Source organism: Marinobacter sp., from assembly GCF_052091845.1.
Classification (GTDB): domain Bacteria; phylum Pseudomonadota; class Gammaproteobacteria; order Pseudomonadales; family Oleiphilaceae; genus Marinobacter.
In genome coordinates this window covers 1-56,643 of record NZ_JBQDCO010000015.1, presented here as the reverse complement: position 1 = coordinate 56,643, position 56,643 = coordinate 1, and the positions used below count along the sequence as shown (strand labels likewise).

Here is a 56,643-nt window from a genome sequence, read left to right as displayed (position 1 = left end):
AGCAGCCGGACTTTAAAGTCGTCGGTGCCATAGAAGGCATCCGCATTCCAGACGCCCAGCTCCTCGTCATCGTCGCTGTAGCGGTACTCAAATTCCTCGAATTGAACGCCCCAGGTTGTGAGCGGCTGTTTTCGAGCGGTCGTGTCGGAGATCATTTCCTGAGCTGTCACCGCCGTTGAGACACCAATAGAGGCAAGGAAGCTGACTGCGACAATTGATCGAATACAGCTCATACCTCACCTCCATCTTTGGCAATCACGTCTGTTTTGGCCTGCGTCGACTCTGGCCCACCTTCAACAATGACCTTGCGGAACATACCAGCGGCCGCGTGATAGGACAGGTGACAGTGGAACGCCCACTGACCGGGCCCGTCGACCTCGGTTTCCATGTAAACCGTGGTGCCTGGCTGCACACTGACCGTGTGCTTGATCGGGTTCCATTGGTCTGCACCAACATCGAGAATGGACCACATACCGTGCAGGTGCATAGGGTGAGTCATCATGGTCTCGTTCACGAATTTGAAGCGAACTCGCTCACCGTATTTGAGACGAATTGGGTCTGCGTCTTCGTACTTGACGCCATTAATGCTCCAGGTATAACGCTCCATATTGCCGGTCAAACGAAGCTCAATTTCCCGGGTCGGTTCGCGGTCTTCATACAGTGGATCTTGGGCCTTCAGGTCAGCATAGGACAGGAACTTGCCGCCATTGGCTGCCGTGGGTACAAGGCCACTTCCCTTGGCGTAAAAGGGGTCGCTTTGGCCGCCTTTTCCCATCGCCATGGAACCATGATCCATGCCTTCCATGTTGGAATGATCCATTCCGGACATCCCTTCTGAGCTATTCATATCCATGTCGCCATGATCCATACCGGCCATGTTGCCATGGTCCATGCCGGGCATACCGCTCATGTCTGCCATAGTCAGGCGCGCCGGATCACGCAGTTGCGGAACAGCCGCTTCCATACCTTCTTCGGGGGCCAACGTTGCCCTGGCATAGCCGGACCGCCCCATGGATTCAGCAAAAATGGTGTAGGCCTGCTTGTCTCTCGGGCGAACGATCACATCGTAGGTTTCCGCCACACCAATCCGGAATTCGTCCACATTGACCGGCTGAACGTTGTTGCCATCAGCCTGGACAACCGTCATGTCCAGACCAGGAATCCGGATGTCGAAGTAGGTCATCGCAGAAGAGTTGATGAATCGCAGCCGAATGCGTTCGCCCGGCTCAAAGAGTCCCGTCCAGTTCTGGTCCGGGCCTTTGCCGTTGATCAGGCCCGTAAAGCCCTGCACGTCTTCAACGTCCGCCTTCATCATCCGCATACCACCCCAGGCAATACGGTCACTGACGGTGTTCATCAGGCCATTCTTTGACACGTCCGAGAAAAACTCGCCGACAGTTTGCTGCTCGCGGTTGTAGTAATCCGGCATCATTTTCAGGTTGCGCATGATGCGGTCACCGGAATGGGGGTGCTTGTCAGTCAGCTGCACCACGTATTCACGATCGTAGCGGAATGGCTCACGGCCCTCGGGCTCGATGACAATGGCACCATAGGCGCCGTCCGGCTCCTGAAAACCAGAGTGGCTGTGGAACCAGTAGGTGCCTGCCTGCTGGATAGAAAACTCATAGGTAAAGGTTTCACCCGGCTTGATGCCCGGGAAACTGATACCAGGCACACCGTCCTGGTTAAAAGGAAGGATCAGGCCGTGCCAGTGAATGGACGTCATCTCATCCAGGTTGTTGGTCACGTTGATCCGGACGTTCTCGCCTTCCTTGAAACGCATTACCGGTCCCGGAGATGCGCCGTTGTATCCAATGCCTTCCTTCACAAAATCGCCGGTATCAATTTTCACCCGGTCGACCGTAAGGTCGTATTCGCCGGCCAGAACCATGGCTGGCATCAGCAGGCTCAAAAGCCCTGTCAAAAAGCGCGGTTTCATCTGTGTTGCTCCGAACTACACGTCATTGAAGCCGGGCCGAGAAACGTGTCTCAGCCCCGCGCTCGCGGACCTCAGTTAAGCGAGTTACTCGAAATTGACCTCACCGTACATCCCGGCCTGATAGTGGCCCGGCACGTTGCAGGCAAATTCGATATTGCCTTTATCAGAGAACTTCCATACCACTTCTTTACTTTGGCCCGGTTCCAGCAACACGCTGTTCGGGTCGTCATGCTTCATGGAATGGCCATTCCCCATATCCATATTCATCATGTCGTGGTTCAGCTTGCCGCCCTGGATGACGCCATGCTCAACCATCATCATCATTTCCTCTTGATGAGCTTCGTGCATGTCGGGAGTGCCAACACTGAACTCATGGACGAGGTTTCCCTTGTTCTCCACCACGAAGCGAACGGTTTCACCCGGCTTTACACTGATTTCTTCGGGTTCGTAGTAGTTGTCGTACATCTCGACAGTTACGGTTCGGCTGGCCTCCGACGCTTTGCCAGGTTCACCGCTTGTAGCGCCGTGCCCGTGGCCACCATCATGGGCGCCAGCCGCAAACGCTGTTGCCGACATTGAAAGCGCCATACCCGCTACGAATAGTTTTGATGCATTCATCTTTTTATCCTCTGTAAAATATTGCTCGAAAAACACTGCAGGATTGAGCCCCAATCTTGAGCAATGTCCAGAATCGGTTGTTACCTTCTCTCACTAACCTGAATTCTTTCTGAAAAACTCGAACTATTTTCCGTTCAGGCTGAATTCAGGTTAATCAGTCACACTTTCGACCGCGGACCATACATAGAAGGAAAAACTCATGCGTTTACTGCTCGTCGAAGATGACCGCTTGCTTGCTGAGGGTCTGGTCAGGCAGTTGGGAAAAGCAGGTTTCAGCGTTGATACAACTCCCAGTGCCCGAGAAGCCGTCGTTCTGGGTGAGCAAGAGGATTACCGTGCTGTTGTTCTGGACCTGGGTCTACCTGATGGCAACGGGCTGGACGTATTGAGAAAGTGGCGAACGAATCACGTCAGCTGTCCGGTCTTGATTCTGACCGCGAGAGGCGATTGGCAGGATAAGGTTAACGGCTTAAAAGCCGGGGCAGACGATTACCTGGCAAAACCTTTTCAGACAGAAGAGCTAATCGCACGCCTCAACGCACTCGTGCGTCGAAGTGAAGGAAGGGTCCATGCTCAGGTTAAAGCCGGCCGCTTTGAACTGGACGAAAACCGCCAGAGTCTCAAGATGGACGACGGCGTGGAACATACACTTACCGGCACCGAATTCCGGCTGCTACGTTGTTTGATGAGCCGCCCTGGCCACGTCTTTTCCAAAGAACAACTAATGGAACAGCTTTACAACTTGAATGATAGCCCGAGTGAAAACGTCATTGAGGCGTATATTCGGAGGTTAAGGAAGCTAGTGGGCAGCGAAACCATCTCAACACGACGCGGCCAGGGGTACATTTTTAATGCGATTCCTTAAAAAGCCTGCGTCCGTAAAAGGAACCTTGCTTGCGCTGTTACTGCCCGCCGGAATTGGTCTAATGGGGGTAGCGTGGTTGGTCCATGGCTTGCTGCTCGACCGAATGTCTCGGGAATTCGTTGAAAGCCGACTGAAAGATGAAGTCGTTTTCCTTGAGCACCAGATTCGCGACGCGAATGGTGAAGTTGACACTCTCCAGACGGGCGATTATTTCCAGGATGTTTTTCATCATGCCTTTGCCATACATACACCCGAACAGACCATCATTTCACCCGATACTTGGGAGCCCTTGTTAACGCCTCTGATTGAAAACGAAGAAGACGGAACCGTTCGCGTAGAAGATGCCGAAACCACTGATACTCCCTTAGACATCCTCGCCTACCGAAAGTCTTTTCAGGTCGGTGAAACACCCATCGTCGTAATCGTTTCTGAAGATCTGGGTGCGCTGAAACGCAGCCAAGCTGCACTTCATGCCTGGACCGCCGTAGTATCAGTTCTGTTGATTATGCTCTTGGTCGCCGTGCTCTGGTTCGGAATCACGATGTCCATGCGACCGGTTGTCACACTCAAAGCCGCATTAAAAAGACTCCAGGACGGAGAGATCTCCCGAATCAACGTTCAGTCGCCAGAGGAGTTCCACCCGCTGGTTCTTCAACTAAATCAGTTGCTGGACTCCTTAGATCAGCGACTGGAGCGCTCCAGGGACGCTCTCGCAAACCTGTCTCATAGCGTCAAAACCCCCATCGCAGCCGTCCGGCAGATACTGGAAGACGACACACGTCCCCTCAACACTACTCTTAGGCACCAGATGGTGGAACGACTAAGCGATATCGATAGGCAATTAGAGGCTGAAATGCGCCGAAGCCGTTTTGCCGGGCCCCAGATTGGGAAAAGCGCCTACCCCATAAAACAGGCACGGGATCTTTTGTGGATGCTCGGTCGTTTATATCCGGAAAAGTCGTTTGAACTATCGAGTTCTCTGCCTGAAGACAGCCGATGGCCGATAGAAGAACATGATCTTAATGAAGTATTGGGCAACTTACTGGACAATGCTGGCAAATGGTCTTCGAGATGCGTAGAGCTCTCTGTGGAACAAGGCAGCGGCTTCAAGCGAATAGTTGTTGCTGATGATGGCCCAGGGGTTAATCACGAGGATTTAGCCAGTTTGGGCCAAAGGGGTCTGCGGCTAGATGAGCAAACACCTGGGCACGGTCTCGGCCTTGCTATCGTTCGAGATATAGTGACTCGCTATGAAGGTAAAATCAGCTTTTCGACTAAGTCCTGTAGCGGTTTACGCGTTTCTATCGAATTATTAAGATAAACTCGAATGTTCGCTTTTGTTTAGCAGCAACAAAAGCTCAGCGGGCCGAGGAGGTTCATGAGAAGCACGATTTTCATGCTGTATGAAGTATCTGGTGAACCAGGCCAAACCGCTGGCCAACCAGGCCACTGTTTCAGAAAGAGTTATTGAGGCTGGCTAGTTCGATGAACAACAACACTGCGCATAAGTTAAATGACGTATTAAAAGCCACCTATATTTTTCGAGGCCGGCGCCCTCAAAGATTACCCGTCACTATCCACCCGCCGACGGCGATCAGGGTCAAGCCGCCAATAACTTCAGCCCTTTGGCCAAACAACGAACCCAGGACCCGGCCCAGCATGACGCCTACCGTAACCATTGCAGTTGTAGCCAAACCGATTAACCCTGCTGCTAAAAATATATTCACTTCTACAAATGCCAGGCTTACACCCACCGCCATTGCATCAATGCTGGTGCCAAATGCCGCTAAAGCTATTTTTAGAAACGAATGTCTGGTTGGAGTCTGTGTCTGCTTCTTGTCTGGACTCAGGCCCTCACTAATCATATGTGCCCCCAGACCAACTAATACTGCAAAGGCTATCCAATGGCCCCAGGCGCTCACATAAGAAGCAGCCACTCTGCCAATTAACCAGCCGATAAGAGGCGTGGCAGCCTCAATTGATCCAAAAATGAGACCCATTCTTAAGGCTTCGGGGAAACGGGGTTTTTTCAGGCTGGCGCCCTTCCCTATGGCTACAGCAAACGCGTCGGTAGACATTGAAAGAGCAAGCAACAGAAGGGCTATGGGGTTCATTCGATATTCTCCGGTCAGGCACTGAGTCCACGACACATCCACACGCCCGACCATCAGGCATGGATATATCGATGGTCTCGCCAACCGAGAGGTGTCCGCACCATGGCATGTGGCCAAGTATGTTGATACGGACTCTTCCGAATCACGGAAGCAGGCTACTCCCCAAAGAACCCCAAACTTAGCATAGTGGTCTTGAAAATCAAACCGAACGGCACCGTATGTGCCTGACCTCATTAGCCCTCGGGCTGAGTTATCCCTAAAAGCTTGTTGGCTGCATCGCGAACTTCTCGATAGCGCTCCGGGTCATTGATTAATGTATCCAGATCATCCTCGGGGAAAATCTCGTTCTTTTTGTTTCTGGCTTCTTCTTTGGTAAAAATGGACGGTATTAATTTTTCCAGACAGCGCAACATAACCTCAGGTGAAACCGACGCTCCGGGCGATGCCCCCAGCAAAGTGCCGTAGGTTTTGTCTTTGGAGACAACGATTTCTGTTCCCATCTGCAAGCCCCGGTCTTTGATGATCTGTACTCGCTGGCCGGCTTGAATGGGTTTCCAGTCAAACTTTTTACTCAAGCCCGGGGCAAAGCTGTCGAGTTCATCGAACATGGTTTTTTCACCCTTAAAGGTCTCTGAAATCAGGTATTTAACCAGAGAAAAATTCTCTAAGGCGACATTAAGCAAGCCCGGAATATCATGAAGGCGAATGGATTTGAGATAGTCGAAAAATCCGCGGCCCTTCTCAAGACGTGGCTGGAATGAAGCGAAAGGCCCGAATAATAAGTAATGCTGACCGTCCACCACGCGCAAATCAAGATGCGGCACGGACATGGGAGGCGCGCCCACTTTGGCTTTGCCGTAGGTTTTAGCACTGTAGTAACCAGCTTGCTCCTTAGTGATCGAGGCCTGAAGAAAACGCCCGCCAACCGGAAAGCCTGTAAACCGGTTCCGAAATGGCAAGTGGCTTTTTTTCAGAAGGGGGAACGCACCCCCGCCGGCACCTACAAAAAGTACATCAGCTTTATGCTGAACCGGCTTCCCATTATTCTCTGCCTCGATAACCCAGCGGCCGGCCGGGCTCCGGTGCACGCGCTTTACGTGAGTGCCGTATTCGAATTTCACACCCAGGTTCTGCTCTGCGTGGCCTGCCATTTTTTCCGTTAACGCCCCAAAATTTACATCTGTACCTGTTTCAATGACGGTAGCGGCCATTTTTTCATCTCGTGGGCGCTCGTCCATGGTATAGGGAATCCAGCTTTTTATTTCATCAAAGTCTTCCGAGTAATGCATGTGCTCAAAAAAGTGATGAGCCGACATTTCCTTGAACCGTAATTTCAGCTTTTCAATGGCAGGCTCGGAAACAATCGTGCAGTGCTTGGTTTGATTAATAAACGTTTTAGGGTCTTCGATGACACCCTTTTGCATCAAATAAGCCCAAAACTGTTTGGCAACATTGAACTGGGCATGAATCTTAAACGCTTTTTCAATTGAAATGGTCTCTCCATCAACTGGAGTATAATTCAACTCACAGTTTGCTTCGTGTCCTGTGCCGGCATTCCAGAATGGCGAAGAGTTGCCCGCGCCGGCACTGTCCAGTCGTTCTAAAATAGTGATATCCAGGTCTGGTGCCATTTCTTTTGCCAGCGTGGCAAAAGTGGTTCCCATAATCCCCGCACCTATGATGACTACGTTCATAAAGTCTACTCGCCAGCTTTAAAGTTCAGACATTTGTTACAACGCTACTCAAAATTTACTCATCTATAGACCCAAAACACTCTCCGCTCGCCAATTCTTTCCAAAAACCGCCATGGCGACTTATCAACATATTTTCACCCATACATTACGCTCACATAGGGTGAGAAGGAACGGTCAGTCAGATTGTAATTAAATCTGACCCGGTTTTGGGAGCCCCACCCAGATTGTCTATTCACGGTTAAAGCCACATTGGAGCAGTTAAGGAGAGCCTGTTACCAGGCTTTTTTGAGGGTGCAGGGGCCCGAGTTCTTTCCTGGTATTTTCTCGTACCTGGTTGATATAGTCTGCGCTAGTTTTACATTACCTCTTGTGAGCAAAAACCTATGTCTCGCCTATCAAAATGGATCATGCTGAATATCGAGGATCTTCTTCAGCCTTGGGAGGATAACGCTGAAGAACTCTTGCCTGATAAGTCTGCGACCAAACAAGACCGCCGTGATCACGCTAGAACCATGCTGGCCTCAATCTGTCAAGAATTGGAACAGGCCAAAGCCGGGCAGCAAAGCGATAACCATGTAGCGAAAGCGATGCCCCCGGTTCAGGTCGAAAAACCTGCTCGCGAGCACGGTCAGGAACGCCGTAAACTGGGTCTTAATTTGCCCGAACTCGCAACAGAATTCCTTGATCTGCGCCGTAACGTAGTTCAACTGTGGACCAGAGATGTTCAAGGGCTAACGCTGTCAGATTTAGATGAGCTACTCCTGTTTGACCGGGCTATTGAACAGGCATTCCTTGATTCGATTGAAAGCTATACCAACGAAAAGGAAAAACAGGAGCGGAGTTTCGTTTCCATGTTGTCCGGGTCTCCCGATCCCACCTATCTTGTAGATATCAGCGGCCGTATCGTCTTTGCCAATCCGGCTACCACCGCTCTGCTGGGCGCACCCGTGGATCGACTGAGGGGTGTTGCCGTGTTTGATTTATGGCCGGAAAAAAATCATGACCTTCGCCGTCAATTTAAAACCGTTATAGAAATGAAGGAGACGTTTCGTGGGGAGGTAACTGTTAGCGAAGAATCAGAAAAACGATGGTATGAATATACCTATTCGCCAGTATTGGATGCCAATGGTCAAGTTGAAGCCATTGCCGGCGTGGCCCGGGATATCACTGAAAGACGAATCTTTGAGGCTGAAATACTGCGTCATGCTAACTATGACCTTCTGACCGACTTGCCAAACAGGCGACTGTTCCACGACAGATTCGATCAGCAAATCAGGCGTTCCGAGCGGACGGGCGCGCCTTTCGCATTGCTCTTCATCGATCTTGACAATTTTAAGGCGGTAAACGACGTGCAGGGACACGACGCAGGTGATCAGGTTTTGAAGCAGGCTGCCAAGCGCATTGTTGCCAGCGTTCGCAGCGAGGACACGGTTGCCCGGCTGAGTGGCGACGAGTTCACAGTAATTTTGCTGGACATAGCTGACATCGAACCGATAAAGCTAATTGCTCAAAATATTATCAATGAGTTGGAGGAACCTTACGATATCGGAGTCGGCGCTCCCCGGGTCTCGGGCAGTATCGGAGTCGCGCGCTACCCTCAAGACGGTAATAGCCCTAATCAACTCCTTCGCCATGCCGACCAGGCCATGTACCACGCAAAAAAAAAGTGACCGGAGTCGGGTTCATTGCTTTCGCGCCGACCCTTCCTGATATGAAGGCTAAGCCTCCTTCCCGAGTGGCCCCCAAAGGAGGCTTGCAGGTACTGACCGAAATCTCTATTCAATGCTTATCTTGTTTGGTCTTTTTGACTTCCCGGTTGCTGTAATTGACTGGCACCCAATCATAGCCCTTCTGGGCCTCGCGGATATGGCCAACGCCCGGGAAAGGCATATGTGGAACGGCGACCAGGTCACGATGATTGGCGAAGCCCGAGAAAGCCTCTGATCGTACTTTGGCGGCCATCTTTGAATCCACATCATAAACGATGGTTACCGAAGGATCCGAAAACTGGACAGCTTGCGCGTGGACGATGTCGCCGACGAAGGTGAGCGTTTGGCCCTGACTCTCTAATCTGTAGAAAGCACTGCCAGGCGTGTGACCTGGGTGAAGGCTGGCTGTTATTCCAGAAAGGATCTCCGTGGTTTCATCAAATGCCTTGATTTTCCCGGCATCGGTATAAGGTGTAAAAATCTGTATAGCCTGATCAAAGAAGAGCATTTTATAACCAGACTTCGCTGCATTCTCACGATCCAGAAAGAAGTCGATATCAGGCTTGCCGACATGAACTGTGGCATTATCGAATACGGTCTGACCACTCCGGGTGAGCCCGCCTATATGATCCGAGTGGGCGTGAGTGATCAGAACGTCGGTCACGTCTTCTGCACTGAACCCGGCAGCATTCAGACTATCAAGCAATTTACCACCGAAACCCGAGCCGAACAGAGTACCGGCGCCCGTATCCACGAGAACGAGACTGTCGTTCATCTCAAGAAGAAACGCACCGACTGATGTCTCAACGGGGTTGGACTGATAAGCGTGCGCAAGTTGTGCGTCAATCTTCTCGGTGGTAACTCCCTGCAAAAGTTTGTGCAGATCCTGTGGCACAGTGCCGTCTGAAAGCGCCGTCGCCAATCTTGAACGCATACGCATCGGCGCCCTGCTCCGTGATTCCAGGCGATTCCTCAGAAGCAGGTTGTTCGGTCGCAAAAACGAATGCTGGTATTGATAAACCCAACAAGGCAGTGGAAAACACCAAAGGACGTATAGTCATTTTTATACCTCTATGTTTTTATTAAAAAAAGCCAGGTCGAGCCAGCCCTAAATGATCCCGCAAAGTGTTACCTTGGTAGTCGCTGCGAAACAGGCCGCGACGCTGAAGCTCTGGTACCACCTGTTCGATAAAATCCTCGATGCCTTCAGGTAAAGATGGCGGCATCAGATTAAAACCGTCGGCGCCCTGATTATTAAACCAGTGCTCCATCTTGTCGGCAATCTGTTCCGGAGTGCCTACCATGGTGCAGTGGCCACCGCCCGCCGCCAATCGGCCCAGTAGTTGGCGCAGCGTGGGCTGCTCGGTTTCAATAATACGCAATATAGTACTATAGCGCCCCTGGGGCCCGCGGAATTCTTCCAGCGGCGGCAATGCTGGTACCGGAGCATCGAGTGCCCAATCTGAACAATCCTGGTCAATAAACATGGCTAACTGCCGTAACGAGGCATCGACAGGCAATAATTCATCCAGTTCACGCTGTTTAGCAAGCGCTTCGGCTTCGGTGGGCGCTACGTAAGTGACCAGGCCAGGCATAACAGGCACGGTGACATCGCGACCGGCCGCTTTGACCCGTTTTTTTATGTCGCGGTAATAGTTCTGCGCCGCCGGTAAATCGTAGGCTACTGCGTAAATGGCTTCGGCACACTTTGCTGCCAAGGCTCTGCCCTGCTCTGAGGCGCCTGCCTGAAACAGCACCGGGTTGCCCTGCACCGGGCGCGGTACGTTCAGCGGGCCATCCACTCGAAAAAACTCCCCGTGGTGATTAATCGGCTGCACCTTATCCGGATCGGCGTAGTGCCCATGGCGATCAAACACCAGTGCATCGTCAGCCCAGGAGTCCCATAGCCCAAGCACGGTTTGCACAAACTCATCGGCGCGGCGGTAGCGCTCGGCATGGCTCGGCATCGCGTCATAACCGTGGTTTCTGGCCTCTACATCAAACATTGAGGTAACCACGTTCCAGCCAATACGACCCCCGGATATATGATCCAGTGAGGCCACCAGGCGTGCAGCGTGGTAGGGCGTATAAAAGGTGCTGGAGACGGTACTGATAAAGCCAATATTCTCGGTAGCCCGACTCATGGCGGCGATGGCTGTCAGCGGCTCCAAATACCACCAACTGCCATCGGAGACATTACCCACAGAATTGCTGTCGGCGAAAAACACCGCATCCAGCTTGCCCCATTCAGCGATTTGCGCCAAGCGCTCGTAGTAACGAATATCCCCCAGTTGTTCCACCGCGGAATGCGGGTGGCGCCAAGCTGCCCTGTGATGGCCGCACCCCATCAGAAACAGGTTTATATGCATCATGCGTTTAGTGATCTGTGAGGTGCTCATCAGTTCTTCACCAAGCCGCCATCAACCAGCAGATTCTGCCCGGTGACTGAGCGTGCCCAGGGTGAGGCAAAAAACAGGGTGGCATCGGCAAATTCGGCGGGTGTGGTCACCCGACGTAAGGGTGTACTGGCTGCGATGAAATCGAACACCTCCTCGGGCGTAGCAGCGGAGGCATCGGTGGTGCGCAGCAAGCCGCCGGAGACCATATTCACGGTGATATTATCTGGCCCCAAATCCTGGGACAGGGTGCGAGTGAGCGACAGCAAGGCGGCTTTGCCGGCAGTATAATCGTGGTAAGGCACCACGGGGTTCTGGAACAGGTTGGTTCCCACATTAACAATACGACCAAAGCCGATCTCACGCATGCCTTCAAGCGCTGCCTGGGTAGTATTAAGGGCGCCACCTACCACACCCGCAAACTGCTGATGCAGATTATCCCAGCTTAGCTGTTCCGCGTTGGGACGGGCATCGCCATTGAATGAAAAATCCGGCAGGGCGTTGTTGATTACGGTGGTCACCGGTGTACCGAAATGCTGGCGGGCGCGGCTAAATAAGGCATTTACCGCATCGCGGTCAGTGACATCGGCCTGTACAGCCAGTGCCTGATCTGGTGCCTCACCGGCCAGCTTTTGCGCGGCCTCGGCACTGGTGTGGTAGTTGATAACGACTTTGGCGCCCTCACGCAGAAACGCGCGCACCAAGTGCTCGCCCAAACCCCGGGCCCCACCGGTTACCAGCACTAGCTGTTGACCAAGACGGAAAGATTGTTGCATAGACACCTCAATGTGAGGCGAAGGCATGATGAGACAGGCGCGGAACCCTATGTTGTCTGCGCCTGTGGCTGACATCCCTTCGCCAGTATGAACTGGATCAGGTTCAACGGGTTTTATCTCAGTCCTGTTAGCAGGACACCCCGTGTCGAAACAAAACCATAGCATACCGGGCACGTTCTTGTAGGCCCCACACACACCAACTCATCAAAGATACTTGCAATTGACAAGCACTGGCAGACTTCATACGCTGATAACGCTCCTGGGGGGGCCGGTTAACGGCTGAGACTCCGCATTTTGTGCGGTAACCCTTTGAACCTGATCCGGGTAATACCGGCGAAGGGAAGGAAAACGCCTGCTAATTGCATTCCCGTGCGCCTTTCTTCCTTCGCGGATGTCCTGGTGAAGCCATTTTGGTGATCGCTACTCGCGCCCTACCGGGCAAGGAAGAAAACCGATGCTAAGCTCCTCTACCGCACTTGTGTGGCTGGTTTTATTTGCGGCGTTTTTCGCCATACCCGGCCTGATTTACGCCCGCCGTAAGCAGGATAACCTGGATGATTTTCTGGTTGCTCGCAACAGTCAAACCAGCTCCGCCACTCTGCTGACATTGCTGGCCACGACCATGGGCACCTGGATTTTATTTGGCCCAGCACAGGCCGCGACCTGGGGCGGCATAGGTGCTGTCACCGGTTATGCCCTGGGGTCACTGGTGCCCCGCTTGATCATGATTCCTCTGGGCAGCCGTATCCGTGCGCTGATGCCCCAAGGCCACACCCTGACCGAATTTGTGCTCTGCCGTTACGGTCGTGTGATGTACGGTTTTGTGCTGGCGATCATGATTTTCTACTTGTTTATCGGTCTGACCGCCGGGCTGACTGCTATCGCACAAATGGTCGCCTTGCTGGCGCCGGTACCTCTTTGGCTTACCGCGACCATCGTAATGGTAGCCACCCTGCTCTACACCCTGTATGGAGGACTGCGGGTAACCATTTTTACTGACCGGGTACAAATGTTGGTTATTCTGCCATTTCTGGCCGTGTTGATTGGTTTTGGCTGGCAGGCGGTCGGTGGGCTGGCCCCCGCACTTGAGGGCTTACAGAAAAAAGCACCACACTTGCTAAACCCGCTAGACATCAACGGCCTGAAGTCCGGCCTAACGTTCTTTATTGCCGTGGTATTGACCGGTTTGTTCTACCAGGGAACCTGGCAGCGAATTTTCGCCGCCCGGGATAACAAAGTAATCCGTAACGGCTTTATCATCAGTGGGTTACTGAGCTTTCCCATTATATTTGTTATGGGACTGTTTGGGTTGGCTTTTGTGGGGCTGGGGTTGCCCGGAGACGGTTCAGTAGCGCTTTTCAGTGTGCTGCTGGCAGACGTGCCGCTGTGGTTTGCCATAGGTCTGCTGCCGTTCGGGTTGGCACTGATTATGAGCAGCGCCGACTCCACGATCAGCGGCCTTTCGAGCATTATGGTGGTGGATCTGCGGCGGCTACTACCCAAGCTTGGCAATCACAATTTACTGTCACTTTCGCGCTGGTTGATTGTGTTGCTCTCGGTGCCGGTGTTGCTTGTGGCCGCCCAGGGCTACAGCGTTCTTTATTTGTTCCTGCTGGCTGATCTGCTGTGTTGCGCGGCGGCGTTTCCGGTGTTTTTTGGTTTCTACAACGCCCGTTACCAAAGCTATAATGCAGTAATAAGCACCCTGGGTGGTCTGGCCGCCGGGCTGCTGGTGTTTCCCGCCCCGGGCGCTCCCACCACCTACCTGCTGGAATCTTTCCTGCTGGCATCCCTGGTACCGGTTGCGGTGTCTCTCCTACTATTACGGGTGCGCAAAGGCACATTCTTCGATTTCGCCGTATTGGCGCAGCGGGTACGGAATCTGGAGGGATAAATACGTTTTGGGAAGCTGCCGTTTGATATTCAAGGCAACTTTGTACAGAGTTGCTGCTATAAAAAGGCTCGTGGCAGCCGCACTTATAATCACAATACAGCCGAGGAACTTTCATGTCTTCGTTAACGCTTGCTCTCGCCGATAAACTGCCCAAGGCGGAACTTCACCTGCACCTGGAAGGCAGCCTTGAGCCAGAACTGATGTTTGCGCTGGCACGCCGTAACAGTGTATCTCTGCCTTACGAAAATGAAGATGCCCTGCGTCTGGCGTATCAGTTCAATAATCTTCAGGAATTTCTGGACCTCTACTACAGTGGCATGTCGGTTTTGTTAACCGAACAGGACTTTTATGATTTGACCTGGGCCTACCTTGAGCGCAGCCACCAGGACAACGTGGTCCATACCGAGGTTTTCTTCGACCCCCAAGCTCATTTGGAGCGAGGTGTGGCCTTCGAAACCCAAATTGACGGTATTTTCCGGGCACTGACCGATGCTCAAGAGAGGTTGGGAATGAGCTTCCGGCTCATTATGTCGTTTTTGCGGCATTTATCAGAGAACAGTGCCTTTGAAACCCTGGAGCTCGCGCTGCCTCATCTTGACCGTATTGATGGCATCGGGTTGGACTCCGCCGAAATGGGGCATCCTCCCGAAAAGTTTGAACGCGTGTTTAAGCGCTGTCGTGAGCTTGGGCTGCGGGTTACTGCACATGCGGGAGAGGAAGGTCCACCGGATTATGTCTGGCAAGCGCTGAATCGGCTTGAAATTCAGCGCATTGATCATGGTAACCGTGCATTGGAAGATGCTGAATTGACGGCGTTGATAGCAGCTAAAGAGCTGACTTTAACCGTTTGTCCTCTTTCCAACAAACGCTTGCGGGTTGTAGACGATATGAAACAGCACCCCTTCCCTGAAATGATGGCCAAGGGCCTCAAAGTAACCATCAACTCTGATGATCCTGCTTACTTTGGCGGCTATGTGAACGACAATTTCCACGCGCTGATCAATAACCTGGATGTATCGCCGGAGCAAGTCCTGCAGTTGGTAAAAAACAGCATTACCGGTAGTTGGTTAAGTGATGTTGAAAAAGCCCATGTTCTGGGCCGGATTGATTTTGTTTGGCAACAGGAGCGCCACACTGCCGGTTAAAGAGCGTGGCATGGCCTTTCGGAACGCACAGGCTGAGTTGCGCGGGCTGTACCTTTAACCGAATGCCAGCCAGGCACCGACAAGAACCATCAGGCTGCCGGAAAACCGGTTAGCCAGGCGCACGCTTCCGCCTTTGCTGAGTGCTTTGCGAAGCTTACGCCCACCTTGGGCGTATAATTGCAGGCAGAAAAACTCCAGGGTAAGGATGATCAACACCAGGGCAGCCAACTGCGGCGGCAGAGGTAGCGCGCTGTCGATAAAAGGAGGCAGCAAGGCAATAAAAAACGCCCAGCCTTTCGGGTTAGCGATTGCCGTGACAAACCCTTGAATAGCCAGCTCCCACCGTGAGGTAACGATGGGTTCTGCATCCTGATCAGGCATGGCCATCCGGCCACGAGAGCGCCACATCTGAATACCCAGCCAGGCCAGGTAAGCGCCCCCGGCATACTTGAACACCTCGAACGCCGCTGGGTATTGCAGCATAAACGTGGCAACGCCCACCGCCGATGTAGCCGCCACAAGCCCAACGCCCAGCAGTTCTCCGGCCATCATCCACATGGCACGTTTTACGCCAACAGTGATACCAAGCGACAGTGCCAGAGTCATACACATGCCGGGAGTGATTGACACCACAAAGAAGGTCGGAATAAACGCTGACAATAAAGAAAAATTCAAAAACGACACGTAATAATGCCCATTAATATAGTGCGATAGAGTTCTGGTTTTTAAACATTACGTGGCGTTATCCGCTTTGATAATTCTCGCCTGCTGCTTGTCCAAAAGCTCTTCCAGACTCATGTAATCACACTCTTGGCTCGCGAGAAAGCTGTCAGCAGAATCAATCAGTATGTTGTCATCTCTCATAAAACGACGACCTAAAAGCACCGGATAGGTGAAGTTGCCGCGGTCGGTCAGTGAGAACTGGGTTTCGTGGCTGGTGCCTGCGATACAGAAATCCATCATCACAACGTACCGTCTTTGAGACTCCGCACCTTTGCGCTTAATCAGAACGGTGCGTTCTACTGGTCGCTGGAGTTCCAGAATAATCTCATCGTGGTCTATAGTGCTGCTCTCATCGGCGGATTGAACGGTATGGTCTGCCAAGGGTATCTGAAACTTTACCCATTTCTCATCATCCTGTTCAAATTCTTCTACGTTCACGGCGTGCAGCGATGACGTTTTTGCACCTGTGTCCAGCCGGGCTTTAAGCCTGAGGCCGGTATCATCCATCACTACCCATTCTACAAATCCGAGGGTATCGGGAACCGCTGCCTCTTCTTTTTCCGGTGTGTCGGCCAGCGCTGTTGTAGGAATAACAAGCGCTGCCGCAAGTGAGAACGGGATAAAAAACTTCATTCAATTTCTCCTGCAAAGGTTTGTAAATCCGGGAAAAAGGATAAAAAATGTTCTTCAAGCTCGGAATGTAACGGCCGTATTTCGTTGATAATTCCGGCGAAGGAATTTTCGAATCGAATGCGCGAAGCAACGCGGTCCAGAGCATAACCAATATTTTCGAGATCACGGTAAGACCCAAACCAATCGTGAGACACCATGTGACGGACTGCCCTGCTCATGCCGGACGACATGAGGCTTTCGTTATCTTGTAACTCTGCATACACGCTTTGAATAAACCCGTTCTGGTCAACATCCGTAAATTTGCCCCAGTGGCATAAAAGAAAGTGATCATATAAAACATCCAATGCCACGCCGGCAAACTTACGGCGCTGAGAAGAAAAAAGCCGTTTACTGGCCAGAACGTCGGGGTGCTTATCGGTAAAACTGTCCACGGCCAAATGATGACGCACTCCAGATTTTACGGAGTTGGGGAGTGCTGCCATATCCACCCCGCGGGTGAAATCCCCAAGTACGCTACCCACGCGTGCCTCTGGTGAATCCGGGGCAAGAAAGAGATGCGCAAGGTGGTTCATGTAGAGGCCCTGGGTTGGATAGATGGCTGTCAGTTGTTGAGGTTGCATTAATCCGGCCTGCTTTTCCATATCCAGGAGGGCAATGATCAACTTACTGACGGTGTTTTAATGCCCAGGTAATCAAGCTACAGGCCGCGGGCTACCTTGCGGATGAGTTCCCCCGCAGGTATTCTGTCGCCCTCTCTAGGTTCAGCTGGCTCGGGCATCCATTGAGAAACCTCTACCCTGTTATTTTTATTGTAAGTCTCATGTTTGTGCTGCTAAGCATATTCATGACGCTACCGGTATTTTTAATGATTGGCACAGATGCGCCGAATGCGGTGACATTTGTAGAATCTGCTGCCATTGTGTTTGGTATCGGCGTGCTGGGTATTGCCTCCACGTACCGACAGCCCCGGGACCTCAAGCCACGGTATATGTTTGTGCTTACCGTGTCGTCGTGGTTCATCATCGCCCTGCTTTCCTCTCTTCCTTTTTATCTCAGTGACGATGGCATTTCTGCAGCGGACGCTTTTTTTGAGGGCGCCTCAGGCATCACGACCACAGGCGCCACTGTATTCAGTGGTCTGGACACTATGGATAAAGACCTCCTGCTCTGGCGCTCTATTCTCCAGTGGATAGGTGGCATCGGGATAATTGGCATGTTCGTGGCCGTGCTTCCCTTTCTTCGCGTTGGCGGTATGCGGTTATTTGCCACAGAGTCCTCGGAGTGGACAGATAAGGCGCTTCCACGGATGAAAACACTGAGTCGTGGTCTGCTAATTGTTTACGTTGCTTTTTCTACCACCGCCGTTATCACATACTGGCTATCTGGCATGACACTGTTTGATGCCTTCAATCACGGCTTGACCAGTATAGCAACAGGTGGGTTCTCCACGTCGGATTTAAGCATGGGGCAATTCAACGATCTGATTCTGGTAGAGGCGTCGTTTTTCATGATGCTTGGCAGCTTGCCGTTCTTTCTCTTTGTAAGGGAGCTTCACGGCCAGCGCGGTGTGCTATTCAAGGATCAGCAGGTTCGATTATTTCTGACCATACTGCTTGTTGTGCCAGCGCTTCTCACACTATACCGGTGGGTCGTTTCTCCGGTGCCATTCGAGCCGATTCATAATTACATAGCCACACTGTTTAACGTGACATCGGTTGTGACAACAACCGGTTATGCCTCAGAGGATTACTCGGCCTGGGGTCCCTTGGCGTTTGTATTGTTTTTCTTCTTGATGTTTATAGGCGGGTGTTCCGGCTCGACATCTGGCGGCATGAAGATATTCCGGTTTCAGCTTTCGTTGATTGTGCTACGCGAGCAAATGATCCGGTTATTGCACCCACGCGCAGTACTGACTCGTAACTACAATGGTCGAGCTGTCAGCGACGATATTATTGCATCTATGATCGCCTATACCTTTATCTTCCTGCTTTGTTTACTGCTGATTACAGTATCGCTGGCCGCCATGCAGCTGGATTTTATAACATCTTTGTCTGGCGCGCTTACAGCCCTTACTAACGTAGGGCCAGGGCTGGGCGACATTATTGGCCCGGCGGGTAACTTTGGCCCCCTGCCTGATCCTGCCAAATGGATTTTGGCTGTCGGTATGTTGATGGGGCGCCTGGAAATCTTGAGCGTGGTAATTGTGCTTTCACCGGCATTCTGGCGTAGCTGAATGCCGGTGCATGTTCATCTGCTTTATAGTGCGTGCTTACAAATAAAGCGCCCAATGTCCTGAACTTCCTCAAGGCATACACTGTGCTCCATCGGGAAGGTCATATAAGCCGGTTCGTACCCCATTCCCTTGAGTGTTTCCACGCTGTGAACGCCAAGCGCCTGGGGAACCATCGGGTCGGCGGTTCCGTGGTATACGTTGATAGGAATGCCTGCGTTGGCCTCTGAGGGCTGTACGGTTTTCGCGGTGGCAAAGTAGGTCGAGAGCGCGAGAATACCGGCCAGCCTCTGTGGATAGGTTAAACCAAGCTCGTAGGCAACAGCCCCGCCCTGTGAAAAGCCTGCGATTATGATGTTCCCGGCGGAAATGCCACGCTCAATTTGCTGATCAACGAGTTTGCCCACCGCACGGGTAGAATCCATTAGCTGGTCCGTATCCACAACCCGATCAATATCCATGGCTTTAATGTCATACCAGGCAGGCATTCTCATGCCACCGTTGATGGTTACGGGCAGATTAGGTGCGTGCGGGAATATAAAGCGTACAGCGGCGTCATCCGGTAAGCCCAACTCTGGCACTACGGGTTCAAAATCGTGGCCACTGGCACCCAGCCCGTGTAGCCAGATTACAGCGGCTGTCGGGTTTGGTCGGGTTTCTATCTCAATATACTGAAGATCCTGCACGCAGTACCTCATGTTTTAAAGGGTTATTGTCTGGATTAATCCGGTGTATTTTGACTGGCATTTGCATCCAGCGCGGTCTGAACCGGGTTGGCATACATGTCCATTAGATAGGGGCGGATAGCGGGATCACAAGCCTCCAGCCTTTTTTCCATTTCTGATCGAGCGGTTTGCATCTCTGCTTCAGTCCAGTTGTCTGAAGTGACAACCGAGTCGCGAATCGCACTGATATCCGTGGCATCCTGAGACGAAAGCCCGCGGGTTTCGTAAGCCACAAGATTGGATGCATGCAAATGGTAATTGGCATGTATCTCCCGGTTGATCCGCGAAGCAAGCTCTTTGGCGTTTTCTGGTGCATCGATAATGGGCGCGCCAAAATGTACGTGTACGTGGCCCTTGAACTCAGTCAGGCCTTTCATGATTTGCTCAGTGTCTTCACCTTCGGTTTTCCTGTAGCTGCCAGCCCGGGCCTTGGTCTCCAGTTCACGGGCCTTGTCGCCATCACATGGGTCATATTCGTAGGATATAGACACAGGTACAATGCGAAGCTTGTTCATGGCTTCAGCAAAGCTCAAGCCGGTTTTTTTGCAGCTCATGTAAAACATTTTGATGATAGCCGGGTCGGTAAAATCCAGACCGTCTTTGGCGCGCCCTTCACGCTGTGCGATCCAAATGTTTTCGTTGTTCGCAATACTGTGGTTAATAAAACCGGAAAGCGTGATGTAGGCGTCTCGCATTTCACGGGGGCTGGTCATGTCACGGCGTACAATAAAACTTTTATTTAACCGCATCATTTCAGCAAATACGCGGTTTGCCAGCAGGTTGTCACCAATGGCGATCCGGGTGGTGCGCAAGTCGTTGCGAAATAACAGATAGTTGATCACCATGGGATCGAACACAATATCCCGATGGTTGGATATAAACAGATAAGCGCCCTGCTTGCTGAGATTGCCCAGGCCACTGGTTGTCACGCGGGTTGTGGTGCCCTCTATCAGATCACCTATATAGCCTGAAAGCCCGGCTTGCAGGTCGTCTACTTGTGTAAAATGGCTAAACCGGGACACCAGCCAGCGCCTTGTGAAAAAACGCAACAGTGCCGGCGCCCAGCGAGCCAGTGAGGGTGACTTGAAGCGCCCGACCATATCCAGAAATTCCCGGTCATTGACCAACCTTTGAATGGCCGGGCCGGTTTCTTCGTCTGAGTAAGGACGGATGGCGTCAAATTCCTGCATGAATGCCCTGTTCTTGTTTGTACCAATGATGATGAGCCGTGAAACGGTAGTTTGAAGCGGCGGTATTGTATCGTTTCTTCTCTGGTTTTGCCTCCCAAAAAAAGATCTGTCACGCCATTCCGTGCACTGAATCTGGTATGATCCGCTACCAGTTCTTACCTCCGCTTAGCGACTTACCGGTTAACCTATGTATTCCGATCAGGACTTTGAGCAGCTCTCAACAGAGCGACCTACTACCAGCGGCAAAAGCCCCGAGCAGGTTTTGCACGAGGTTTTCGGTTATGAATCCTTCCGTCCGCTGCAAGGCGAAATTATTCACGAAGTCTCGTCTGGCGGCAATGCGCTGGTTCTGATGCCTACTGGCGGGGGTAAGTCGCTGTGTTATCAGGTGCCCGCTCTGGTTCGCCCGGGCACCGCTATTATCATCTCGCCGCTGATCGCTTTGATGCAAGACCAGGTTGCGGCCCTGCGTGAGCTGGGTGTCCGGGCCGCCTTTCTTAATTCCAGCATGGATTTTGAACAGGCGCGTGCCACGGAATATGCGCTGACCACCGGCGAGCTGGATCTTTTATATTGCGCGCCAGAGCGGCTGATTCAGCCTCGCACCCTCGAATTACTCCATGATGCGTCTATCTCATTGTTTGCAATCGACGAAGCCCACTGCGTATCGCAATGGGGGCATGATTTCCGCTCTGATTACCTGCAACTTGCGGTGCTGGCTAACGAATTTCCGGCGATTCCGCGAATAGCCCTTACGGCGACTGCCGACGAGCGCACTCGTAAAGAAATTGCTGAGCGGCTTTCGCTTACCGATGCAAGGCACTTTATAAGCGGTTTTGATCGCCCCAACATTCAATATCGAATAGCTCCTAAAACGAACGCTAACAAACAACTACTAGAGTTTGTTAAAGCAGAGCATGAAGTAGATTGCGGTATCGTTTATTGCTTGTCCCGCAATAAAGTCGATGCCACCGCAAAAATGCTGGCGCAAAAAGGCTACACAGCGCTCCCCTACCACGCTGGCCTACCTGCCAGCGAGCGCGCGAATAATCAGGAACGGTTTCTGCGTGAAGACGGGGTGATTATTGTGGCTACCATCGCATTTGGCATGGGTATCGATAAACCCGATGTGCGATTTGTTGCGCATCTTGATTTGCCGAAAAGCCTGGAGGCCTATTATCAGGAAACCGGTCGTGCAGGTCGCGACGGCAAACCCTCGACTGCCTGGATGGTTTACGGACTGCAAGATGTGATCAAACTTCGGCAGATGCTGGAGGGCTCTCAAGGCAACGATCACTTCAAGCGGGTAGAAAGACAGAAGCTGGATGCCATGCTGGGGCTTTGCGAAGTCACAAAGTGTCGTCGGCAGGTTTTATTGAATTATTTCGGCGATCAGCTTGGAGCCCCCTGCGGTAATTGCGATACCTGCCTGAATCCGCCCGAAACCTGGGATGGCACGGTTGCCGTTCAAAAAGCGCTGTCCTGTGTGTATCGCACCGGGCAGAGGTTCGGCGTTACTTACCTGATAGACGTGTTACGGGGCTCTGACAATGCCCGGATTCAACAGGCGGGGCATCATCAGGTGTCAACCTACGGCATTGGCACCGAGTTAACAGCCAACGAATGGAAGTCTGTTTTCCGGCAGTTGGTGGCTAATGGTTACTTGCGGGCAGATCCTGAAGGCTACGGCGCTTTGCAGCTGACCGACGAATGCCGACCACTTCTGAAGGGCGAAAATAAGCTGGAGCTGCGCAAAGACCCAGTGGCTAAAAAATCAGCAGGCCGAAGTTCTGGCAGTAAATCAGGCAGTGCGGTTAAAGACCAGGTTACAGATCACGTGGGCTGGGACGCGCTCCGTGCCTGCCGTAAAGAGCTTGCCGAAAAACAGGGCGTGCCGCCTTACGTTATCTTTCACGACACCACCTTGTTCGACATGCTCGAGCGCAAGCCGCAAAGCCTTGATGAGCTTGCCAGCGTAAGCGGCGTAGGAGCCGCCAAACTGGAAAAGTACGGCGAGATTTTCCTCGCCGCTATTGCGGAGCTGGATCCAGCCTGATGCGGATTTCCAGCTAACTCTCAGGCAGCTGGCTTGAAGCCTTTCTTTCTGATTCGATACTGTGCGATCGAGGTTGGGCCAGGGACGCTTTGGGGTCCGATGTGGCCACCCACTGACCAGTCGCACCAATAATGCTGTCAATCAAGGCCATAGCTTCGCTCCTGAATGTTTATAAAGGAATAACCGACCTCAGACCTAAACCCGGAAGCGGGAAACGTTACCTTCCAAAGTCTGGCCAATCCGCTCGATATGACCGCTATACACGTCGTTTTCGCTTGCCGCTGCAGCTGCATCCTGGCCTTGATCAGCAATGCGGGTAATCGATGCATTCAGCTCTTCTGTGACTGATGTCTGTTCTTCCGATGCTGTTGCAATCTGAGACGTCATTTGGCTGATGGATGTGATAGATTCAGCAATTCTATTCAAGGAATCCATGGCATCCTGCGCTTTTTCCATGCTGACGTTGGAAACAGCTGTTGAAGCTTTCATCACCTCCACTGCGTCATGAGCGCCTTTTTGCAGTCGTTCGATCATATTATTGATTTCTTCGGTACTGCTCTGGGTACGTTGAGCAAGGTTTCTTACCTCATCCGCAACCACGGCAAAGCCACGGCCGGCATCACCTGCACGGGCCGCTTCAATAGCCGCGTTCAAGGCCAACAGGTTTGTTTGTTCCGCAATCCCCTGAATTACCTCCAGAACAGAGGTAATAGAGGTAACATCCCTGCCCAGCGCGTCGATAACTTCAGCGGCCGCACTGACTTCATGAGACAGTTTTTGTACTGCATCGCGGGAGGCCGATACGGTTTCCAATGAAGCTCGACTGTCTTCGTCGGCGGTATTGGCAGCATCTGCCGTTTGCAGCGCGTTTTGTGCAATTTCCCCGGCGGCTGCAGACATTTCATTGATCGCCGTCGCAACCATATCAACTTCCGTTTGCTGACCTTCAACGCTGGTTCGACTGGTTTTGGCTGTGTCTCTCAGGGCGATCACGTTGGTGGCCAACTCGGTACTGCCCTGTTGCACTTCCCGAACTACCTCGTGGATTTTCGCAACAAACTGGTTAAAGCTGGCAGCCAGCTGGCCAAACTCATCGCGGGCAGTGTCATCAAGGCGCTGGGTAAGATCCGCATCGTTTGAACCAATATCCGCCATGGCCGCATTCAGCTTGCGAACCGGTGCCATCAATGTGCGAATGCCGAAGTGAAGAATAACCAGCGAAGCCAGAAGCCCTATGATGGCAATAACAAGGCCGGAAATCATGGCACTTCGAACCGGTGCGTGTATTTTCTCTTCGTTAACAAACGTGCCCAGATACCAATCAACACCGCGGGCCTGGCTTATATGGTGAAAACTGGCGACCCAGGAAACATCATCACTTTCATAGCTTTGTTCGTCTCCCCTTAAATTCGGAGCCTTACCAAGCAATTTGCTGATATTTTTACCAATCAGGGCTTCGTCCGGGTGATAAAGAACCTTGCCTTCCTGGCTAATCAGGGCTGCGTAGCCAGTGTCGGCCAGATTAATAACAGAGAGCTTGTCGTTTATGGTTTTTAAGGTTATATCCGCAGCGGCCACGCCGGCGTTGAAGCCGCTTTTTACGGGCGCTAGAGAAGAGATGACAAACTCGCCGGTGTTGGCATCGTAGTAAGGCTCAGTGAACGATGACCTGCCTAACTTCATGGCCTTTTTATACCAGGGGCGTGTACGAGGGTCGTAATCGGTTGGCAAAGAGGTCTCGTCTGCCTTCGTTTTCATACGCATATTGCCGTCGTCCCGGCCGACATACACGTCCTTGAAGTTACCGCCGGTAGACATCGCCTGCAGCACAGTACGAGTCTGCTCATCGCTTCTGGTTGCCATGAGCGCTTTGGCTGTTGCTTCGGTCATCGTCAAACGGGTATTGAGCCAATCGGCGATGCTGGCCGTATTCTGTTCTGCAGTGTTTTCAATTAACGCATCCACGTAGGTCTCAGTGGTGTTCTGCAAACGTAAATTGCCAGAAATGGTGAAGGCTGCCATAACCAGAATGAGCAGGACACTGAAGGCAACCAAAAGCTTTTGGCCGAATGAAAGATGCACGATGTACTCCCGAATGTGATTTACAAGGTTTTCGGCCGCATGTGCGAAGTCTTTAATGCCTTCTGATAAACTTGACGCGTAAATCCATATTGCTGCCATACAGGAGCCAACTGAATGGCCCATGAAGAACTGTATCTTAACCTTCGCAATCTAACGCTTGATGACTACGACCAGCTTCAAGTACTTATGGACCGGGTGTATCACGATATTGGGGGTGCCTGGCCAAAAGATACGATCAAGGCGTTGGTTGAGCAGTTCCCGGATGGTCAGATTTGCATTGAAGACAACGACCAGTTAGTGGCAGTAGCTCTGACCGTATCGGTCAAATATGAGCGGTTCAGCAATCCTCACACCTATGACGATCTGATTCTGCGCAATGAACAGATTTGGCATAATCCCAACGGCGATTCGCTGTATGGGTTGGATGTGTTCATTCATCCCGATTATCGTGGCTACAGGCTTGGCCGGCGCCTGTACGAAGCCCGAAGGGAGCTTTGTCGCTCGATGAACTTGCGGGCCATTCTTGCGGGTGGCCGCATGCCTGGCTACTTCAAGTATTCAGACCAGTGCTCCCCTGCCGAGTACATTGATCGTGTGGATCGCCGGGACATTTACGACCCTATTCTCAGCTTTCAGCTCTCTAACGACTTCAAGGTAACCCGGCTGATGCACAAATACCTGCCGGAGGATGAGAAGTCCCTGGGGTACGCAACCCTGTTGGAATGGCAGAATATTCTATACACCCCGCCCTCCTCCGTTCTTAACGTGAAAAAAACCCAGGTTCGCATGGGAGCCGTTCAGTGGCAGATGCGCGAATTTTCGTCGGTGGAAGAGGTACTTGAACAGGTTGAGTACTTTGTAGACGCACTGTCAGATTACAAAAGCGATTTCGCGTTGTTTCCCGAATTTTTTAACGCGCCGCTGATGGGGCTCACAGATCAGGTGGATCAAACCCGGGCCATTCGCTTTCTTGCCGGATTTACCCAGCAGTTCCGCGACCGTATGTCCGATATGGCCGTCAGCTATAACATCAACATTATTACCGGCTCCATGCCGCTGCTTGAAAACGATCGGGTTTATAACGTGTCGTATTTATGCCACCGGGACGGCCGTGTAGACGAGCAGCGTAAGATCCACATTACGCCTCACGAACGTCGCGACTGGGTTGTAGAGGGTGGCGATCAGTTTGAAGTGTTTGAGACAGATGCAGGTCGCGTGGCCATTCTTATCTGCTATGACATCGAATTTCCAGAGCTTGGCCGGATTGCAGCAAGCAAAGAAGTGGATATTATCTGCGTGCCTTTTTGGACAGACACCAAGAACAGCTATTTACGGGTTCGCCACTGCGCACAGGCCCGGGCGATTGAAAACGAATGTTATGTGGCGATCACAGGGAGCGTTGGCAACTTGCCGAAAGTCGAAAATCTGGACGTGCAATACGCCCAGTCATCGGTGTTCTCGCCTTCGGACTTCTCTTTCCCTCATGATGCAGTGATGGCTGAAACAACACCGAATACAGAGATGATCATGTTCTCGGATATGGACCTGGAAAAGCTCACACTGGTTCGTAACGAAGGGTCTGTAACCAATCTGAAAGACCGTCGCGTTGACATGTACCAGATTAACACCAGGTAGGCGGTGAACAAGTGTCTGAAAAGCTTATTGTATCGCGCTGATGGCGTTGCGAAACGTTCAACCAGCGTCTATTCTTTAACCAACATCAAGCCAGCCTCTGCAGAGAAGTTGTATTCATGAATGAAGCGTTGCCAGATCTTGTAGCCCAATTCAGAGTTCGGCAAGGCCTGTTCCGCAAGGAACAGGTTGAGGCTGAGCTTTTTGAGCTGGACTCCTACGGTTGCGTTTTGAAGACTGACAAAATGTTCGAGCCGGGTGATTCCATTGTGCTAGACCTGATCATGCGCATGCCGTTTGATAACATTTGCGCGAAAAACCTGACAGGGCTGGTCACCGAGCGTAGAAAGCACTGTAGCAACTTCTTTTACTCTATTGATTTTTCAGATTTTAAAACTAATGGAGAGGCTGCGCTGGAAGAAACCCTTCGCCGCATCCGAGAGGTGCTTGCCAAAAAGCAGTCGTTAAGGTCGCGTCGTTCTTCAGGCTCCATGTCGGGTTTCCGGCAGATGGCCTGACCATTGGCATCCGTTCTATTTGCCCGCAAGGAGACATTTCTATGGCAAAGAAAGCCAAATCGAGCGTTGAAAAGATCGTAAAGAAGGTAAACAAGGAATTTGAGAAAACCTCATCTCAGATCGAAAACCTCATCAGCGATGCAATGAAACAGCTGGATACCCTGCAGCATCAGGTTCAAGACCCTGTTCGCAAGCTTTTGAAAGAAGTTGATGAACTTCGTGAACGGGAAACCAGGCGTTTTAACGATGAGCTTGAACGCCGTTTGAACGAGTTTCACGAACTGCAATCCGGCATACTTGAACGCCTGGGTGTCGCATCGAAAGAAGATATCCTGAAAGCTGAAAAAGAGAGCAAAAAAGAACTTGAGAAATCGCCTGCAGCTGCCAAAAAGTCTACAGCAAAGAAAGCGCCCTCAGCCAAAGCAAAAAAGCCCATAGACAAAAGTGATCTTACCCTTGTGAAAGGGATCGGGCCGGCCACTGCGAAGAAAATGAAGGACGCCGGGATTACCTCGGTTGACCAGATCGCCAACCCTTCTGCCGCTGATCAGGAAAAGCTGAATGCTTTCTCCAGCATCAAGGGATTCGCCCAACTTACCGATGAAGCCAAGAAAATTAACTAATGCAAACGCCTGACCAACCTGTTTTACGGGATATTGTTCTGATTGGTGGCGGGCACAGCCACGTAGGGGTTCTCAAACGGTTTGCAATGAAACCGGTACCCGGAGTGCGGCTGACCCTTATCTGCCGCGATACACACACACCCTACTCGGGAATGCTACCCGGCTATGTGGCAGGGCACTACAGCTATGACGATGTGCACATAGACCTGAGCCGCCTGGCTGAGTTCGCAGGGGCACGCTTTTATCGGGCCGAAGCCGTGGGCATTGACCGCAATAACAAGCGTGTGATTTGCCGGGATCGCCCAGACGTGCCCTATGACATACTGTCGATCAATATAGGCTCATCCCCAAGATTAAATGACGTGGAAGGTGCCTCTCAGTATGCGGTGCCAGTCAAACCCATTACCGGGTTCAACAATCGGTGGCTTGCCCTGCTATCCCGCATTGAAAATCACGAGGGGCCGCTCACGGTGGGGATTGTCGGTGCAGGCGCAGGGGGTGTAGAGCTTACACTCGCCATGCAGTACCGCCTTAAAAATGAGCTGGAACAGCGGGGCAAGGATTCCGGTCAGTTACACTTTCACTTGTTTGATGCTGCCGACGAGATTCTTCCTACTCATAACGCCAAAGTGCGAGAGATTTTTCGCAAGACTCTCTCCGAGCGTGGCATAAAACTCCATCTTGGCTCACCGGTAGAGAAGGTCAGTGAAGGGTTATTACGCGCAGCCTCCGGGGAAACCCTGCAAACAGACGAAGTGCTTTGGGTAACCAGGGCTGGAGGCCCTGCCTGGCTTAAAGAAACTGGCTTGGCGGTGGACGACGGTCTTTTTTTGAGAGTGCGCGACACGCTGCAGGTTGAAAACGACGACAGTATCTTTGCTGCGGGCGACATTGCCAACATGATAAACCATCCCCGGGAAAAGGCAGGTGTGTTTGCGGTACGCCAGGGACCGCCTTTAGCGAAGAACCTGAAACGCATGGCTTTGGGTAAAACACCCAGGGATTTTCACCCACAGAAAAACTGGCTGGCATTGATTAGCACCGGCGATAAATACGCCGTGGCCTCCCGCGGTGATACACAGTTTGATGGCGCCCTGGTGTGGCGCTGGAAGGACTGGATCGACCGTCGCTTTATGGATAAGTTTTCCAACCTTCCAGCTATGGAAGAGGCCTCTGCCCTGCCAGATACAACCGCGGCACAGAACCCTGAAGAAGCCTCCCAGGCTATTTCAGCCGTTGCCATGCGCTGCGGCGGGTGCGGCGCCAAAGTGGGCAGCACTGTGCTTTCAAGAGCGCTGGGAGAACTCAGGCCGATTGACCGGGACGATATTCTTGTGGGCCTGCACGCGCCAGACGATGCCGCCGTTTTGCAGGTGCCACCCGGAAAAGCCGTAGTACATACGGTCGATTTCTTCCGGGCCTTCATCGATGACCCTTACACATTTGGCCGCGTTGCCGCCAATCACAGCCTGGGTGATGTGTTTGCCATGGGCGCCGAAGCCCAGAGCGCTACCGCGGTGGCAACAGTGCCCTACGGTATCGAATCCAAAGTGGAAGATGTGGTTTACCAGATGATGTCTGGCGCTGTGGATGTACTCAATGAAGCAGGATGCGCCCTGGTTGGCGGCCATACCGGCGAAGGCCGTGAACTTGCCCTTGGCTTTGCCGTGAATGGTTTGATTGATCCTGACGAGGTTATGAGCAAAGGTGGCTTGCGAGCCGGTGATGCGCTGATTCTTACCAAGCCCATTGGTACCGGTACACTGTTCGCGGCTCACGCTCGTTTAGCTGCAAAAGGCCGCTGGATCGATTCCGCTCTGGCCTCCATGGTTCAGTCCAACAAGGCTGCAGCCGACTGTCTCCGCAGCTTTGGATCGAAAGCCTGTACAGACGTAACGGGCTTCGGGCTGCTTGGTCATCTGGTTGAGATGACCCGTCCTTCTGGCGTGGATGCAGAATTGGACCTCTCTGCAATTCCTGTTCTACCAGGTGCCGAAGAAACCGCAGCGGCCGGCATTCTCAGCTCTTTGCAACCGGCTAATATACGTTTGCGCCGTGGCATACGGGATCAGGAGCGATGGGTGGAGCACCCTCGCTATGCTCTGATTTTTGATCCACAAACCGCTGGCGGCTTGCTGGCCAGTGTCTCGGCAGATAAGGCTGAGGCGTGTGTAAGAGAGCTTAAAGCCCTTGGGTATCCGCATACTGCCGTTATAGGCCGGATAACGCCCCAGGACGAAAGCGGGCCAATTGAGCCGATCACGCTAAAGGAATGAAATTAAAAGGTGTTTCCCGAGCAGCGCTGAACCGCAAGTGATAGCGCTTGCTCGAGGGCTTTTTGTTCCTGTTCTGGCCTGAACTGATTGGCCAGACGCCTAACCTGCTCGTGCAGCAGTGCCAGAAATTTCGAATCACCTTCAGCGCGTAAGAGTTGATCGGTAAGTGCTTGGGTATCACCTACCGGGTAATAGCCCGCGTAATCCGAGCCAAGTAAACCGATATTTCCGGGTATATCGGAGGCGATAACCGGCAGGCCTGCAAGGCAAGCTTCCGATACTACATTCGCCCCACCCTCCATGACCGAGCTCATTACAAGCACCTGGCTGCTTGCCATGAGCCTGGCGGTCTCTTTTTTCTCCAACTCGCCAAGCCATCTGAAGCGCGGGTTTTCGCGCAACTCCTGTGTTGCAAGATTTTGCCAGTGCTCATTATGGGGCTTGCCGGCACAGGACACTCGAATACAGGAGTTGGCCGGCAAAAACCTGGCAGCCTTTGCGGCCCGCAAAGAATCTTTTTCATCGCGCAGGTGCCCAATAACACACACGTCAAAAAACCCTGCTTCATAAACCGCCTTGGTGCGGTGCTCTGCAGGCAGCTCGGAAGACTGAAAAAGCGTTACTAGCTTGTCTCGAAACGGTTCAGGAATATCGTCACCCACTAGTGAGTGCAGGCCAATCAGTACATCGGCCGCTTGCATCGAATAAAGCGTCTGCTCAGGGTATTCGTATTGGTGACGGTAAATATCTGTTCCCGTTAATGTAACAACCAAAGGCCTGCCCGGGAATGTGTTCCGAAAAGTCCGTATGGCCTCATGGCTGCGCCAGGCATGAAGCGCAAGCAGCAGATCGCAGGGCTGCCCCCCATACGCTGTAACAATTGACACCTTATTCCCGGAGCGTTCCAGTAACATTTTCCAGCGCTCTGCCGTTGCCCTGTTACCGGCCTTCGAGCCAGGGGCTGCCGGCGTAATCAGTATGATATTCATAGAGTTCTTCAATATAAGCAGCCGCTTTTAGGAATTGGCCGGAATTTTGATAGACTTGCACAGCCATTAAGGGGAATAGTGCCCTGATACCTGACCTATTTAAACCCATCGTCCGTATAGCTGTTCAGGGTTAAGAGGAATCAGGCTATCCTCACCTCGCAGATACAGGAGTTCTGCTCCATTAACCAGATAACCGATCAAGGATTTCAAATGGCTTTGAATCTTATACGGAAGTTGATGCTTTCTAGCTTGTTTTGCTTCACCACTGCTGCGGCATCCGCAGAAACATTTGTATTTACAGCAATTCCGGATGAAGACGAAACCAAACTTGTGGAGCGTTTTCGAGGTGTTGCCGATTATTTGTCGGAACAGCTGGATGTAGAAGTACGCTATATACCGGTGAAGTCGTACGCGGCTGCCATTTCAGCCTTTCGCAACAATCAGGTTCAACTAGCGTGGTTCGGCGGCCTTTCCGGCGTTCAAGCCCGCCGGTTGGTGTCTGGTTCTGAAGCAATTGCACAGGGTGTTGAAGACAAAGCCTTTCAGACTTATTTCATTGCAAACGCCAACACCAACATTGAACCTGCCGATGAGCTTTCCGATTTGAAAGACCAGTTGCAGGGTAAAACATTCACTTTCGGTTCCAAAGGCTCAACCTCTGGCCGCCTTATGCCCGAGTTCTATGTGCGCGACACATTCGATGCCAAACCCGAAGATGTTTTCTCACGAGTTGGTTTTAGCGGCAACCACACCCGCACGCTTCGCCTGGTAGAGGCCGGCACTTACGATGTAGGCGCGCTCAACTTCAAGGTTTGGGAAAAAGAGCTGGGTGACGAAAACATTGATACCGATGCGGTGCAGGTTATCTGGAAGACCCCTACTTACCCGGATTATCAGTGGACTATCCGTGGCGATGTCGACGAGCGGTTCGGTGAAGGCTTTAAGGAGCGTGTGACCGAAGCGCTATTGAACCTCGACAATCCCGAGCTTTTGGAGAGTTTTCCACGTTCCGGCTTTATTCCTGCGTCCAACGACGACTATGAGCCCATCCGTAAAACAGCAGAAGAGATCGGAATACTCGATTAATGGCAGACCTCGATCTTTCTGGCCTCACGGCTTCATTCAGTGGCAAGCGGGTTATTGGCCCGCTGTCGCTGCGTGTTAACGCGGGCGACAAAGTGGCCCTCGTGGGCAAAAGTGGAGCAGGCAAATCCACGCTTATTCGCTTGATTCATGAGCGGGTAAACCGGGATTCATCCCTGATACCTCAGGATTTAGGGTTGGTTAACGCCCTGTCTGTTTTCCACAATGTGTTCATGGGCCAACTGGACAAACACCCCACCTGGTACAATACGGTAACGCTCGCCCGCCCGTTCTCGAAAGACCGAAGTGAAGTGCATTCGCTTTTGAATTCACTCGGTATGACCGAAAAACTCTGGACACCTGCGGCGTCGCTTTCTGGTGGGCAGCGGCAGCGAGTCGCTATTGCTCGGGCGCTATACCGAAGCGCGACTGTACTGCTAGCCGACGAACCGGTTTCTGCGCTCGACGGACCAATGGCTAACTCAGTGATGACACACCTTCGGGACCGTTTTTCAACCAGCATTATTGCACTGCACGATGTGGACCTGGCCCTGCGCTATTGCACCAGAATCGTTGGCATACAAGATGGCCAGGTTGCCCTGGACCAGCTCAGCGAGAACCTTACAGCTTCAGACATCATGTCTCTTTACTAGTTAACGGGGCTGGCTTGATGTTCTCTTCTCCTATGGTTCGTACCAGTCTTATTTTCTTTGCCATCGCCTTGGCAGGGTTACTGTTTGCGGATATTGCGATCACCGCATCCAACCCCTGGCAGGATTTGGGCAATTTTTTCCTCGGCATCGTTACTCCAGATTTTTTCAGTAGCGAAGGGCTGATGACTGCACTGCTAAGAACCGTCGCCTTCGCGTTTGTTGGTGTGGCACTTGGCAGTATTGCAGGCTTCCTGCTGGCTTTGGTTTACCGGTCACTGCCGGTGCGGATTTTTTGTGCGTTTATCCGCGCCATTCACGAGCTTTTCTGGGCGTTGATCTTTTTGCAGTTTTTCGGCTTCCACCCGCTCACAGGGGTGCTGGCCATCGCCATACCCTATGCCGGGATTTTCGCCAAGGTATACTCAGAAATACTGGAGGAAGCAGACCCGGAGCCAGGCAGGGTTTTGCCACCAGGAACCGGAAATATCACCGCCTTTCTCTATGCCCGCATTCCGGATTGTTGGGTGAAAATACGCACCTACACAGCGTATCGACTGGAATGCGGCCTCCGTTCCAGTGCAATTTTAGGCTTCGTAGGTCTGCCTACGCTTGGTTTTTATCTGGAGGCTTCATTTTCTCAAGGCCTGTATTCCGACGCCGGCGCAATGCTGATTCTGTTTTACGTACTGATTGCCACCATGCCTCTATGGGTAAGGCCAAAGCTTCTACCCGTGTATGTGCTTGGAGCGCCCTTCTTTCTCGGGGAAGGCCTGCCGATTGTGTGGGGGAATGTGCAACGGTTCTTTACAGAAGACATAGTGCCAGCGCCACTGCGCAACGGGGAGGGTTTGGCCGGGCTTACCCCCTGGCTGAATGACCTTATGATCAACCAGGCCGTGCCCGGCATCTGGAACACCATTGTGCTAACCCAAATCGCCCTCGTAGCCTCCGGTATTCTGTCGTTATTGGCATTTCCGTTGATATCAAACCACTTTGGTGGGCCTTTGCGACGCAATGCGGGCCATGTGGTTCTGGTTATCGCCCGCTCTACACCAGAGTACATTCTGGCCTATATTCTGCTTCAACTCTGGGGGCCTTCAATGTTGCCAGCCGTTGTTGCACTGGCGCTGCACAACGGCGGCATTATAGGGCACCTTATAGGGCGGCAAACCAACTCTATCAACCTCCGTGCCGACGCCCCATCCGGGTTTAACCGGTACAGCTGGGAATTGGTGCCCCGGGTGTACCGTTCCTTTTTGGCCTTTTTGTTTTACCGCTGGGAAATCATTATGCGGGAGACTGCTATTTTGGGGATTCTGGGTATTTACACGCTCGGGTTCTATGTCGACAGCGCCATTCAGAACATACGGTTTGACCGTGCCATGATACTGATACTGATAACCGCCCTACTCAATATAGGAGTGGACACTCTCGGGCGCTATATCCGTCGTAAACTCGCTCTGCAAACCATGCCAACCTGCTGAAGGCTGGCGGCTGGCCTTTTTCTGCCAGCTATCGTTTGCACTCCAGGTGCCCGGTGACCATATCAGAGCCGCCTGACACATTACTCAAAATGTCCGATTTGGCAAAAATACCCGAACGGTGTAGTAATGAGATGCCCACATAGCAGTTTTGAACCGCCTTGTTATCCGTCATCAGCCGAAGTGGCACATCAAATTGCCCCTCAAGGTAGTTAAGAAAATGTGAGGTGTTCTCCTCTCGCTTTGCCTGCTTAGCCTGCTCCACATAGGGTATCTTTGTTGCGTATGAAAAGCCGAACCCGATACCTGCACGAATCCATTCTTCCCGGGTCCAGGGCGAGTGGCCCGTGGTCATGGCCATCACATAGGCATTATACTCGCCAAAATCGCTCTGATTTCCATTCTCCAGGCGCCGGTTAAATGACACCCTGCCCCAGTAGTCGACGTATTTACCGTCGGAAATCAACTTGCCAAGGGTTAAACCGGCCATATAGGCATGCACATCTTTGCTGCGCGTCAGGGTACCTGTAAGCGTTCTCGTGAAAGGGCCTTCGGCCTGATAACCTGTGTTCACGCGCCAGGACCACTCGCCAGACCGTTCTGAATCCGCTTGTTTAGTCGAATCATCCAGAGCATTGCCAAAAAAGTACGCAAACCCCAGGGATGCAGCGCTCTGCTGGGAATCGCTCACCAACGGGCTGTTAAAAATGCCACTGTCTACATGTTGGGAAGCTATGTTCGAAAAAACCATCAAGCGTGACGTTACCTGATAGGAGGCGTTTACACCGCCACGCCAGAAACTGGCAGAGCCGGGCTGGTAAAATGGGCGGTTCGGCAATGCCTCGTTCGCCCTGACACCGTAATAGTAGTTTGTCAGGTCTTGATCCTGGTATACGTAGCTGATGAATGGCGATACAAACCACCGGCCCGACTCCCAGGCGTACTTGTAGGTAAAATCCCACTCGTAGCCATTGTGGTGCCCCAGGATGTCATTCACCCAGGTGGTCGAAAAAGCGCCCCAGTCACCGTCTATAGTGAAAGAAAGACCACCATCCACTGTCTGGTTACGGTCACGCATACCGTCGAAATAGTCGTTCGCCTCGGGTTCAAGCCGGTTGAACCGGTACTTGGCGAGAACATCTACCTTCAGCCAGTCATTTTTAACCACATGAACGCCTGCCGATGTGCCGTGTGCAAACAGCCACTCGCCTTCATACAAGTACAGAGGTAGCAGATCCACGGTATTGCCAGCACCTTGGCTGGCCAGATTGCTCACACCAACATAAGGACTGGTGCCCCCGCGTACTGAGGCCCCAAGACCAACGGTTCCGGCCGGCATATCTTTTACCGACATACGGCTTTCCGGAAGGCTGGCAAAGCTGTTGCCCGCCATGAGGTACAGGCCTAAAACAGCACTGGCCCTGAAGAATCCTTTATGCATAGTTTATTTCCAATCTACTGAACGCACCATTTGTTTATAAAACAGGGCCAATGGTTGCGATAACGTTGTGCCAGATTCGTTTGTGGTAGTACCAGGCGAGAACCGCTGGTAATGCGACCACTTCAGAGCGGTTAATGTAGCTCTGTTGTCGTTCCGAGACGGCTTTAGTGGTGGCTTCATCTTGCAGAAGAATGTTGTTTTCGTAGTTCAGGTCAAAGCTGCGTAAATCCAGATTTGAAGAACCAACCAGGCTGATTTTGCCATCAATGGTGAGGGTCTTAGCATGAAGGAGCCCACCTTTGAATTCATAAATAATGCAGCCAGCATCGAGCAACCGATGATAATAGCTACGACTCGCAGCCGCGACAATCCAGCTATCATTCACTTTTGGAAAAATCAGCGACACCGACACGCCTCTATGAGCAGCCGCGCACAGGGCTTCGAGAACCGTCGCGTCGGGAACAAAATAAGGTGTAGATAGCGTGAGCTCGGTTTGCGCACAAGCCAAGAGATTGGCAAATAGCTGAGGCGTGGCTCCGTGGCGCTCAGTTGGCCCAACACCCATCACCTGCGCCGGGAAGCCCCCGTCTGCTGGCTGTGAAGCCAGAGCGATACAGTCAAGGGTTTGATTCGTGGCGTGCATCCAGTCGCTGGCAAACAGTAGTTGGTTTTGAACCACAACCGGCCCGGTAAACCGGAGCATAATATCCACCCAGGGCCCGTACTTGGCTTTCACAAGAAACTCCGGGTCTGCCGAATTACGGCTGCCGCAATAGGTGATCCGTGAATCAATCACGGTAATTTTGCGATGGTTCCGAAGATCCAGTCGGCTGGTGAGCAGCGTGTGAATGGGGTGTTTCAGTGATAATGCCACAGCAAGCTGCACCCCCGCGGTTTTCATCCGTTGCCAAAGCGCGGAGTTAATCATTGCTCGGGAGCCAAGCCCGTCGGCCATGGCCCGGCAGGTAACGCCTCTTTGAGCTGCGCGTATTAATGCCTCGGCAATCGCGTGGCCAGTATGGTCTTCCAGCCAGATGTAATACAGCACATGCACGTGGTCTGCGGCCGCGTCTATGTCTGCCACCATACGATCCAGGGTTTCGTCGCCATCGGCCATTAATTCGGCCCTGTTGCCCTCTGAAGGGTGAAACCCATTAATAGATCCGGCATAACGAAACCCGGGACGGTACACCGGAGCTATGAGCTCCTCGGTGCTGGCCGCCTCCCCCATAAACCAGGATGCTTTGGCGCGAATTTCCTCAAATATTTCTTTGTGGCGCTTGTCTGCACGGTTGCCCAAGTCTATTTCACCGAACAGGAAGTAAATGGCGCTACCAAAGTAAGGTAAAAGATTCAGAACAATAAACCAGGCCAGCCGCCCTGGGGGCGACAGGTCATCGCGGAGCAAAATCCGAATGGTGAAAGTAATAACCAATAGCGTATGAAGTACCAGAATAATGGTCATCGGGTTCCTTTTAAGGACATTAAATCCATCACGCGCTCATTATCCTCTGCGATGTTGATCACAGATTCTACCATTAGGGTGAGTTTAGAGGCGTTTTAGCGAAGAGCTTGCGGCAATCGGGAGATACAATCCGTTACACTGTTGACATATTTTGTAATGTTAAGGCGGCTTTACTCATGGTCAATGGATTTGTTGCGTTCACCCAAGCCGGGCTGCTGGTTTTGCTTGCGGCCCTGGCGTGGCGAATGTTGATGCTGTCGCGCTCCGAGCCTTTACTGGCCGACAGCAGACACCAATCAGGGCTGGAAACACATACGGAGAAACCGGCACTGAGAAAGCAGAAAGGCCCAACTTCCACGGATCGTACAGAGTTGTTGTCTCACCTGCACATTCTCGCGGGGCTTCAGGAGCGGGATTGTCGAATCAGCGGGTTAGAGCTTAGCCAGGCACCGGGACCAGTTCGGGCTTACGCTGCAGCTTGGTTGTACGGGGCAGCTTGCGCTTTATGCTGGCAATCAGAGCGGCACAGCGATGCACTTGCAGGCTTGGTAGCACAAATTGCTAATCGAAAAACGGGAATTCCACAGGTTGAAGCCGTGCAGACCATCGCAACGCTCACCTCGTGTGGAGTATTGTTAGCCTGCTTTCGCGCTGGGCTAGAAGGCGCAGAGCATTGGTACAGCCATCAATATGTGCAGCCAGCAAGCAGCCTTTATGGCGCCATTACCGCAAATGCCCTGATTTAACAGGTCTTAATTTTTTCCAGGTTGCGCCAATACCCAATTTTTCCCCAGCTGAACCGGTTCTGTCTGGTCTGGCTTGTTTGTCGGCACTCCAGAAATCGCCGGGCGGGTGAACGCGTCATTGTCTGTAGGCTCCATGGAATCAACATCCACCGAGAGAACCAAATAGCTGGCACCATCCCGCTCCACCCTGGTCCGAGGAGCAAGACCGAAAACAAAACGACAATAGTCTAGCTTCAGCTGCGTTAAATCCTGCTCCGCTTTGCGAATCTTCCGCACCAGTACTTTTTGAACACTTTCACCGTATTCCATCACGATTTTCTCTGCAGTTAACCCGGATTCAGGCGCAATTTTACACTTTTTTGCGATTTTGTCAGCAGGGATGCTGATGGCAAAAACCCCTCCTGTCAGGTTTTAATGCATCTCAGCCTGAAACACCAACTTCAACGGGGCTGGTTCAGCAAGCGGCTGCTGCCCTTCTTGCAGATCTACGCGCCAAACCATCTCCGAGCCAGTGGTGCAAAGAGGCGCGTTGAAAAAGGCAGAGTATTTTCCCTCCCCATCTTGCCGGAGTGGTATTGGGTATTCCCCCATATACATGGATTCGCCCCGCAAAACGCCCAGGAAGCGCTCTGGTTGTATGGGCGAGTGAACCGTAAGCTGGTACTCGGCATCAAGTTCATGGTTGTCCAGAACGGTCAGGTCTACCTGCCAATGCCCGGCTTTGGTGTCCCACTCACACGGCCCTGCCAACAGATCGCAATCAGGCTTGTCTGTACCTGCAAGGTGATCGTCGCCAAGTTGCAGCCAGCGGAAGCCAAGCATGGCCGCAGTTATCAGGGCCAAAATGAAACCCACCACCACAATTATTCGTACCATACCCAATCCCGATTGAAACCCTTATTGAAACCAGGGAAACATTATGAACACTAATGACTTTCAGGCAAGGATTTCTAAACCGGCGCCAGACATGAGAAAATGCTGCGCTTTCAATTCTGATCCATCTTCAGTTACAGGACACACCCGTGCAGCCGGATATTTCCGTTAAAAACCTCAACAAGGTATATGAGGGCGGTTTTCAGGCCCTGAAAGACATTAACCTGGACATAAACAAGGGCGAAATTTTTGCCCTGCTTGGCCCCAATGGGGCAGGTAAAACCACAATGATCAGCATCATTTGCGGGCTTGCCAACATGTCTTCCGGCGAGGTTAAAGCCGGCGGCTACGACATTGTGAAAGATTACCGGAAAGCCCGGCAATCCATTGGCCTGGTACCGCAAGAGCTGAGTACTGACTCCTTCGAAACTGTGTGGGATGCAGTGTCTTTCAGCCGTGGTTTGTTCGGTAAAGCCCCCAACCCTGCACACATAGAAAGAGTACTGAAAGACTTGTCGCTATGGGATAAACGCAATAATCGCATTATGACTCTTTCCGGCGGCATGAAGCGGCGATTGATGATTGCCAAGGCATTGTCTCACGAGCCAAGGATATTGTTTCTCGATGAGCCCACCGCTGGTGTAGACGTGGAGCTACGCAGAGACATGTGGGAGATGGTTCGTAAACTTCGGCAAAACGAAGTGACCATTATTCTGACGACCCATTACATCGAAGAAGCTGAGGAGATGGCCGATCGCATCGGGGTTATCCGCCAGGGCGAGATAATTCTGGTGGAAGAAAAAAGCCGGCTAATGAGCAAGTTGGGCAAAAAAGAACTCCGCCTTCAACTTCAGAACCCGCTCGAAACGGTACCCGGTGAACTGACTCTGGAGCCGGTAGAGCTTTCAGAAGATGGCTATGAGCTGATATACACCTTCGATTCCAAGCAGGAGCAAAAGGGTGTGGCGAGATTGCTGCGAATCCTCGGCGATATCGGGATTGATTACCGCGATCTACGCACCCGGGAAAGCTCTCTGGAAGAAATTTTTGTTGGCCTGGTGCATGAATAAGCCTGCGGGCTAACTGGAGAAAGGCATGAATTTTTACGGCGTTAAAGCCATCTATAACTTTGAAATGTCCCGCATGAGGCGCACCTTGATGCAAAGTGTGCTCTCCCCGGTGATTTCTACCTGTCTGTATTTCGTTGTTTTCGGATCGGCTATTGGCTCCCGCATGGGGAATATTGACAACATTGAGTATGGTGCTTACATCATTCCCGGGCTGGTAATGCTGTCATTACTTATGCAGAGCATATCCAATGCCTCATTTGGTATTTACATGCCAAAATTCTCAGGCACGATCTACGAGGTGCTGTCTGCGCCCGTTTCCTATGTTGAGGTAGTGCTGGGTTATGTAGGGGCTGCGGCCACCAAATCGACAATACTCGGCCTGATTATACTGGCCACCGCCAGACTGTTTGTAGACTACAGCGTGCTGCACCCACTGTGGATGCTCTCTTTCCTCGTGCTAACAGCCGTTACCTTCAGCCTGTTCGGGTTTATTATCGGAATATGGGCCGATGGCTTCGAAAAACTTCAAATTGTACCCTTGATGATCGTAACCCCCCTGACCTTTCTTGGTGGCACCTTCTACTCCATCGATATGCTCCCGGAAATCTGGCAGACCATCAGTCTATTCAACCCGGTGGTGTACCTGATCAGCGGCTTTCGATGGGCATTCTATGGCGTCTCCGACGTGCATATAGGAGTCAGCGTGGGCATGACCCTGCTCTTCCTCACGGCTTGCATGGCGGGGATCTGGTGGATATTTCGCACTGGCTACCGGCTACGCCCCTGATGCGAAACCAATGCGCCCTGCTCTGCTTTGTTGGCATGTTGGCAAGCTGCTCGTCCGGTTCAGGGGCGGTAGAGCCTTCTGCCGGCTTGCCGGTTATTGCGGGTTGTTTCGTAACAGACGCCAGCACAATCAATATCAGCCTTGAACTGGCGCAAGCACCGCATGAGCGCCGAAAAGGCTTAATGGGTAGAGAGTTCCTGGCCGCCACCTCGGGCATGCTGTTTCAGTACCAAAAACAGCAACGCCCGAGCCATGGTTTTTGGATGTACCAAACCTTCATTCCTTTGGATATTGCGTATCTGGATGGTAATGGCGTAATCGGAAATATTCGCCAGATGGCGCCATGCGAATCATCCAGTGGTGCAAACTGCCCCAGCTACCCAGCCGGGGTTGAGTTTATAACCGCCGTAGAAATGAACACCGGTTTTTTTGAGGCGAATGGTATCAGTGTGGGAGACCGCCTCAACCTGGGCAAGACGAACTGCCAAGGCTCTTAGCTGTCTTTCCACTGTGGCTGGCGCTTATCCAGAAACGCACAGATACCCTCCCGCGCGTCGTCTGATTGCAGGTTGCTTGCCATAACCTCAGCAGTATAGTCATAAGCCTGCGCAAGAGGCATCTCCGCCTGCCGGTAAAAAGCGCCCTTGCCTATCTTCAGGGTGTGCCCGGATTTACCGGCAATCGTACCAGCCATGGTGTATACGGCTTCATCCAGAAACGACTCATCCACTACCCGATTAACCAGACCAAGTTGCTCTGCCCGAGCTGCGCTGATCATCTCGCCCGTGAGCAGCATTTCCATCGCATGCTTGCGAGACAGGTTACGGGACAACGCCACCATGGGCGTTGAACAAAACAACCCAATATTTACGCCGGGCGTGGCAAAACGCGCGGAATCTGCAGCCACTGCCAAATCACAACTGGCCACTAATTGGCACCCCGCCGCTGTCGCTACACCAGCCACTCGCGCAATCACTGGCTTTGGCAGGTTCACAACCTGCTGCATAACCTCACTGCACCGCTGAAACAAGGCCAGCTGAAATTCATGGCTGTCGAGCTGATCGCGTATCTCCCTGAGATCGTGTCCGGCACAAAAAACCTTGCCGGCGGCGGCAATAACCACAACGCGAGTCGCCTCGTGATCTGCAAGATCATGAAGAGCTTCGGAAAGGGCTTCCAGCATGCCCATGGAAAGGCTGTTGCGTCGCTCGGGCTGGTTCAGGGTGAGTGTGGTAATGCCGTCTTCGTTGGTTTCTCGTGTCAGCAAGCTGGCCATGATTAACTACCTCATTCGGGGAATGCCATGTAACTGTACGCAGTCAGTATCGAACAGGAAACCTGAGCTGTCGAAGCGACCTTTGTAGAACTCAGCCAGCCGGGTTGTTATAACCGTGCCGTACCCATAGGCTCTGTACTGGAACAGATACACTCAAATGCAGGAGAAACCAATGTTCAAGTCGAATATACTCAAAGCACTGGTTGCCATCGCCATTATTGCAGGTGGGGTTTATGTGATCATGATCGACGAGCCTGCCGTGCCTACAGGGGATATTAATCGGATTCAGCCGTGATCGGATCAGGGTTGTGCGAAAAATGTGAAGGTGAACAGCTATCTAAGAAAATATTTTGATAGCTGGAGAGAAGATTTGTATTGCTCGGAGAGGCTTGTCAGGCCTCTCTTTTCTGAAGTTACGAGCAACTGAAAAATACAACCCCCCAGTTACAGAAAGCGCTGGAGATTATGACTTCTTACTTTCGAACCGCCAGGCCACCGTGCCATTCTGGCTGTAAAACAGCATTTTCTTGCCATCTTCAGTCGGAATATATGCCCCCAGACCGGAATAGTCACCATTCCTTTCTTTAGCAGAAGTGTCCATGGAGGAAACTTCGTCACACGTCTCGGCTTTGTAGGTTATTTCAAAAACATTGACGGTTTTATCGGGTATGGTGACATTGCCATTGAAAACACAGCCTCTGTCGCCGCCAGTGACTTCGCCTGCTGGATCTATGTTAATCCATAATGTTTTATCTGAATCGTCGGCGCCATTGTAAGTTCCTGATAATTCGTTAAGAGTTAACCCCAAGTCGCTAACTTTATCTTTTCGCCCAAGAGCGCCACTTACTCTCAAATCAGATTTTGATGCCGTCAACTCCGCTTTTCTCGAAGACTTAACAACTCCGGACACTGTCCCGCGGAGCGGTTCTGAAGAGTTGTTCAATGTGTACTCTACGATTGGCCCTGAAAATTTGCCTGAGCCCGAGTACTCCAGAGGGCCAAACGCAGCACGACCTAGAGCAGAGACGAATTGACCTGACGGACTAATGAGACTGATGCCTTCCTTAGTCTTTCCGTTCGAAAATTTCCGGCCAATATCATAAACGCCTGGCTTTAGCTTGGTGACGGTACTACCCCCATCACTTGAACCGCCAGAGCCACCGCCGCCGCCACACGCACCAAGTGCAAGCGCAGAAAATACCACTAAAAACCCAGCTTGGGTTTTATTTACTACCTTTAGCATTACAACACCTCTTTGAAATCGTCTATGCGCATAAAGTATATCATATCGGCCCTTTTTCCACGTTACAAAACTTAACTTTTTTGTAACTAAAAAATACATATCGCGTAAATCGCCACAAGTAGCGAGAAAGAAAATGTCCAGGCGGAGTGTATCAGTGAGTTCAGGAGAGTTTGGCTCATGACGGGTGTAAAGCTTTGTGTAAGCGGATTTTCTTCTAGTCGGGTCACTTAGACCCGATAAAAAAAGCGCCAACCTCACCGTTCGCGCCGGCGAACTGAATTTCTGACAATTCTGGATCGTAAGCACCCAAGCCCGAGTACTGTCCGTTACGTTGGGCGTCAGAGCAATTGGCCGCACTGTATGAAACTTCGTAAACATTAAAACGAGCGTCAGGGATGGCCACGCTTCCGTTAAATACGCAGCCTGTCTCGTCACTTCCAGTAATCGTACCATCAACTGAAATTGTTACTGATGTCGTATACACGCCGGGGACCGTCATTGTATAAATTCCCGACAACTCGGATAGTGCAATGCCAAGGTCGCTGTACTGGTCATCTCTTTCTAACGTCGAATTTGATTCGTACCCTGGTGCGCTAGCTTTGATGGTCGCCTTACTTGTTGACAGCGCCTCACCCGTTATAGTCCCTCTCTGCGTTTGCCATAGGCCATCAAAGTAGAAATCTGTACCACTTCCTGAGATCGAACCGTTGCTTTGAGATTTAAGATTACCAATGGTTATATCATCGAAATCAACCATAACCACGAAGTCGCCTGATGGGGCAAGCAACGTAGCAGCCTCTGCTGAGCTTCCATCCGCGAAAGAAATCTCAGTGGCGTAGCCACCTGGTAGCAATTCAGCCGACGTTTCATCAGAGGATGAACTCCCTCCTCCACCGCCACACGCAGCCAATAAAAACGATCCAATAAAAATGGGGGCGGATTTAAGCGAGCCAAGCCGTGTCCATGTATACATCTACTACTCCTGCTGTGTGTTTTAGCTTCCCGCTAAAAGATCGAGGGCGCTGCATATTCGGAATACAGTCCATGAACCGCAATCGAGTGCGAATCATAGACTGTACTTAATATTTTGCATGCATTGAATCAGGAGGGTGTTACGACTTGTGAGGAAACAAAAAAACATTGTTAAACAGGACGCTAAATAGTCATCGCTCGACTAAAGAGACTTTATGTCAAATTGAAAGGTTGCACGGAATTGAGAGCGTTTTGAACTTCTACATAGCGCAATAGCTTTTGCCATTATATGGAAAAGTTACGAGTCAGAGAGTCTACATACCTGCGGCTACAGCGAAGATTGTAGTCAGTCCACTGAACGAACAAAGTATCTTACCAGACGGCACAACACTCGAACTTGAACCTCCACATTAGGTCTACGCGAATTTTCGGGCGTGGGCGAGTAAATTTAAAAATACTGACTTTAATGGTGCTCCGGGCCGGAATCGAACCGGCACGATCCTACGGATCGAGAGATTTTAAGTCTCTTGTGTCTACCTATTCCACCACCGGAGCATTCGGGGGAGGTTTGAAGGCCGAAGATTGTATAAGGCCTTAAAGCATAACGCAATTCAAAACGCTGCGAGTTTCGAGATTGGCAGGGTTTCGCCGAATCGGCCGGTGGGCTCCGCCTGGCTACCTCTTCCGGGCGATCCCTTTGTATATGTAGCCGGCTATTTTCGGTGCCTTCGGGATGTGGAAATTCTCCAGTTCCTCAATCTCAAATCCGGCATAGCGGATCATGTCTGCAATGTGCCGGTTAAGGTTGCAGCCACCCGCAATTTTTTTCCAGCCGGGGTTCACCCGGTGCTGCCACTTGCGTGTGTTTTCTTGCGCTGACTCGCCGTGCTCCAGGAACAGCAGTTTACCCCCGGGCTTCAGTACACGCTTCATTTGCAGGAGCGCGGCGTGCCCGTCGGAAATGGTGCACAGAGTAAATGTGAGCAGCACAGTATCGACACTGCTATCTGCAAGTGGGATTTTCTCCCCCGGCATCCCCAACCATTCAACTCGAACCGGTGAACGTTTCAGGTTAGGCTGTGCCTTACGGCGCATACCTTCAGAAGGCTCCAGACCATAAACCACCTCGACGGTCTGTGGGTTATAGAATTCCAGATTAATAGCCGATCCCATGCCTACTTCCAACACCTTGCCTTCAGCGAGCGGAACAACCTGGTTGCGTAATGTCATAACCTGGCCTAGTGAGCAGGCACGGTCTATGATGTGGGGCAATATTCGTTCATCGTAAAAGCTCATACTTTTTACCATAATTGTTTTTTATCAATGGGTGTGGCGTTCCACTCTATTGGATTTGCTACCATGCTCAGTAGTATTCTCCATTTGCCGGTAATAACAATGAAACAACACAGGCTATGGCAGTGGCTGAGCGGGCGCCCAAGGCGTCGGTTTATTGTGACGTTAACATTACCGGGAGCTTCCCATGGATCTAGACCCTCTTATCCTGTCGCGAATGCAGTTCGCTTTTGTCGTGTCATTTCACGCCATCTTTCCGGTGTTCACCATCGGCCTTGCCTCATTTATAGCGCTCCTCGAAGGGCTTTCGTACAAAACCAAAAATCCGGTATGGATCAAACTTTCGGCATTCTGGACTAAGGTTTTCGCGGTCGTTTTCGGGATGGGTGTGGTCTCCGGTATTGTGATGTCGTTTCAGTTCGGAACCAACTGGAGCAACTTCGCCCAGGCCTCTGCCAACTTTTTGGGCCCCATGCTTAGCTACGAGGTTATCACGGCATTCTTCCTCGAGGCGGCGTTCCTCGGGGTGCTGCTGTTTGGGCGGGATCGCGTGCCTACAGGTGTTCATCTGTTTGCAGCGATCATGGTCGCAACCGGCACCCTTATATCTTCGTTCTGGATTCTCTCTGCGAATAGCTGGATGCACACGCCTGCGGGTACCGAATTGCGGGATGGCGTGTTCTATGTAACCTCCTGGAGCGAGGCTATTTTCAATCCGTCATTCCAGTACCGCTTTGCCCATATGGTTATTGCGTCTTTTCTTACCGGTGGCTTCGTAGTGGCCGGCGTCAGTGCGTGGTATCTGCTGAAAGGCCGCGAGGTTGAAGTCAACCGCAAGGCGCTTTCCATGTGTCTTTGGATGCTGCTTATTATTGCCCCTACACAAGCGGTTGTTGGTGATTTTCACGGGCTCAATACCCTTGAGCACCAGCCCATGAAGGTGGCCGCAATGGAGGGCCATTGGGAAACCTCCAAAAGCGTACCGCTGTTGCTGTTCGCCATTCCGGATCAGGAAAACCAGACTAACCGTTTTGAACTGGGTATACCCAGCCTGGCCAGCCTGATTCTGACCCACGATATGGACGGTGAAATTCTCGGCTTGAACGAAGTCGCACCGGAGGAGCAGCCACCAGTGGCCATTGTATTCTGGTCGTTCCGTATTATGGTCGGCCTTGGCTTTTTGATGATTCTGTTTGCGGTTACCGGGCTTATTCTTCGTAGAGGTAATCGCTTCTGGCGCACAGGCTGGTTTCTTCAGGGCCTGCGCTTTATGAGTGTTACTCCTTTTATTGCGGTAACCGCTGGCTGGTTTGTCACAGAAGTGGGCCGCGCGCCCTGGCTGGTGTACGGCATGATGACTCAATCAGAAGCTGTAACGCCCTCACTGACAGGCGGCATGGCACTGTTCACGCTGATTGGCTATGTGGTGGTCTACTCACTGGTGTTCTCTGCAGGGGTGTATTACCTCTTGCGTGTTCTGTATGAAGGTATGGAAAGCAGTGATAACGAACCCGAAGGTCAAGCGGATCGTCCCAAACGGCCCATGTCTGCCGCGCATACCTCCTTTGAGTTCCACGATCCCGATAAGAAGCCAGCCAACCAGGGAGGCCACTGATTATGGAATTGGTTGATCTTACGTTAATTTGGGCATTTATCATCGGTTTTGGCGTCATCATGTATGTACTGATGGACGGTTTCGATCTGGGGGTGGGCATTCTGTTCCCGTTTGCCCCTTCGGAGGAAGATCGCGATACCATGATGAACTCGGTTGCCCCGGTGTGGGATGGCAACGAAACCTGGCTGGTGCTGGGTGGTGCGGGGCTTTTGGGTGCTTTCCCGCTGGTTTACAGCATTCTGCTGCCGGCGTTGTATATTGGCGTATTCCTGATGTTGTCTGGCCTGATATTTCGGGGTATCGCGTTCGAGTTTCGGTTTAAGGCACGAACCTCCCGCTACCTTTGGAACTGGGCCTTTGCCGGGGGGTCTACCCTGGCCGCATTCGCTCAGGGCATTGTGGTTGGCACCTACATTCAGGGGTACGAAACCGCAAATGGTGTGTTTGTAGGCGGTGCACTGGATTGGCTTACGCCCTTTACCGTGTTGACTGGTCTGGGGCTGCTTGCCGGCTACGCACTACTTGGCTCTACCTGGTTGATCATGAAAACCGAAGGTCGCCTGCAAGAGTGGGCTTACAGGATTTCCCTGCCCCTGCTAGCTACGGTGCTGGTGGTGTTCGGTATTATCAGCGTTTGGACTCCGTTCATTGACGATATGGTTCGCGACCGCTGGTTCAGCAACTTGAGTATTATCTGGGTGCTGCCTGCGCTGACTCTATTGTGTGCGTTCCAGATTTTCCGCTCTGTTCGTCATCGCTTTGAGGGTATGCCTTTCGTGGCGACGATGGGACTGTTTATAACGGCCTATCTGGGATTGATCGTGAGCCGTTGGCCATACCTGGTGCCACCTGATTACACCCTTTGGGATGCAGCATCAGCCTACAACTCACAGCTGTTCCTGTTGCTAGGCCTGCTGGTAGTGATTCCGTTTGTGTTGGTATACACAGCCTGGACCTATTGGGTATTCCGCGGCAAGGTGCGAGCCGGCGAGGGTTATCATTAAGTGAGAGCGCCTGCACCTGACTCACGCGCCGTCAGGCGCTGGCTTTCAGGGCTTACCAGCAGCAACCGTAGCTGGCTCCACGGCACCGTTGCTGCTGGAACCCTGGCTGGCGTTGCGACCATTGTTCAGATGGTTTTTCTGGCGCGCATTGTTCACCTTGGTGTGATTGAGCAAGCACCCGCCCGGATGCTTGCGCCGCTATTTTTGGGGCTTATTCTGGCTATGGTCTTCCGGGCCATGGCTCAGGGAGTTCAATCTCACCTGGCAGCAAAGTGCAGCGAACAAGTGCGCCGTAAGGTCCGGCGGCAAATTCATCAGCACTGGCGCCACAGCGGCCCTCTGGTCTTGAGGCAAAGCTCTGCGGGCAGTCTGGCGCGGGAATGGATTGACCACGTAGACGCGCTGCACGGGTACTTCGCCCGCTTCGTTCCCCAGATAACCCTGTCGCTTTTGGTTCCATTGATTATTCTGGTGTTTGTGCTCTACCTGGACTGGCTTGCGGGCATATTCCTGGTTCTTTCGGCGCCATTAATCCCACTTTTTATGGCCCTTGTGGGTATGGGTGCGGAGAAACTGAACCAGCAACACTTTGAAATAATCAGCCGCTTGTCAGGCCAGTTCCTCGATAAGGTTCGAGGATTAACGACGCTACAACTGTTCGGTCAGACCAGCAGTGCGGCTGATTTACTACAGCAACGATCGGATCAGTATCGCAGGATTACCCTGAAGACTCTCCGCGTTGCATTTTTATCATCGGCGGTGCTGGAGTTTTTCGCATCCGTGGCAATAGCCGTGATCGCCATATATATCGGTTTCGGACTTCTGGGCTACATAAGTTACGGGCCATCTTCCGAGCTAACGCTTTTTTCGGGCTTGTTGATCCTGCTGCTTGCGCCTGAGTTCTTTCAGCCCCTGCGCACGCTTTCCCAACACTACCATGATCGCGCAGCGGCACTGGGTGCAGGCGCAGAGATTCTGGCCCGGCTTGAAAGTACTGATTCGGCCAGCGTTGTGGTGGAACATTGTTCTGATGAGGCGCAAATACGTGGGTCAGTCGCAAACAATGATGCCATTGAGCTGAGAGACGTATCGCTGGCATTCCGGCAAGGCCACCAGATACTCAATAATGTTTCTCTTACCTTAAATAGGGGTGATGCTATTGCCCTGACCGGCCCTACTGGTGGCGGGAAATCTACGTTATTGCACCTTCTGGCGGGCTTTTTAGCGCCAGACAGTGGCGACATAAACCTGTTTGGCGAGCCTGCCGGCAGCTTTGCTTTCGGCTGGCTGGGCCAAAGCGGATTTCTTGTGCAGGGCACCTGGGCAGACAATCTACGGCTGACCAGCCCGGAAGCCTCCGATATTGCAATCGACACCGCGTTGCGGAATGTTGGCCTTGGGCCACTGCTGGATAGCCGGGAAAGCGGCATTTTCAGCAAGGTTTCCGAGGATGGCCAGGGATTGTCCGGCGGTCAGGCCAGGCGACTGAGTTTAGCCAGAACTTTCGTTGCAGATTACGACCTGATCCTGCTGGACGAGCCCACGGCCGGCCTGGACACTGACAGCGAAATCTTTGTTCTGGAAGCCATGCACAAGCTTTCTTTGGCGGGCAAGACACTGGTCTTTTCCACTCATCATCAGGCTCTTCTGGCTCTTGCGAACCGGGTATTGCGGGTTTCGGATGGGGAGGTGAAGGATGTCTGAGCTGACACCCTGGCTAAAGCTTATCTGCGCCCGCCCGGGGCGGCTTTTGATTGGTGCCTTGCTGATGCTGGCAGCCCTGTTGTCCGGGCTTGGCTTGCTTGCACTCTCTGGCTGGTTTATTACCGAGACAGCACTGGTGGGTGTGCTTCTGGCAGCCAGCTTACCGGCCACTATTAATCTGTATGTGCCCGGCGGCGGCATCCGTTTTTTTGCGGTGTCGCGTACTGTTTCCCGTTATGTCGAGCGGCTGTACAACCACGATACAGTATTGCGGTTGCTCACAGATATTCGCGTGGCGCTGTTTCGCAGCCTGGCGTCTGCCGGCCGGGGTCAAAGACATGAACTGACGGGCGCTCAGTGGCTTTCACGGCTGACCAGTGATGTGGATGCGCTGGATACTTTGTATCTTCGCCTGATTGCACCGGCTGCACTGGCGGCTTTCGTGACGTTACTGGTGTGTGTGCTTACGGCATTGATTTTCAACCTACAGATCGCAGCCGGCTTAGCGGTGATACTCGGGGCTGCCTTTTTGCTCGCAACCCTCGCGACCTATGCACGCACGGTGAAAATCGCATTCCGGCAAAACGATCGGCAGGAATCCCTGCGTACGTTGGTGATCGAACACCTGGAAGGCTTTGCGGAGCTCACCGCAGCCGATCGCGCGGGCAAACACGGCGCATGGCTAATGCGCCAGGCACAGCAGATATCATCGAAACACGTACAAACGGATTCTCGTATTGGCTGGCACCAAGCCATCTCTCACCTATTGATCAACCTGTCTGCCGTATTTGCGCTCTGGGCCGGCTTTGAGTTGTTCCGAAGTGAAGCTATTTCCGGACCCATTCTGGTTCTACTGCCAATAGCCCTGCTTGGGCTGGCAGAAGCATACAGCGTGCTAGCCGATGCTTTCGGCAAGCTGGGGGCGACTCAGGCCTCTGCAACACGCCTTAACCGTGACTGCCAGGGCAGCGCCCCTGAAGTGGGTTCACGGGTGGCCAACCTACCAGCAAACACTGCCCTGGTAGCTGAGAACTTAACCGTAAAATACCCCCTGCACGCACCGCTGTTGATGCACTTTAGTTTGCAGGTAAACACCGGTGAGCGAGTGGGTATTCTGGGCCGGTCCGGAAGTGGAAAATCGTCTCTGGCAGATGCATTTTCAGGGCTGCTGGAGCCTGCGAGTGGCACCTGCACAAGCCTTTCATGTGCTTACCTTACCCAGTCCACAGTATTGTTTGAAGATACTCTGAGAGCAAACCTGTTGCTGGGATCCCCCGGTGCTAAAGAGGCCGAGCTATGGCGTGTTTTGGAGCTGGTAGAACTGGCTGACCGATTCGATTCAGAGCCGGATCCGCTAAATACCTGGCTGGGAAGCTCAGGTAGCCGACTATCCGGTGGCGAAGCTCGGCGTGTTGCCCTTGCCCGGGTACTTTTAAGCCCCGCGCCTTTAATAATACTGGATGAACCCTTTACCGGCGTGGATGCCGATACACGACAGAGGATTAGCCATCGGCTGGATACCTGGCTGGAGGGCAAAACGGTGATTAGCCTGGCACACGGGCCAGATGCCCTTACGAGCACCGACCGTGTGATTCAACTTGAAACCTGAATAACGTTTTAGCGGGTTTCGACCACCTCGAACGTCAGGCCGGCTTTGCTGGTCAGGCGCTCCAGCAGTTTGCCGTTAAGCACAGACGCCGGCGTCCAGAAGCCGCCCGGGTGATTTGTTGGCACATCAAATGCCAGGCACATGCCTGCTTCACCCAACATTTTGCTGGTCGACCCGTAGCCTGGATCGGCATCGCCAGTCACTTTTGTGATCATGGTTTTGCCGTTTTGTGTACGCCCCACAAAGCGCAGATCATAGAACCCTGCCTTTTGAGCGTCTGGCGCTGGGCCCTCTCCTGGCTGAGGTACAAACTTTTCAACCAGCCAACGCGTCGGCTTGATGGCAGATGCGGTAAAGAAACCAGCCAGGGCTGCCGTAATACCATAGGCTGTGAGGCGCCCTTTGGTACCACTACCGGCCATCATCGCTTCATCGTATGTGAATTCCTGGCCATAACGAGCGTCTTGCATCGCGTTGGAGCGGTGCACCACCCGAGTGTTAATGGCGCCCATCACAAACGGTGCTAACCACACGTTGAATGTTCTGTCGAATTCCGCGCCCTTCAGGCTAGGCTGGCGCACTTTTGAACGGTGTTCCGGCGGGCAGATCGAGAAGGGATTGGCCATGGATTTTCGCAGCTTGGGGTCGGCTGCTGCCTCTTTGGCTATGTTAATCATTGAGGCAACTGTGCCACCAGAAAGACCGCCTTTGGCAACCTTCACACGCATGCGCACGTCTTGGCAAACCTCACCGAAGGTTTTTTCTGCCTGTTGCTGCAGGTACCAAACGCCCATGTCTGATGGAATAGAATCGAATCCGCAGCAATGCACAATGCGCGCACCAGAGGCTTTGGCCTGCTCTTCATACCGCTCCACCATACGCCCGATCCACTGAACTTCACCGGTCAAATCACAGTAGTCGGTGCCGGTTGTAACACAGGCTTTTACAAGTGGCTCACCATACAACGCGTAAGGGCCCACCGTAGAAATAACGGTACCGGTTTGTTCGCACATTGCTGTTAAGGCCTGATCATCTGTGGCATCCGCAATGATTACCGGCAATTCACTTGCGGTAGACCCCAGGTCAGACTTCAGCGAATTGAGTTTGGATTCTGAGCGACCGGCAATCGCCCACTTTACCTCACCCGTCAAACCGTAGGATTCAAACACATAACGTGTGAGTATCTGGCCAACGAAGCTCGTGGCCCCGAAAATAATCAGGTCATATGCAGTTTCTGTTGAGTTAGTCATTGTTATCCTTTAGTCAAAAAACTTATGTTAGCAGTTTTAAGCCTGTGCTCTAACCTCACAGTGACACCAGCCTGCCCGTCGTCTGGGCCAATCGCACAACCTGCGCGGTAAGGCACACTGCTGAATACTGATTAGATGAATTTCGGAGATATCCATTGATCATTTTCCTGCTGTTTTTTAGCCTGCTTCTGGCTATTTTTAGCGTTTTTTTGTGCTGGCAAGTGTTGGAGCAGCGTAAGATCATTGCGCAAATGATGGCCCAGGTCGTGGAACAGGACACCACAGCCAGCCTCGAGAAGGAACCGGACATGCTTCTTACGCTGAAGATCCTTCATCCAATTGCTGTCGCAAAACGGGAATCCCGCTCTGCCAGAGTGATGGCAGACAAACTCCCGGTGATGGTGCGTAAAATGGTCTACCAGAGCGTCATGAAAGAGTTAAAAGAAGAGCTTGCAGAACGGGAAATTGATGTAGAGATGCACATTGAGTATCGCTAAAAGGGTCGCACCGTGATTATTCAAACTGTCCTGACAACTCTCTTGCTAGTCATTGCATTCGGCAGCCTGCTATACGCATTTGGCCAGTTGCAGCGCTGTAGAAGGCTCATGCGAATGCTGAATTCGCACCATATTATCGCCAACAGTGCTGTTCAGGCGCGCCGCATGGATCTTTATGAGGTGCGAAACCGCGCCAAGCTACTTGAAGACACTGTCTCTGGCAGCGCCAGTGCGGTGGAGAAAATGCACAGGGCTATTTCTGATACTACGTTTAGTCTTGTTGATCGTTTTTCGAAGGATGATGAATTCCGGCAAAGCGCCCGCAACGCTCGAAAATCCCACGATAAAGCCAGCAAACAGGTCTATCACACTGTACGCACTACCAATAAAGCGATTCACATATTGGCAGACACATTGTTTATCACCAAGGCAGAAAAAAAGGTGATATTGAGAAAAGACACGCCTGAACACCCGCCGAAAAAGGATCTGTAGCCAGGAGGGCCAACTAGTCTTTTTTGATACGCTTAATAGTTGCTTCTACCGTCACGCTAAGGGATTCAAGCGCCGCTACGCGGGCCAAGCCTTCTGAGCTGGCCCTGTATAGGTGCGGGGTCATGGCCAGTAAATTATCGATGGCGCCTTTATCAGGCAGGTTCAGGGTATAGCAAACAGCAGACGTTTCCAGGTTTGTGAATCCTTTGGGCGCGACGTCCTGCCCTTGTTTAGGTTCTTTTAATTCCGGATAGATAATTTCGCGCAATTCTTTCAGGTGGTTTTTTCCGGCATCTATCTGGACAACCTCGCCACCAGGCTTTAGCACCCGAGCAAATTCCGGGTACACGGGAAAACCAAACAGACACAGTATTCGATCCAGTGTTCCCGGCAGTATGGGCAGGTTGGCATTACTTCCTACAATCCAGGATGGTTTTTTATCCTGTTTGGCGGCAGATAATACCGCCCACTTGGATATATCCAGCCCCACCAGGGCAAGGTTAGTCGCTTTTGGCGCACGATCAGCGAGATGGCGCAGGTAATAGCCATCTCCACATCCCGCATCCAGACAATTCATGGCCGACTCATTAAAACCCTCAGGGAATACAGCCTGGCTGAGTGCGTCTGCAATAGGCTGGTAGAATCCGCCGCATAGAAAGTCACGGCGTGCTGCGACCATCTCTTTATTATCGCCCGGATCCCTGGAGCGCTTGTTCTGCACGGGCAACAGGTGAATATAGCCTTGGCGGGCAATATCAAAACTATGACCAGCACTGCATTGCCAGCTATTGCCATTTTTTTGTAGCGCGGAACTGTCGAGTGGACAAGCAAGAGCTTCAAACGGGCTGATCGTCATGGAGGTATGTCCGCAGTAGGAGGCTGGTTACGATTATAGATTCATAGTTTATGACCCTGAAACAAAAAAGACACCCGAAGGTGTCTTTTTTGAAGTCTGAGAGAAAGTTACAGAACCTTCTTCAGCTCTTCCTCAAGTTGCGGCACTGCTTCAAACAGATCCGCTACCAGGCCGTAATCGGCAACCTGGAAAATCGGCGCTTCTTCATCCTTGTTGATCGCAACGATCACTTTGGAATCAGACATACCGGCCAGGTGCTGAATGGCACCGGAAATACCAACCGCTACGTAAAGCTGCGGAGCAACAATTTTACCGGTTTGACCTACCTGCATGTCGTTCGGCACAAAACCGGCGTCGACAGCTGCACGGGAAGCACCCATACCGGCGCCAAGTAGGTCAGCAACCTGCTCAAGCATTTTGAAGTTTTCGCCATTCTGCATGCCACGGCCACCGGAAATAACAATACCGGCACTGGCCAGATCAGGACGATCAGATTCAGCTTTCTTCTCACTAACAAACGCAGAAAGACCCGCGTCTTTTACCAGATCGAGCTGTTCAACCGAGGCAGAGCCACCTTCCGCAGCAACCGGGTCAAAACCTGTTGGACGAACGGTTATAACTTTGATGCTGTCGCTGGATTTTACCGTTGCAATAGCGTTACCGGCGTAAATCGGACGAACAAAGGTGTCTTCAGACTCAACGCGCACGATGTCAGATACCTGAGCAACGTCCAGAAGTGCTGCGACGCGCGGCATGAAGTCTTTACCTGTTGTGCCGGCAGCAGCCACGATGTGGCTATAGTCCTTACCTAGCTCGGCAACCAGATTACCGAGGTTTTCGCCCAGGAAATGGCCATAAATCGCGTTGTCGGCAACCAGTACTTTTGCAACACCGTCAGCCTTTGCTGCAGCTTCTGCAACGGCACCACAGTTTTCACCGGCAACCAACACATCAATATCGCTACCCATGGCCTTGGCAGCGGCTACAACGCTGAGAGTAGCCTGCTTAAGGCTGCTGTTGTCGTGTTCAGCAATAACAAGGATGCTCATTTAGATCACCTTCGCTTCGTTCTTCAGTTTATCGACCAGCTCGGCAACGTCTTCCACTTTAACACCTGCCTGACGACCAGCCGGTGCTTCAACCTTCAAGGTTGACAGGCGTGGCGCAAGATCAACACCAAGATCAGCTGGGCTCATAGCATCGAGCGGCTTCTTTTTGGCTTTCATGATATTTGGCAGAGACGCATAGCGCGGCTCGTTCAGGCGTAAATCTGTGGTTACTACCGCTGGCAAGTTCAGGGAAACGGTCATAAGACCACCGTCTACTTCACGGGTAACGTTCACTTTATCGCCTTCAACAACCACTTCAGAAGCAAAGGTGCCTTGCCCCATGCCAGTCAGTGCAGCAAGCATCTGGCCGGTCTGGTTGTTATCAGTATCAATGGACTGTTTACCAAGAACGACAAGCTTCGGCTCTTCTTTTTCAACAACGGCTTTAAGCAACTTGGCCGCTTCAAGAGACTGAACTTCCTCATCAGTTTCAACGTGGATACCACGGTCAGCACCCAGCGCCAGAGCAGTACGAATTTGCTCCTGGCAGGCCTTTGGACCAATGGAAACCACTACGATTTCGCTCGCAACACCCTTTTCTTTAAGACGAACCGCCTCTTCAACAGCGATTTCGCAAAACGGGTTCATTGCCATTTTAACGTTAGCAAGGTCAACACCAGTGTTGTCCGGCTTAACGCGTACCTTTACGTTGTAGTCGATTACTCGTTTTACAGCGACCAGAACCTTCATAGATTCCTCGTTCTTCTACGATGGGTTAATGACTCTCAATCAAAAACACTCTAAGACAGGCCCGGGCTGGGCGGGTTACAGAGCATTCTTGATTGCTTCGTGTCGGCGCAGGAACCCGGTTACGGGTATACGGACCGAACGTTACAAACAGCGGCCTCTACAAGGGGCCGTCCGTCACGGCGAACTAATACTGAAGGCAAAGATAAAATGGGTCAATAGTCCAATAAGACGCCACACACCTGCTCTCCGGGCCAATCAGCATGCACTGCACTGACTGTCAGCAACGATTATACGCCGAAAAAACCGGCTTGGCCCAACCAATCACAGTACAAATCTACCATGCCAAAGCTCTGGGCGAAATTCAAACAATCGTTTGTTTGATTCTTCAAATGCGCTATCCTCCGAATATATAAAATCAGAGTATTAGGCTATGAGTAGTCGTCTGGTAGCCGTTTAAAAGGTATGATGGCGCTCAAGAAATTAAAGCTTTCGGGCATATAATATTCATCAAGATGTGTGAGGAGACCAACGTGGAACGCGAATCGATGGAATTTGATGTTCTTATCGTCGGCGGCGGCCCTGCTGGCCTGTCGGCAGCTTGCCGTGT

53 protein-coding genes, 1 tRNA gene and 3 riboswitches (1 of these 57 only partly in view) are annotated in these 56,643 nt (G+C 52.1%); of the genes, 26 read left to right on the top strand and 28 right to left on the bottom strand.

Annotated elements, in window-relative coordinates; genetic code table 11:
• The 3 genes from ACTHYN_RS07030 to ACTHYN_RS07020 form a co-directional block, all read right to left on the bottom strand.
• A protein-coding gene (locus tag ACTHYN_RS07030; RefSeq protein WP_058340741.1) for a copper resistance protein B crosses the window boundary here: on the bottom strand, positions 1-233 show its 5' portion. Its footprint begins 517 nt before the window's first position; only the first 233 of its 750 coding nucleotides appear in the window; the start codon lies at positions 231-233; its stop codon lies beyond the left edge, outside the window.
• Positions 230-1,939: a copper resistance system multicopper oxidase gene (locus tag ACTHYN_RS07025; RefSeq protein WP_441811755.1), complete on the bottom strand. Its 1,710-nt coding sequence runs from the start codon at positions 1,937-1,939 to the stop codon at positions 230-232. The genes ACTHYN_RS07030 and ACTHYN_RS07025 overlap by 4 nt, the downstream gene beginning before the upstream one ends.
• 84 nt (positions 1,940-2,023) lie before the next feature.
• A complete protein-coding gene (locus tag ACTHYN_RS07020) occupies positions 2,024-2,557 on the bottom strand; it encodes a cupredoxin domain-containing protein (protein ID WP_106761014.1) in 534 nt (177 codons plus the stop codon).
• A gap of 199 nt (positions 2,558-2,756) precedes the next feature.
• On the opposite strand from ACTHYN_RS07020, the gene ACTHYN_RS07015 reads away from it, so the two are divergent.
• Together ACTHYN_RS07015 and ACTHYN_RS07010 are read left to right on the top strand one after the other, a co-directional pair.
• A complete protein-coding gene (locus ACTHYN_RS07015) occupies positions 2,757-3,422 on the top strand; it encodes a response regulator transcription factor (RefSeq protein WP_022990681.1) in 666 nt (221 codons plus the stop codon).
• Positions 3,409-4,743: an ATP-binding protein gene (locus tag ACTHYN_RS07010; protein WP_441811754.1), complete on the top strand. Its 1,335-nt coding sequence runs from the start codon at positions 3,409-3,411 to the stop codon at positions 4,741-4,743. The genes ACTHYN_RS07015 and ACTHYN_RS07010 overlap by 14 nt, the downstream gene beginning before the upstream one ends.
• Before the next feature lie 235 nt (positions 4,744-4,978).
• Here the strand turns inward: ACTHYN_RS07010 and ACTHYN_RS07005 are convergent, their stop codons facing one another.
• The gene (locus tag ACTHYN_RS07005; RefSeq protein ID WP_441811753.1) at positions 4,979-5,536 is read right to left on the bottom strand and encodes a manganese efflux pump MntP; all 558 of its coding nucleotides are present in this window, start codon (positions 5,534-5,536) and stop codon (positions 4,979-4,981) included.
• A 3-nt stretch (positions 5,537-5,539) separates the two neighbouring features.
• Positions 5,540-5,712: riboswitch (yybP-ykoY riboswitch) on the bottom strand.
• Between the two features lie 57 nt (positions 5,713-5,769).
• Complete coding sequence (locus ACTHYN_RS07000) at positions 5,770-7,230, bottom strand: malate:quinone oxidoreductase (RefSeq protein ID WP_441811752.1); 1,461 nt, start codon at positions 7,228-7,230, stop codon at positions 5,770-5,772.
• A 383-nt stretch (positions 7,231-7,613) separates the two neighbouring features.
• Here ACTHYN_RS07000 and ACTHYN_RS06995 point away from each other — a divergent pair, with 383 nt between their 5' ends.
• On the top strand, positions 7,614-8,900 hold the full coding sequence (locus ACTHYN_RS06995; protein ID WP_441811751.1) for a diguanylate cyclase domain-containing protein: 1,287 nt from the start codon (positions 7,614-7,616) through the stop codon (positions 8,898-8,900).
• Between the two features lie 109 nt (positions 8,901-9,009).
• Here the strand turns inward: ACTHYN_RS06995 and ACTHYN_RS06990 are convergent, their stop codons facing one another.
• The 3 genes from ACTHYN_RS06990 to ACTHYN_RS06980 all read right to left on the bottom strand — a co-directional run bounded on the left by ACTHYN_RS06990 (position 9,010) and on the right by ACTHYN_RS06980 (position 12,111).
• The gene (locus tag ACTHYN_RS06990) at positions 9,010-9,879 is read right to left on the bottom strand and encodes an MBL fold metallo-hydrolase (protein ID WP_441811750.1); all 870 of its coding nucleotides are present in this window, start codon (positions 9,877-9,879) and stop codon (positions 9,010-9,012) included.
• A 142-nt stretch (positions 9,880-10,021) separates the two neighbouring features.
• A complete protein-coding gene (locus ACTHYN_RS06985; protein ID WP_441811749.1) occupies positions 10,022-11,338 on the bottom strand; it encodes an LLM class flavin-dependent oxidoreductase in 1,317 nt (438 codons plus the stop codon).
• Positions 11,338-12,111 carry a 3-oxoacyl-ACP reductase gene (locus tag ACTHYN_RS06980; RefSeq protein WP_441811748.1) on the bottom strand — a complete coding sequence of 258 codons (774 nt, stop codon included), beginning with the start codon at positions 12,109-12,111 and terminating at the stop codon, positions 11,338-11,340. The genes ACTHYN_RS06985 and ACTHYN_RS06980 overlap by 1 nt, the downstream gene beginning before the upstream one ends.
• A 57-nt stretch (positions 12,112-12,168) precedes the next feature.
• Positions 12,169-12,264: riboswitch (TPP riboswitch) on the bottom strand.
• 98 nt (positions 12,265-12,362) lie between these two features.
• Positions 12,363-12,470: riboswitch (TPP riboswitch) on the top strand.
• 95 nt (positions 12,471-12,565) lie between these two features.
• Between ACTHYN_RS06980 and ACTHYN_RS06975 the strand changes: the two genes are divergently transcribed.
• On the top strand, positions 12,566-14,005 hold the full coding sequence (locus tag ACTHYN_RS06975; protein WP_441811747.1) for a sodium:solute symporter family protein: 1,440 nt from the start codon (positions 12,566-12,568) through the stop codon (positions 14,003-14,005).
• 113 nt (positions 14,006-14,118) lie between these two features.
• Positions 14,119-15,150, top strand: coding sequence for an adenosine deaminase (locus ACTHYN_RS06970; RefSeq protein WP_441811746.1), 1,032 nt, complete (start codon positions 14,119-14,121; stop codon positions 15,148-15,150).
• A 54-nt stretch (positions 15,151-15,204) separates the two neighbouring features.
• On the opposite strand, the gene ACTHYN_RS06965 is transcribed toward ACTHYN_RS06970, so the two are convergent.
• The 3 genes from ACTHYN_RS06965 to ACTHYN_RS06955 form a co-directional block, all read right to left on the bottom strand.
• The gene (locus ACTHYN_RS06965) at positions 15,205-15,780 is read right to left on the bottom strand and encodes a LysE family translocator (RefSeq protein WP_441811763.1); all 576 of its coding nucleotides are present in this window, start codon (positions 15,778-15,780) and stop codon (positions 15,205-15,207) included.
• A gap of 102 nt (positions 15,781-15,882) precedes the next feature.
• A complete protein-coding gene (locus tag ACTHYN_RS06960; protein ID WP_441811745.1) occupies positions 15,883-16,506 on the bottom strand; it encodes an ATP-dependent zinc protease family protein in 624 nt (207 codons plus the stop codon).
• A complete protein-coding gene (locus tag ACTHYN_RS06955) occupies positions 16,503-17,078 on the bottom strand; it encodes an ACP phosphodiesterase (protein WP_441811762.1) in 576 nt (191 codons plus the stop codon). Before ACTHYN_RS06955 ends, ACTHYN_RS06960 begins: the two co-directional genes overlap by 4 nt.
• Before the next feature lie 248 nt (positions 17,079-17,326).
• Between ACTHYN_RS06955 and ACTHYN_RS06950 the strand changes: the two genes are divergently transcribed.
• On the top strand, positions 17,327-18,739 hold the full coding sequence (locus ACTHYN_RS06950; protein ID WP_441811761.1) for a TrkH family potassium uptake protein: 1,413 nt from the start codon (positions 17,327-17,329) through the stop codon (positions 18,737-18,739).
• A gap of 23 nt (positions 18,740-18,762) precedes the next feature.
• On the opposite strand, the gene ACTHYN_RS06945 is transcribed toward ACTHYN_RS06950, so the two are convergent.
• Both ACTHYN_RS06945 and ACTHYN_RS06940 read right to left on the bottom strand, forming a co-directional pair.
• Positions 18,763-19,422, bottom strand: coding sequence for an alpha/beta hydrolase (locus ACTHYN_RS06945; RefSeq protein WP_441811744.1), 660 nt, complete (start codon positions 19,420-19,422; stop codon positions 18,763-18,765).
• 35 nt (positions 19,423-19,457) lie between these two features.
• The gene (locus ACTHYN_RS06940; protein ID WP_441811743.1) at positions 19,458-20,651 is read right to left on the bottom strand and encodes a lysophospholipid acyltransferase family protein; all 1,194 of its coding nucleotides are present in this window, start codon (positions 20,649-20,651) and stop codon (positions 19,458-19,460) included.
• Between the two features lie 187 nt (positions 20,652-20,838).
• On the opposite strand from ACTHYN_RS06940, the gene recQ reads away from it, so the two are divergent.
• Positions 20,839-22,707 carry a DNA helicase RecQ gene (gene recQ / locus ACTHYN_RS06935; RefSeq protein WP_441811742.1) on the top strand — a complete coding sequence of 623 codons (1,869 nt, stop codon included), beginning with the start codon at positions 20,839-20,841 and terminating at the stop codon, positions 22,705-22,707.
• Positions 22,708-22,902: 195 nt separating this feature from the next.
• On the opposite strand, the gene ACTHYN_RS06930 is transcribed toward recQ, so the two are convergent.
• Positions 22,903-24,789 carry a methyl-accepting chemotaxis protein gene (locus tag ACTHYN_RS06930; RefSeq protein ID WP_441811741.1) on the bottom strand — a complete coding sequence of 629 codons (1,887 nt, stop codon included), beginning with the start codon at positions 24,787-24,789 and terminating at the stop codon, positions 22,903-22,905.
• Positions 24,790-24,903: 114 nt separating this feature from the next.
• Here ACTHYN_RS06930 and ACTHYN_RS06925 point away from each other — a divergent pair, with 114 nt between their 5' ends.
• The 4 genes from ACTHYN_RS06925 to selD all read left to right on the top strand — a co-directional run bounded on the left by ACTHYN_RS06925 (position 24,904) and on the right by selD (position 29,838).
• Positions 24,904-26,424 (top strand): GNAT family N-acetyltransferase, encoded by a 1,521-nt coding sequence (locus tag ACTHYN_RS06925; protein WP_441811740.1) that lies wholly within the window; start codon positions 24,904-24,906, stop codon positions 26,422-26,424.
• 116 nt (positions 26,425-26,540) lie between these two features.
• Entirely contained in the window at positions 26,541-26,939 is a 399-nt protein-coding gene (locus ACTHYN_RS06920; protein ID WP_441811739.1) for a hypothetical protein, read from the top strand.
• 41 nt (positions 26,940-26,980) lie between these two features.
• A complete protein-coding gene (locus ACTHYN_RS06915; protein WP_441811738.1) occupies positions 26,981-27,562 on the top strand; it encodes a helix-hairpin-helix domain-containing protein in 582 nt (193 codons plus the stop codon).
• Positions 27,562-29,838, top strand: coding sequence for a selenide, water dikinase SelD (selD, locus tag ACTHYN_RS06910; RefSeq protein WP_441811737.1), 2,277 nt, complete (start codon positions 27,562-27,564; stop codon positions 29,836-29,838). Before ACTHYN_RS06915 ends, selD begins: the two co-directional genes overlap by 1 nt.
• Positions 29,839-29,840: 2 nt before the next feature.
• On the opposite strand, the gene senB is transcribed toward selD, so the two are convergent.
• Complete coding sequence (senB, locus tag ACTHYN_RS06905) at positions 29,841-30,827, bottom strand: selenoneine biosynthesis selenosugar synthase SenB (protein WP_441811736.1); 987 nt, start codon at positions 30,825-30,827, stop codon at positions 29,841-29,843.
• Positions 30,828-31,037: 210 nt separating this feature from the next.
• On the opposite strand from senB, the gene ACTHYN_RS06900 reads away from it, so the two are divergent.
• Genes ACTHYN_RS06900 through ACTHYN_RS06890 form a run of 3 tightly spaced genes read left to right on the top strand, consistent with a single transcriptional unit; the run spans position 31,038 to position 34,047 of the window.
• Positions 31,038-31,913 carry a putative selenate ABC transporter substrate-binding protein gene (locus tag ACTHYN_RS06900; RefSeq protein WP_441811735.1) on the top strand — a complete coding sequence of 292 codons (876 nt, stop codon included), beginning with the start codon at positions 31,038-31,040 and terminating at the stop codon, positions 31,911-31,913.
• Positions 31,913-32,563 (top strand): phosphonate ABC transporter ATP-binding protein, encoded by a 651-nt coding sequence (locus ACTHYN_RS06895; RefSeq protein ID WP_441811734.1) that lies wholly within the window; start codon positions 31,913-31,915, stop codon positions 32,561-32,563. The genes ACTHYN_RS06900 and ACTHYN_RS06895 overlap by 1 nt, the downstream gene beginning before the upstream one ends.
• A 17-nt stretch (positions 32,564-32,580) precedes the next feature.
• Positions 32,581-34,047, top strand: a complete 1,467-nt coding sequence (locus ACTHYN_RS06890; RefSeq protein WP_441811733.1) for a PhnE/PtxC family ABC transporter permease — start codon at positions 32,581-32,583, stop codon at positions 34,045-34,047.
• A 28-nt stretch (positions 34,048-34,075) separates the two neighbouring features.
• Here the strand turns inward: ACTHYN_RS06890 and ACTHYN_RS06885 are convergent, their stop codons facing one another.
• Positions 34,076-35,485: a MipA/OmpV family protein gene (locus ACTHYN_RS06885; protein ID WP_441811732.1), complete on the bottom strand. Its 1,410-nt coding sequence runs from the start codon at positions 35,483-35,485 to the stop codon at positions 34,076-34,078.
• 34 nt (positions 35,486-35,519) lie between these two features.
• A complete protein-coding gene (gene cls, locus ACTHYN_RS06880; RefSeq protein WP_441811731.1) occupies positions 35,520-36,950 on the bottom strand; it encodes a cardiolipin synthase in 1,431 nt (476 codons plus the stop codon).
• Positions 36,951-37,126: 176 nt separating this feature from the next.
• Between cls and ACTHYN_RS06875 the strand changes: the two genes are divergently transcribed.
• On the top strand, positions 37,127-37,696 hold the full coding sequence (locus ACTHYN_RS06875) for a hypothetical protein (protein WP_441811730.1): 570 nt from the start codon (positions 37,127-37,129) through the stop codon (positions 37,694-37,696).
• 6 nt (positions 37,697-37,702) lie between these two features.
• Here the strand turns inward: ACTHYN_RS06875 and ACTHYN_RS06870 are convergent, their stop codons facing one another.
• Positions 37,703-38,005, bottom strand: coding sequence for a hypothetical protein (locus ACTHYN_RS06870; RefSeq protein WP_441811760.1), 303 nt, complete (start codon positions 38,003-38,005; stop codon positions 37,703-37,705).
• Positions 38,006-38,107: 102 nt separating this feature from the next.
• A complete protein-coding gene (locus ACTHYN_RS06865; RefSeq protein ID WP_441811729.1) occupies positions 38,108-38,572 on the bottom strand; it encodes a hypothetical protein in 465 nt (154 codons plus the stop codon).
• A 146-nt stretch (positions 38,573-38,718) separates the two neighbouring features.
• Between ACTHYN_RS06865 and ACTHYN_RS06860 the strand changes: the two genes are divergently transcribed.
• The 3 genes from ACTHYN_RS06860 to ACTHYN_RS06850 are packed head-to-tail and all read left to right on the top strand — an operon-like array spanning position 38,719 to position 40,923.
• Positions 38,719-39,639: an ABC transporter ATP-binding protein gene (locus ACTHYN_RS06860; protein ID WP_441811728.1), complete on the top strand. Its 921-nt coding sequence runs from the start codon at positions 38,719-38,721 to the stop codon at positions 39,637-39,639.
• A 25-nt stretch (positions 39,640-39,664) separates the two neighbouring features.
• Positions 39,665-40,426 carry an ABC transporter permease gene (locus tag ACTHYN_RS06855; RefSeq protein ID WP_441811727.1) on the top strand — a complete coding sequence of 254 codons (762 nt, stop codon included), beginning with the start codon at positions 39,665-39,667 and terminating at the stop codon, positions 40,424-40,426.
• Positions 40,426-40,923: a DUF192 domain-containing protein gene (locus tag ACTHYN_RS06850; protein ID WP_441811726.1), complete on the top strand. Its 498-nt coding sequence runs from the start codon at positions 40,426-40,428 to the stop codon at positions 40,921-40,923. Before ACTHYN_RS06855 ends, ACTHYN_RS06850 begins: the two co-directional genes overlap by 1 nt.
• On the opposite strand, the gene ACTHYN_RS06845 is transcribed toward ACTHYN_RS06850, so the two are convergent.
• Positions 40,920-41,702: an enoyl-CoA hydratase gene (locus tag ACTHYN_RS06845; protein WP_441811725.1), complete on the bottom strand. Its 783-nt coding sequence runs from the start codon at positions 41,700-41,702 to the stop codon at positions 40,920-40,922. The genes ACTHYN_RS06850 and ACTHYN_RS06845 overlap by 4 nt on opposite strands.
• A 172-nt stretch (positions 41,703-41,874) precedes the next feature.
• On the opposite strand from ACTHYN_RS06845, the gene ACTHYN_RS06840 reads away from it, so the two are divergent.
• Complete coding sequence (locus ACTHYN_RS06840) at positions 41,875-41,997, top strand: hypothetical protein (RefSeq protein ID WP_441811724.1); 123 nt, start codon at positions 41,875-41,877, stop codon at positions 41,995-41,997.
• 168 nt (positions 41,998-42,165) lie between these two features.
• Here ACTHYN_RS06840 and ACTHYN_RS06835 read toward each other — a convergent pair whose 3' ends face one another.
• The 4 genes from ACTHYN_RS06835 to ACTHYN_RS06820 all read right to left on the bottom strand — a co-directional run bounded on the left by ACTHYN_RS06835 (position 42,166) and on the right by ACTHYN_RS06820 (position 45,213).
• Positions 42,166-43,203 carry a hypothetical protein gene (locus tag ACTHYN_RS06835; protein WP_441811723.1) on the bottom strand — a complete coding sequence of 346 codons (1,038 nt, stop codon included), beginning with the start codon at positions 43,201-43,203 and terminating at the stop codon, positions 42,166-42,168.
• Positions 43,169-43,918, bottom strand: a complete 750-nt coding sequence (locus tag ACTHYN_RS06830) for a hypothetical protein (protein WP_441811722.1) — start codon at positions 43,916-43,918, stop codon at positions 43,169-43,171. The genes ACTHYN_RS06835 and ACTHYN_RS06830 overlap by 35 nt, the downstream gene beginning before the upstream one ends.
• 466 nt (positions 43,919-44,384) lie before the next feature.
• A tRNA-Leu gene (locus ACTHYN_RS06825) sits at positions 44,385-44,472 on the bottom strand.
• A gap of 120 nt (positions 44,473-44,592) precedes the next feature.
• The gene (locus ACTHYN_RS06820; RefSeq protein WP_441811721.1) at positions 44,593-45,213 is read right to left on the bottom strand and encodes a class I SAM-dependent methyltransferase; all 621 of its coding nucleotides are present in this window, start codon (positions 45,211-45,213) and stop codon (positions 44,593-44,595) included.
• Positions 45,214-45,397: 184 nt separating this feature from the next.
• Here ACTHYN_RS06820 and ACTHYN_RS06815 point away from each other — a divergent pair, with 184 nt between their 5' ends.
• From ACTHYN_RS06815 to cydC, 4 genes are read left to right on the top strand one after another with little or no spacing between them, the layout of a single operon-like run.
• Positions 45,398-46,825 carry a cytochrome ubiquinol oxidase subunit I gene (locus ACTHYN_RS06815; protein WP_441811720.1) on the top strand — a complete coding sequence of 476 codons (1,428 nt, stop codon included), beginning with the start codon at positions 45,398-45,400 and terminating at the stop codon, positions 46,823-46,825.
• A gap of 2 nt (positions 46,826-46,827) precedes the next feature.
• Positions 46,828-47,829 carry a cytochrome d ubiquinol oxidase subunit II gene (gene cydB, locus ACTHYN_RS06810; RefSeq protein WP_441811719.1) on the top strand — a complete coding sequence of 334 codons (1,002 nt, stop codon included), beginning with the start codon at positions 46,828-46,830 and terminating at the stop codon, positions 47,827-47,829.
• A complete protein-coding gene (gene cydD / locus ACTHYN_RS06805; protein WP_441811718.1) occupies positions 47,830-49,533 on the top strand; it encodes a thiol reductant ABC exporter subunit CydD in 1,704 nt (567 codons plus the stop codon).
• Positions 49,526-51,142 carry a thiol reductant ABC exporter subunit CydC gene (gene cydC / locus ACTHYN_RS06800; RefSeq protein WP_441811717.1) on the top strand — a complete coding sequence of 539 codons (1,617 nt, stop codon included), beginning with the start codon at positions 49,526-49,528 and terminating at the stop codon, positions 51,140-51,142. The genes cydD and cydC overlap by 8 nt, the downstream gene beginning before the upstream one ends.
• Before the next feature lie 8 nt (positions 51,143-51,150).
• Here the strand turns inward: cydC and ACTHYN_RS06795 are convergent, their stop codons facing one another.
• Entirely contained in the window at positions 51,151-52,392 is a 1,242-nt protein-coding gene (locus ACTHYN_RS06795) for a saccharopine dehydrogenase family protein (protein WP_441811716.1), read from the bottom strand.
• Positions 52,393-52,547: 155 nt separating this feature from the next.
• Between ACTHYN_RS06795 and ACTHYN_RS06790 the strand changes: the two genes are divergently transcribed.
• Positions 52,548-52,889 (top strand): hypothetical protein, encoded by a 342-nt coding sequence (locus tag ACTHYN_RS06790; RefSeq protein WP_441811715.1) that lies wholly within the window; start codon positions 52,548-52,550, stop codon positions 52,887-52,889.
• Positions 52,890-53,003: 114 nt separating this feature from the next.
• Complete coding sequence (locus tag ACTHYN_RS06785; protein ID WP_441811714.1) at positions 53,004-53,381, top strand: hypothetical protein; 378 nt, start codon at positions 53,004-53,006, stop codon at positions 53,379-53,381.
• A 13-nt stretch (positions 53,382-53,394) separates the two neighbouring features.
• On the opposite strand, the gene ACTHYN_RS06780 is transcribed toward ACTHYN_RS06785, so the two are convergent.
• The 3 genes from ACTHYN_RS06780 to ACTHYN_RS06770 form a co-directional block, all read right to left on the bottom strand.
• Positions 53,395-54,237, bottom strand: coding sequence for a putative RNA methyltransferase (locus ACTHYN_RS06780; protein ID WP_441811713.1), 843 nt, complete (start codon positions 54,235-54,237; stop codon positions 53,395-53,397).
• A gap of 107 nt (positions 54,238-54,344) precedes the next feature.
• The gene (locus ACTHYN_RS06775; protein WP_441811712.1) at positions 54,345-55,286 is read right to left on the bottom strand and encodes an electron transfer flavoprotein subunit alpha/FixB family protein; all 942 of its coding nucleotides are present in this window, start codon (positions 55,284-55,286) and stop codon (positions 54,345-54,347) included.
• Positions 55,287-56,036, bottom strand: a complete 750-nt coding sequence (locus tag ACTHYN_RS06770; protein ID WP_441811711.1) for an electron transfer flavoprotein subunit beta/FixA family protein — start codon at positions 56,034-56,036, stop codon at positions 55,287-55,289.
• Between the two features lie 530 nt (positions 56,037-56,566).
• On the opposite strand from ACTHYN_RS06770, the gene ACTHYN_RS06765 reads away from it, so the two are divergent.
• A partial coding sequence (locus ACTHYN_RS06765) for a hypothetical protein (protein ID WP_441811759.1) occupies positions 56,567-56,643 on the top strand: 77 nt, incomplete at its 3' end.

Bases quoted from the DNA above. Each gene is read 5' to 3' on its own strand.
- ACTHYN_RS06775 (WP_441811712.1), bottom strand. From the start codon at position 55,286: ATGAGCATCCTTGTTATTGCTGAACACGACAACAGCAGCCTTAAGCAG.
- ACTHYN_RS06960 (WP_441811745.1), bottom strand. From the start codon at position 16,506: ATGAAGTTTTTTATCCCGTTCTCACTTGCGGCAGCGCTTGTTATTCCT.
- recQ (WP_441811742.1), top strand. From the start codon at position 20,839: ATGTATTCCGATCAGGACTTTGAGCAGCTCTCAACAGAGCGACCTACT.
- ACTHYN_RS06820 (WP_441811721.1), bottom strand. From the start codon at position 45,213: ATGAGCTTTTACGATGAACGAATATTGCCCCACATCATAGACCGTGCC.
- ACTHYN_RS06780 (WP_441811713.1), bottom strand. From the start codon at position 54,237: ATGACGATCAGCCCGTTTGAAGCTCTTGCTTGTCCACTCGACAGTTCC.
- ACTHYN_RS06920 (WP_441811739.1), top strand. From the start codon at position 26,541: ATGAATGAAGCGTTGCCAGATCTTGTAGCCCAATTCAGAGTTCGGCAA.
- ACTHYN_RS06950 (WP_441811761.1), top strand. From the start codon at position 17,327: ATGTTTGTGCTGCTAAGCATATTCATGACGCTACCGGTATTTTTAATG.
- ACTHYN_RS06875 (WP_441811730.1), top strand. From the start codon at position 37,127: ATGGTCAATGGATTTGTTGCGTTCACCCAAGCCGGGCTGCTGGTTTTG.
- cydB (WP_441811719.1), top strand. From the start codon at position 46,828: ATGGAATTGGTTGATCTTACGTTAATTTGGGCATTTATCATCGGTTTT.
- ACTHYN_RS06915 (WP_441811738.1), top strand. From the start codon at position 26,981: ATGGCAAAGAAAGCCAAATCGAGCGTTGAAAAGATCGTAAAGAAGGTA.
- ACTHYN_RS06925 (WP_441811740.1), top strand. From the start codon at position 24,904: ATGGCCCATGAAGAACTGTATCTTAACCTTCGCAATCTAACGCTTGAT.
- ACTHYN_RS06840 (WP_441811724.1), top strand. From the start codon at position 41,875: ATGTTCAAGTCGAATATACTCAAAGCACTGGTTGCCATCGCCATTATT.
- ACTHYN_RS06975 (WP_441811747.1), top strand. From the start codon at position 12,566: ATGCTAAGCTCCTCTACCGCACTTGTGTGGCTGGTTTTATTTGCGGCG.
- ACTHYN_RS06995 (WP_441811751.1), top strand. From the start codon at position 7,614: ATGTCTCGCCTATCAAAATGGATCATGCTGAATATCGAGGATCTTCTT.
- ACTHYN_RS06985 (WP_441811749.1), bottom strand. From the start codon at position 11,338: ATGAGCACCTCACAGATCACTAAACGCATGATGCATATAAACCTGTTT.
- ACTHYN_RS06855 (WP_441811727.1), top strand. From the start codon at position 39,665: ATGAATTTTTACGGCGTTAAAGCCATCTATAACTTTGAAATGTCCCGC.
- ACTHYN_RS06990 (WP_441811750.1), bottom strand. From the start codon at position 9,879: ATGCGTATGCGTTCAAGATTGGCGACGGCGCTTTCAGACGGCACTGTG.
- senB (WP_441811736.1), bottom strand. From the start codon at position 30,827: ATGAATATCATACTGATTACGCCGGCAGCCCCTGGCTCGAAGGCCGGT.
- ACTHYN_RS06815 (WP_441811720.1), top strand. From the start codon at position 45,398: ATGGATCTAGACCCTCTTATCCTGTCGCGAATGCAGTTCGCTTTTGTC.
- ACTHYN_RS06865 (WP_441811729.1), bottom strand. From the start codon at position 38,572: ATGGTACGAATAATTGTGGTGGTGGGTTTCATTTTGGCCCTGATAACT.
- ACTHYN_RS06785 (WP_441811714.1), top strand. From the start codon at position 53,004: ATGCTGAATTCGCACCATATTATCGCCAACAGTGCTGTTCAGGCGCGC.
- ACTHYN_RS06830 (WP_441811722.1), bottom strand. From the start codon at position 43,918: ATGTATACATGGACACGGCTTGGCTCGCTTAAATCCGCCCCCATTTTT.
- ACTHYN_RS06955 (WP_441811762.1), bottom strand. From the start codon at position 17,078: ATGAACCACCTTGCGCATCTCTTTCTTGCCCCGGATTCACCAGAGGCA.
- ACTHYN_RS06895 (WP_441811734.1), top strand. From the start codon at position 31,913: ATGGCAGACCTCGATCTTTCTGGCCTCACGGCTTCATTCAGTGGCAAG.
- ACTHYN_RS07025 (WP_441811755.1), bottom strand. From the start codon at position 1,939: ATGAAACCGCGCTTTTTGACAGGGCTTTTGAGCCTGCTGATGCCAGCC.
- ACTHYN_RS07010 (WP_441811754.1), top strand. From the start codon at position 3,409: ATGCGATTCCTTAAAAAGCCTGCGTCCGTAAAAGGAACCTTGCTTGCG.
- ACTHYN_RS06900 (WP_441811735.1), top strand. From the start codon at position 31,038: ATGGCTTTGAATCTTATACGGAAGTTGATGCTTTCTAGCTTGTTTTGC.
- ACTHYN_RS07000 (WP_441811752.1), bottom strand. From the start codon at position 7,230: ATGAACGTAGTCATCATAGGTGCGGGGATTATGGGAACCACTTTTGCC.
- ACTHYN_RS06870 (WP_441811760.1), bottom strand. From the start codon at position 38,005: ATGGAATACGGTGAAAGTGTTCAAAAAGTACTGGTGCGGAAGATTCGC.
- ACTHYN_RS06795 (WP_441811716.1), bottom strand. From the start codon at position 52,392: ATGACTAACTCAACAGAAACTGCATATGACCTGATTATTTTCGGGGCC.
- ACTHYN_RS06770 (WP_441811711.1), bottom strand. From the start codon at position 56,036: ATGAAGGTTCTGGTCGCTGTAAAACGAGTAATCGACTACAACGTAAAG.
- ACTHYN_RS06885 (WP_441811732.1), bottom strand. From the start codon at position 35,485: ATGCATAAAGGATTCTTCAGGGCCAGTGCTGTTTTAGGCCTGTACCTC.
- ACTHYN_RS06980 (WP_441811748.1), bottom strand. From the start codon at position 12,111: ATGCAACAATCTTTCCGTCTTGGTCAACAGCTAGTGCTGGTAACCGGT.
- ACTHYN_RS06890 (WP_441811733.1), top strand. From the start codon at position 32,581: ATGTTCTCTTCTCCTATGGTTCGTACCAGTCTTATTTTCTTTGCCATC.
- ACTHYN_RS06850 (WP_441811726.1), top strand. From the start codon at position 40,426: ATGCGAAACCAATGCGCCCTGCTCTGCTTTGTTGGCATGTTGGCAAGC.
- ACTHYN_RS07015 (WP_022990681.1), top strand. From the start codon at position 2,757: ATGCGTTTACTGCTCGTCGAAGATGACCGCTTGCTTGCTGAGGGTCTG.
- ACTHYN_RS07020 (WP_106761014.1), bottom strand. From the start codon at position 2,557: ATGAATGCATCAAAACTATTCGTAGCGGGTATGGCGCTTTCAATGTCG.
- cls (WP_441811731.1), bottom strand. From the start codon at position 36,950: ATGACCATTATTCTGGTACTTCATACGCTATTGGTTATTACTTTCACC.
- cydC (WP_441811717.1), top strand. From the start codon at position 49,526: ATGTCTGAGCTGACACCCTGGCTAAAGCTTATCTGCGCCCGCCCGGGG.
- selD (WP_441811737.1), top strand. From the start codon at position 27,562: ATGCAAACGCCTGACCAACCTGTTTTACGGGATATTGTTCTGATTGGT.
- ACTHYN_RS06845 (WP_441811725.1), bottom strand. From the start codon at position 41,702: ATGGCCAGCTTGCTGACACGAGAAACCAACGAAGACGGCATTACCACA.
- ACTHYN_RS06970 (WP_441811746.1), top strand. From the start codon at position 14,119: ATGTCTTCGTTAACGCTTGCTCTCGCCGATAAACTGCCCAAGGCGGAA.
- ACTHYN_RS07005 (WP_441811753.1), bottom strand. From the start codon at position 5,536: ATGAACCCCATAGCCCTTCTGTTGCTTGCTCTTTCAATGTCTACCGAC.
- ACTHYN_RS06940 (WP_441811743.1), bottom strand. From the start codon at position 20,651: ATGCAGGAATTTGACGCCATCCGTCCTTACTCAGACGAAGAAACCGGC.